We start from the raw sequence: 55153 nt of genomic DNA, 5'->3' as shown, positions 1-55153 counted from the left end.
TCCGGTCGCCCGACGACCTCGAGGTCCTTGCTGCGGTACTCGAGCCCGCTGAGCAGCACGCGCATCGCCTCGAGCCGGGCCCGCTTCTTGTCGTTGCTCTTGACGACGGTCCACGGGGCGTCACCGGTGTCGGTGTAGAAGAACATCGCCTCCTTGGCCTCGGTGTAGGCGTCCCACTTGTCGAGGCTCGCGAGGTCGGTGGGCGACAGCTTCCACTGGCGCACCGGGTCGTTCTGGCGCGACGCGAACCGGGCGGCCTGCTCCTCCCGGCTCACCGAGAACCACAGCTTGACGAGGTGGATGCCGGAGTTGACGAGCATCCGCTCGAGCTCGGGGCACTCGCGCATGAACTCGAGGTACTGCGTCGGGGTGCAGTAGCCCATGACCCGCTCGACCCCGGCGCGGTTGTACCAGGAGCGGTCCATGAAGACGATCTCGCCGCCGCTCGGCAGGTGCTCGACGTACCGCTGGAAGTACCACTGGGTGCGCTCGACCTCGGTCGGCTTCTCGAGGGCGACGACCCGTGCGCCGCGGGGGTTGAGGTGCTCCATGAACCGCTTGATGGCACCACCCTTGCCGGCGGCGTCGCGTCCCTCGCAGATGACGAGGACCTTGGCGCCGGTCTCCTTGACGTGCAGCTGCAGCTTGAGCAGCTCGACCTGGAGCCGGCGCTTGGTCCGCTCGTAGTCCTCCCGGGGGAGCTTCTTCGAGTACGGGTAGCCGTGCTGCCACGCCTTGCCGACCTTGACGTCGACCTCGATGCCCTCGGCCTCCTCGAGGTCGTGCAGCTCCTCGATCTCCTCGGCGTAGTCCTCGGTCACCGACCGACGGGTCTCGTCCACGTCGCGAGCGTACTGCCGTCGCGGGCGACGAGCGCCTGCTCCCGGGGGACCCGAGGCCGCCGCGCGCTCAGGACCCGGACGGAGAGGCGATCTCCTCGACGTCGTCGTGACCGCCGTTCGCCTCGTGCCCCCACTCGCCGGTGACGATCCAGACGACCCGCTCGGCCACCGAGACGGCGTGGTCGGCGAACCGCTCGTAGTAGCGACCGAGGAGCGTGACGTCCACGGCGGTCTCCGTGTCGTGCGGCCAGTCCGCGCCCGTGACGTGCTCGAACAGGGTGCGGTGCAGCCGGTCCATCGCGTCGTCCTCGCGCGCGATCTCGCGGGCGGCATCGACGTCGCGGGCCGCGATGACCGAGCCGGTCTTCTCGACGATGAGCTCGGCGACGGCACCCATCTCGCGGAAGGTCCCGCGCAGCTCGGGCGGCACGGCCGAGGCCGGGTAGCGCAGCCGGGCCACCTTCGCGACGTGCCGGGCGAGGTCCCCCATCCGCTCGATGTCGCTGCTCATCCGCATGCTCGTGACGACGACCCGCAGGTCGGTGGCCACCGGCTGCTGGAGCGCGATGAGGTCGAAGGAGAGCAGGTCGACCTGCTCGCGCATCGCGTCGATCTCGGCGTCGGCGGCGATGACCGAGTCGGCGAGGCTGACGTCCGCGTCGAGGAGGGCGGTCGTCGCGCGGCTCATCGCCGACGCCGCGAGGTGGGTCATCTCGACGAGGCTCTCGGCGATCCGGTCGAGCTCCTCGTGGTAGGCCTTGCGCATCACGGGTGGGTCGTCCTCCGGGTGGGGTGCTGCGGGCGCGCGACGCCGGCCGCCGGCCCGCGTCGTCGCCGGAACCATGGCAGCCGGGAGTGAACCGCAGACGCCGGAGAGGTGAACTTCGGGCGTCCGTGTGCCGGGCGGGGCCCTCGGTGGCACGGAGCGGCGACCGCGCCGCCGTACCCTGACGACTGTGGATGCGACGATCGCCGCGAGCCTCGGCGGGGCCGGTGGCCTCGTCGTCGGGGCCGTCGCCGTGCTCGCCGCGCGGTGGTCCGAGCGTTCCCTCGCCGACGCGCCGCCCCTCGAGGAGCCCCCGCTGGCCCGCGGCGTCGGCGACGTGCTGTCGGTGCTCCGCTCGATCGCCATCGTCGTCGACGGCTCGGACGCCGTCGTCAAGGCGTCGGCGCCGGCCGTCACCTACGGGATGGTCCGGCACGGCGAGCTGGTCCACCACGAGCTGCGCCACCTCGCCCGGCAGGTGCGGCGCGACGGCGTCATCCGCGAGGCCGAGCTCGACCTCGCCCGCGGCCCGAACCCGGACGGCAGCGTCGTGATGCGCGTGCGGGTCGCGCCGCTCGGGGTGCAGCACGTCCTGCTCCTCGCCGAGGACCACACGCACGCCCGGCGCGTCGAGGAGGTCCGGCGCGACTTCGTGGCCAACGTCAGCCACGAGCTGAAGACCCCGGTCGGTGGCATCTCGCTCCTCGCCGAGGCGGTGCTCGACGCCAAGGACGACCCGGAGGCGGTCGCCCGCTTCGCCGAGCGCATCCGGGTCGAGGCGACCCGGCTCTCCCGTCTCGTCCAGGAGATCGTCGACCTCTCCCGCCTCCAGGTCGCCGACACCCTCCACGAGCCGGTGCTCGTCGACATCGGCGCGGTCGTCGTCGAGGCGGTCGACCGGGTGCGGGTGGCCGCCGAGGCCAGGGACATCGAGCTGGGCCTGGCCACCGAGCGCGGGCTGCGGGTCTTCGGCGACCGTGAGCTGCTCGTCACCGCGGTCGCCAACCTGCTGACCAACGCCGTCAACTACAGCGACCCCCGCACCCGGGTCGGCATCGGCGCGCGCCAGGTCGGCGAGACCGTCGAGATCGCGGTCACCGACCAGGGCCAGGGGATCCCGGCCGCCGAGCAGGAGCGCATCTTCGAGCGGTTCTACCGCGTCGACGCCGCCCGCTCGCGGGCCACGGGGGGCACGGGGCTCGGCCTGGCCATCGTCAAGCACGTCTGCGCGAACCACGGCGGCGAGGTCACCGTGTGGAGCCAGGAGGGGCGGGGCTCGACGTTCACCATGAGACTGCCGGTGGCGGCCACCCAGGTCGACGCCGAGGACCCCACGGCCGAGCCACTGCCCGGCGTGGCCGCCGCATCCGGAGGAGAGAGCACCGCATGACGCGCATCCTGATCGTCGAGGACGAGGTCTCGTTCTCGGACCCGCTGTCGTACCTGCTGAGCAAGGAGGGGTACGAGGTGTCGGTGGCCGACAACGGGCACGACGCGCTCGGCGAGTTCGACCAGGCGGGCGCCGACCTCGTCCTCCTCGACCTCATGCTCCCCGGCCTGTCGGGCGTCGACGTGTGCCGCGCTCTGCGCCAGCGCTCGAACGTGCCGGTCATCATGCTCACCGCGAAGGACAGCGAGATCGACAAGGTCGTCGGGCTCGAGCTGGGGGCGGACGACTACGTGACCAAGCCCTACTCCTCGCGTGAGCTGCTGGCGCGGATCAAGGCGGTGCTGCGCCGCGGCGCCGAGCCCGAGGAGCTGCTGCCGACGACCCTCGAGGCCGGGCCGGTGCGGATGGACGTCGAGCGCCACGTCGTCACGGTCCGTGGTGAGCCTCGCTCGTTCCCGCTCAAGGAGTTCGAGCTGCTCGAGATGCTGCTGCGCAACACCGGGCGGGTCCTGACCCGCGGCCAGCTCATCGACCGGGTGTGGGGCAGCGACTACGTCGGCGACACCAAGACCCTCGACGTGCACGTCAAGCGGCTGCGGGCCAAGGTCGAGGCAGACCCGGGCGCACCGCGGCACATCGTCACCGTGCGCGGGCTCGGCTACAAGTTCGAGGCCTGAGGGAGTCGCGGCCCGCGCGGGGGCGGCGGCCGGGTCCGTTCAGCTCGCCGAGGGCGAGGGGGAGGGCGCGAGGCCCTCGTAGTAGCGCTCGGGCGCGAGGACCGGCACGAGGACGACGTTCTGGCCGGCCTGCGGGGTCGAGACGACGAGACGGACCATCGAGCCCGGGGCCACCGGGACGTCCGAGAGCTCGACCTTGGTGCCGGTGGTCAGCGAGCCGCCGGAGAAGGCCGGCACGGACGTCTTCGCGCTGCCCTGCCCGCCCTCGACGCCGAAGGTGACCTCGACGGCGTCGGCGCCGTTGTTCACCGCCTGCCCGATGACCGTCCCCGGGGAGCCCTTGGCGTCGGCGACGATGGCGACGTTGCGCAGGTCGAGCCCGGGGATCGTCAGGTCGACGCCGTCGGCGGGGACGTAGGCGTCCATCGTCTGGACGGGGGAGAACACGGCGCAGCCGGAGGCCAGGAGGGTTGCGGCGGCGAGTCCGGCGAGCCGGAGGGCGGAGGCGGCGCGGGTCGTCACGCGGCAAGGATAGCGGGGTCCCCGTGGGGGCTTCCGGGACCTCCCTCCCGGGCGTCGGGACCGAGGGCGCGCCGGGGGCCGACGGCGGCCGCGGCGACGCCGTTCCGGTCCGCGCCCGCGTCGCGCGCGAAGCACGCCACGGGCGATTCTGTCAAGCCCCGAATTCGGGGTGTGGATGGTGGTCGCAGGCCTCTGACCTGCACAAACGTCGTGCGCTCCCATTGGGTCACATCGGCGTGTCGTGGTACTCTTGTCCTCGCGAAAGGGGACAACAACACATGGTTTTCAAGGTCGGCGAAACGGTCGTGTACCCCCACCACGGGGCCGCGCGCATCGAGGAGATCAACACCCGCACGATCCGCGGAGAGGAGAAGCTCTACCTCAAGCTGAAGGTCGCGCAGGGTGACCTCGTCATCGAGGTTCCTGCCGAGAACTGCGACCTCGTCGGCGTCCGTGACGTCGTCGACAAGGCCGGTCTGGACAAGGTCTTCGAGGTCCTCCGCACCCCGTACGCCGAGGAGCCCACCAACTGGTCCCGCCGCTTCAAGGCCAACCTCGAGAAGCTCGCCTCCGGCGACGTCATCAAGGTGGCCGAGGTCGTCCGCGACCTCTGGCGCCGCGACAAGGACCGCGGCCTCTCCGCGGGGGAGAAGCGGATGCTCGCCAAGGCCCGCCAGATCCTCGTCTCCGAGCTCGCGCTCGCCGAGAAGACCGACGAGGAGAAGGCCGAGACCATCCTCGACGAGGTCCTCGCGTCCTGACCGCCCCGGTCGCCCCGACGGCCGCACCGACGTGACCGACGACGCCCACACCGCAGCACGCGGTGTGGGCGTCGTCGTCGTCGCGGCCGGGTCCGGGTCCCGGCTCGGGGCCGGCCTGCCCAAGGCCTTCGTGCCGCTGGCCGGCCGGCCACTCCTCGGCTGGGCCCTCGACACCGTCGCGCAGCTCCCCGGCCTCGGCTCGGTGGTCGTCGTCGCCCCGGCCTCGCTGGCCGACCCCGCGGCGGCCGCGTGGTCGGGCGTCACGCTGCCACCCGGCACCCGCGTCGTGGCCGGCGGCGCCGAGCGCACCGACTCGGTCGCGGCCGGGCTGGCCGCCCTCGACCCCGGCTGCGACGTCGTCCTCGTCCACGACGCCGCGCGCTGCCTCGCGCCGCTGGCCGTGTTCGAGCGTGTCGTGGCGGCCGTGCGTGCCGGCCACGCGGGGGTGGTGCCGGGGGTGCCGGTCGTCGACACGGTCAAGGGGGTCGACGCCCGGGGCGTCGTCACCGGCACGCCGGCGCGGGACGGGTTGCGGGCCGTGCAGACCCCCCAGGGCTTCCGGCGGGACGTCCTCGCGGCGGCGCACGCGGGCGGGGCGGCGGCCCCCGACGACGCCGCGCTCGTCGAGGCGCTCGGCCACGAGGTGCTCGTCGTCGACGGCGACCTGCGGGCCTTCAAGGTGACGACCGTCGACGACCTCGCCCACGCCGTGCGGTTCGTGGCCGACGGCTGAGCGGGTCGAGCGGCTCGGGCGGGTCGAGCCGGTCGAGCGGCTCGCCGGCCACCGGGCGGCCCCTAGCATCGTCGCCATGAACCCCCTGCCCCGCGTCGGTGTCGGCGTCGACGTGCACGCCCTCGCCCCGGACGGCTCCGACCGCGAGCTCTGGGTCGCGGGGCTGCTCTGGCCGGGGGAGCGCGGCCTGGACGGCCACTCCGACGCCGACGTCGCCGCCCACGCCGCCTGCGACGCCCTCTTCTCGGCGGCGGGGATCGGCGACCTCGGCGCGCACTTCGGCACCGGCCGGCCCGAGCTCGCCGGCGCCTCGGGATCCGCGCTGCTCGCCGAGGCCGCGCGGCTCGTGCGCGAGGCCGGCTTCGAGGTCGGGAACGTCGCGGTCCAGGTCGTCGGCAACCGGCCGAAGATCGGCACCCGTCGCGCCGAGGCCGAGGCGGTGCTCTCGGCGGCGGCCGGGGCGCCGGTCTCGGTGAGCGGGACGACGACCGACGGGCTCGGGCTCACCGGTCGCGGTGAGGGGGTCGCGGCCGTCGCGACCGCCCTCGTCGTCCCCGCCGCCTGACCCCCGACCCCGTCCCGCCCGACTTCTTGCGGATCTCCCACCTCGAAGCCCCCGGAACGGGCCCGATCGGGTGGGTGATCCGCAATGAGTGGGGTCGGTCGGCCCGGCCGGCCCCTGGTCAGCGCGTGCGTAACCCCGTGCGGCGGTCGGCGCCGACGACCCGAGCCATCCGCTGCAGCTCCGCGACGTGCCCGCACAGCGCCTCGCGGCCGGCGGCGGTGAGGACGATGGTCGTCACCTGGCGTCCCTCGCGGGCGCCGCGCTCGAGCCGCGTGTACCCCTTGCTGGTCAGCGCCTTGAGGTGCTTGGAGAGGGCGGAGTCCGACAACCCCATCTCGTCGCGGACCTCCCCGAAGTCGCGTCCCGGCACCGGGACGAGGTAGGCGCAGATCTGCAGGCGGTGCGGCTCGTGGATCACCTCGTCGAACACCGGGTAGGGCATGGCTGCAGGATACGTGTGCTTGCCCGTCGGGAAAGGGGCTTCCGCGGCGGCGGAGGAGGGGCCGAGCATCCGCCCGCCCGGGTGTCCCCTGCCGCCGCCCGCACCACCGGGGCTAGCGTGGCGAGGGCAGCCACGTCGCTTCACCGAGGAGGAACCCGTGCCGCAGACCGTCAAGGGCGTCATCGCCCGCAGCAAGGGCGCGCCCGTCGAGCTCGTCGACGTCGTCGTCCCCGACCCGGGGCCGGGCGAGGCGGTCGTCGCGGTCGAGGCCTGCGGGGTCTGCCACACCGACCTGCATTACCGCGAGGGCGGCATCAACGACGACTTCCCGTTCCTCCTCGGGCACGAGGCGGCCGGGCGGGTCGAGGCGGTCGGCGAGGGCGTCACCGAGGTGGCACCGGGCGACTTCGTCATCCTCAACTGGCGCGCGGTCTGCGGGCAGTGCCGCGCCTGCCTCAAGGGCAAGCCGTGGTACTGCTTCGCCACCCACAACGCCACGCAGCGGATGACGCTCACCGACGGCACCGAGCTGTCGCCGGCCCTCGGGATCGGGGCCTTCGTCGAGAAGACCCTCGTCGCCGCCGGCCAGTGCACCAAGGTCGACGAGGCGGATGCCGCGGCGGTCGGCCTGCTCGGCTGCGGTGTGATGGCCGGCTTCGGCGCGGCCGTCAACACCGGCGGCGTCGGGCGCGGCGACTCCGTCGCGGTCATCGGCTGCGGCGGGGTCGGCAACGCGGCGGTGGCCGGCGCCAAGGTCGCCGGGGCGACGACGATCATCGCCGTCGACGTCGACGCGAAGAAGCTGCAGTGGGCCACCGAGATGGGCGCGACGCACACCGTCGACGCCTCGGTGCAGGACCCGGTGCAGGCCGTCCGCGACCTCACCGGCGGCCACGGCGCGGACGTCGTCGTCGAGGCGGTCGGTCGTCCGGAGACCTACGAGCAGGCCTTCTACGCGCGCGACCTGGCCGGCACGGTCGTCCTCGTCGGCGTCCCGACGCCGGACAAGACGGTCACCCTGCCGATGATCGACGTCTTCGGCCGCGGCGGGGCGCTGAAGTCCAGCTGGTACGGCGACTGCCTCCCCTCGCGCGACTTCCCGATGCTCGTCGAGCTGTTCCGCCAAGGCCGCTTTCCCCTCGACGCGTTCGTCTCCGAGCGCATCGGCATCAACGACGTCGAGGCGGCCTTCGAGAAGATGCACCGCGGCGAGGTGCTGCGCTCGGTCGTCGTCATGGGTGGGTCCGCATGAGCGGCGACGACATCGGGACGGCCGTGCCGACCTCGCCCGCCGGCGTCCGCGTCGAGCGCGTCGTCACCTCCGGCGTGTTCGAGCTCGACGGCGGCTCGTGGGAGGTCGAGAACAACGTCTGGCTGCTCGGTGACGACGACGCCGTGCTCGTCGTCGACGCCGCCCACGACGCGCGCGCGGTCCTCGACGCGATCGGGAGCCGGCACGTCGTCGGCATCGTCTGCACGCACGGTCACAACGACCACGTCAACGCCGTCTCCGACCTCGTCGCCGAGACCGGCGCGACGACCTGGCTGCACCCGGACGACCGCGTGCTGTGGGACATGAGCCAGGACGAGGCGCCGGGCGGCGACCTCGCCGACGGACAGGTGTTCACCGTCGGCGACGTCGAGGCGAGGGTGCTGCACACGCCCGGGCACGCGCCGGGGGCGTGCTGCCTGCACGTGCCGGCACTCGGGGTGCTGTTCAGCGGCGACACCCTGTTCCGGGGTGGGCCGGGCGCGACCGGTCGGTCCCACAGCGACTTCCCGACCATCGTGGCATCCATCCGGGAGCGGCTGCTCACCCTGCCGCCGGAGACGCTCGTCCTCACCGGGCACGGCGACCCCACGACCGTCGGCGACGAGGCCCCGCACCTCCAGGAGTGGCTCGACCGGGGCCACTGACCCGGCGCCGGCCACGTTCGCCGGGGTGAGGGCGCGCGGGAGGGGGCCGCGCGCACCCCGGTAGCCTGTCCCGGGTGACCCTCAGGCTGTTCGACTCCCTCACGCGCGAGCTGCGTGACTTCGTCCCCGTCGTGCCCGGCAAGGCGGGGATCTACATCTGCGGGCTCACCACCCAGGCGCCGCCGCACATCGGCCACGTCCGCTTCGCCGTCGCGTTCGACGTGCTGCGCCGCTGGCTGGAGCGTGGCCACGGCTACGACGTCACCCTCATCCGCAACGTCACCGACATCGACGACAAGATCCTCGCGAGGTCGGCCGAGGGGGGTGAGCCCTGGTACGCCCTCAGCTACCGCAACGAGCGCGAGACGGCCGAGGCGCTCGAGACGCTGGGCGTCCTGCCGCCCACCTACGAACCGCGGGCCACGGGGCACGTCCCGGAGATGGTCGCGCTGATGGAGACCCTCGTCGCCAAGGGCCACGCCTACGCTGCGGCCGACGGCTCGGGGGACGTCTACTTCGACGTCCGCAGCTGGCCGTCCTACGGCGAGCTGACCCACCAGAGCGTCGACGACATGGCGGACGCCGAGGACGCCGACCCGCGCGGCAAGCGCGACCCCCGCGACTTCGCCCTGTGGAAGGGACACAAGCCGGCGGAGCCCGAGACCGCCTCCTGGACGACCCCGTTCGGCGCGGGCCGCCCCGGCTGGCACCTCGAGTGCTCGGCGATGGTCCGCAAGTACCTCGGGGACACCTTCGACATCCACGGTGGTGGGGTCGACCTGCGCTTCCCCCACCACGAGAACGAGATCGCGCAGTCGCGCGCGGCCGGGCTCGGGTTCGCCAACTACTGGCTGCACAACGCGTGGGTGACGATGGGCGGCGAGAAGATGAGCAAGTCACTCGGCAACTCGCTGCGGGTCAGCGCCGTCGTCGAGGAGCACCGCCCGCTCGCGGTCCGCTACTACCTGACGGCGGCTCACTACCGGAGCACCATCGAGTACCACGAGGGCTCGATCGAGGAGGCGGCCACGGCGGTCGAGCGCATCGAGGGCTTCCTCCGGCGTGCCCTGCCCGGCACCGACACCCTCGTGCCCGACGGTTCGGCCGGGTTCCCCGCCGACTTCCGCGAGGCGATGGACGACGACCTCGGGGTCTCGGACGCGCTCGCGGTGATCCACCAGGCCGTCCGGGCCGGCAACACCGCCCTCGACGACGGCGACCACGACGACGCCGCGGCCATCGCCCACCAGGTCGTCGCGATGGCCGACGTCCTCGGCGTCAACCCGCTCGACCCCGCCTGGTCCGCGGGCGGCTCCGAGACCGACGACCTCACGGCGGCCCTCGACGCGCTCGTCGCCGAGCGGGTCGCCGCGCGGGGCCAGGCGCGCTCGGCGCGCGACTACGAGACCGCCGACGCCATCCGTGACGCCCTGACCGCAGCCGGGATCGCGGTCGAGGACACCGCCGCCGGAGCGCGGTGGACCATCGCCCGCAGCAAGGGAGACTGAACCGTGGCCGGCAACTCGCAACGACGCGGCGCGATCCGCAAGGGCGGCAAGAAGGGCCCGACCGTCGGCTCCGGGGGCCAGCGCCGCCGGGGGCTGGAGGGCAAGGGCCCGACGCCGAAGGCTGCGGACCGCCCGAACCACAAGGCGCACAAGATGGCCAAGGCCGCCGACCGGCGCGGCGGTGGCCGCCCGGCCGGGCGCACCGGCGGCCGCAAGCAGCCGGGGTCGAGCGAGATCGTCGCCGGCCGCAACGCCGTCGTCGAGGCGCTGCGCTCGCACGTACCGGTCACGACGATGTACGTCGCGGGCCGGATCGACGCCGACGACCGCGTGCGCGAGGCCATCAAGACCGCCACCGAGCGCGCAATCCCCGTCCTCGAGACCCCCCGCGGCGAGCTCGACCGGCTCACCGACGGCGCGGTGCACCAGGGCCTCGCCCTCCAGGTGCCGCCCTACGAGTACGCGGACCCGCGCGACCTGATCGACCCCGAGCAGCCGGGCATCCCGCTCGTCGTGGCCCTCGACGGCATCACCGACCCGCGCAACCTCGGCGCGATCGTCCGCTCGGTGGCGGCGTTCGGAGGGCACGGGGTCGTCGTGCCGAACCGCCGCTCGGTCGGGATGACGGCCAGCGCGTGGAAGACCTCGGCCGGCGCCGCGGCACGCATCCCGGTGGCCCAGGCGACGAACCTGACCCGGGCGCTCGAGGACTTCCGCAAGGCCGGCTTCTTCGTCATCGGCCTCGACATGGACGGCGACGTCGAGCTCCCCGACCTCGAGCTGGCCTCCGAGCCGCTCGTCGTCGTCGTGGGCTCGGAGGGCAAGGGGCTCTCCCGGCTGGTCCGCGAGACCTGCGACCAGATCGTCTCGGTGCCGATGAGCTCGGCCGTCGAGTCCCTCAACGCGGGCATCGCCACCGGCGTGACCCTCTACGAGGTCGCGCGCCGCCGACGCTGAGGGCCGGCCCCCGACGGCGGTGCCCCGGGCGTGGCGGGGTGTGGCCGCGTCGCCGGCTGTGCCACGATCGAGGGGCCGGGTGACCCGCCGACGGCAGCCGTCCCCACCCGGTGAGGAGGAGGACCGCACGATGTCGGACCAGTACCCACCGCCCCCGGGTGACCCCACCGGGCCCGACCCGATGCCACCGGCTCCGGCCGCTCCCGGCAGTGGCGGCGCGCCCCCTCCTCCGCCTCCGCCCCCGCAGTACGGGTCCGCGCCCCCTCCGCAGAACCCGTACGAGCCGGCCGCCCAGAACCCCTATGGCGCACCGGCACCCGCACCCGCGTACGGAGCACCGCCGCCGGCCGGCCCCGTGACGCGGCCCGAGGTCGATCGACCTCGCGGTCCTCCTGATGCGGGTCGGCGCGGGGCTCTCGGTGCTCTCGCTCGTCTCGGTCTTCTTCCTCGGCGACCAGATGCGCGAACAGGCCCGGAAGAGCCTCGAGGCGTCCGGGCAGGCGGTCGACTCGAACCTCGTCGATGCAGCCGTGGCCATCGGGATCGGGGTCGGCGTCGTCGTCGGCCTGCTCGGGGCCGGCCTCTGGCTCTTCATGGCGTGGGCCAACAGCAAGGGGAAGCCGTGGGCGCGGGTGGTCGCGAGCGTGCTCTTCGGCATCTCCCTGCTCTTCTCGCTCATCAGCCTCGCGCAGCCCTCGGCCGGACTCTCACGGGTGCTCAACCTCGTGTCGTTGGTGCTCGGCGGCTACATCGTGTTCCTCCTCTGGCGCAAGGAGTCCTCCGACTTCTACGCGGCGAGCTCGGCTCCGCGGTACTGACCTGCCGCGCCGGCGCGCGCTGACCACGCCCCGTCGCCCGAGGCCCGGGCGAAGGGTCGCGACTGCGGTGGCGCGCTCCCGATCTCGTGGATTCTGAGGGTTCGCTGTGGGAGGATCGGCGCCGCCGGGACCTCCGGCAGGGGGCACGGCCCCTCCTTGCACATGGAAGAGGACAGCATGTCTGACTACGGTTCGACCCCGCCGCCCCCGCCGCCGCCCGGCGGTGGCGACGGCGGCTACTCCGCGCCCCCGCCCCCGGCGGGTGGGGGTTTCGGTGGGACCCCGCCCGACAACAAGCTCGTGTGGTCCATCCTCGTGACCATCTTCTGCTGCCTCCCGTTCGGCATCGTCGCGATCATCAAGTCGGCCGAGGTCAACAGCAAGTGGGCCGCCGGTGACCACGCCGGAGCGCAGCAGTCGGCCGCGGATGCGGGCAAGTGGATCAAGTGGGCCGTCATTGCCGGTGTCATCGTCATCGTCCTTTACCTGATCTTCGTGGTCGGGCTCGGCTTCCTCAGCGCGAGCACCTCTCCGTGACCGGATGACCCTCGTCGACGTCCTGCGTCCCCGACCCGAGACCTCGGGTCGGGGACGCAGGATGCTCCGGCCTCTCGGCGTGGCGGCCGCCGCCTGCGCCGTGGTGACCACGGTGGGGGTCCTCGACCCCAACCAGCCAGGGCACTACCCGACCTGCCCCTGGCTCTTCCTCACCGGGACCTGGTGTCCCGGTTGCGGAACGCTTCGGGCGCTGCACGACCTCGGGCACGGTGACGTGGTCGGCGCCCTCGACCGGAACCCGCTCACCGTCGTCGCGACGGCCGGTCTCCTCGTCTGGTTCGGCGTCTGGGTCAGGCGGCTGTGGCTCGGCCGGCAGCGAACCTCGATGGCGCCCGCGTGGTTGATCTACTCACTCTTCTGGCTGATCGTGGTGTTCTGGGTCGCCCGGAACGTCCCCGGGTGGACCTGGCTGTCACCGGCGTGACCCGACCGGGGCCAGGCTGACGCCGCGGTCAGGCAGGCGAGAGGAAGTCCCATCCCGGCACGTTGCGGGCGACGCCGAAGACGAGGACCGCCACGCCGACCGCGACCGGAAGCCAGTTCGGGATGACGAGGTGCACCGGCCGGCCCTGCGCACGACGCATCAGCCGATAGCCGAGGTACACCGCGACGACGAGGTACAGCGGGGGCACGAGCGGGTGCCGGGCGAACGCACCGGCGACGTCGCCGTGGAGCAGGTCGTACGTGGCCCGGGTGCCGCCGCAGGCCGGGCAGTACAGGCCCGTGGCCTGCTGGAGGAGGCACCCCGGGTAGTGCCCGGGGACGTTCGGGTCGTGCGTGGCGAGCCATGCGAGGCTCCCGGCAGCCGCGACCACGGCGCCCGCCCACCACGCACGTGGCGAGAGGGCGCCGAGGCCGCGCGGCTGCACGGTCATCTCAGGTGCCGGTGAGGCGGTTGCCGAGGTGGAGCGAGGCGAACGCGATCGGGGCGATGATGCTCAGGACGACGGCGATGGCGCCGGTGATGAGGCCGCCCTGGGCGAGGCCGCCACCGGACTGGCCGGTGCGCCCGATCTCCTGCTTGGCGAGGTATCCGAGGACGGCGCCGCCGATGCCGAGGACGAGACCCACCGGCCAGCAGCAGAACGCGAAGACGAGGCCCGCGATGCCGAGCACGAGGGCGATGACGGCCTTCGTGTTGTTGCCGCCGGCCCCACCGACAGGACCTCCCGGGGGGTACGACCCGGGGGGTGGCGGGGCCGGGTAGTCACCACCGGCCGGGGGAGCGGGCGGTGGGAAGCCGCCGGCCGAGGTGCCGCTCGGCTCCTCGGGCTCCGGCGGGGGCGGGAAGCTGCCACCGGGAGGAGGCGGCGGGGGCGGGGGCGTGCTGTTGCTCATGGATCCTCCGTCGTCTGGTTCGGCGGGTGCCGACGGGCGCCACCCTAGCGGCGGCGTGCGAGCCGCCGAGGTACCCACGGGTCGGCTCGCCGCCCGTCGTGGCCGCACGGCCCGGTCAGCCCTTCGGCACCTTGATGACCGTCGAGTGCACGACCTTGTCGGCGAGGGTCTGCCGGTTGTCGTCCCAGAGCATCCACAGGTACGACAGGTAGATCACGCTGTTGACCAGCCCACTGACGAGCTCACGCAGGAAGCAGTTGCCAGCCCCGATCGGTGCGCCCGTCCTGGCGTCGACGAGGCGCAGCCCCACGACGCTCTTCCCGATGCTCTGACCGCGGCGCCCCATCCGGAACACCCGGTTCCAGAGGTTGAAGGCGAACCCGGCGAGCCAGAAGACGACGAACAGTGCGATCCCGACCGCGATGAGTGCCGTGTTCGCGTCGCCGTACCGGGTCATCCCGTACTCGTCGTAGCCCACGCGGTCCGGGGTGCCGGCGACGATGAACGGGATCCCCACGAGCATCAGGAGGAAGGACAGCAGGCTGAGCCCGGTGTCGACGAGCAGGGCGAGGACGCGGTCACCGAACGTCGCGACCGGACCGAAGTGCGCCTCCACGTAGGGCACGGACCCCGGAACCGCCGGCCCGCCGGCGTAGGCCGGCGCGGTCGTCCAGCCGCCGTAGGGGTTGCCTTGGCCGGGCGGCGGCGGAGCCTGCTGCGGCGAGTACGGCTGGACCGCCGGCGGCTGCGCGTACTGCGGTGGGGGAGAAGGGGGGCCGGGAGCGGTCACTGGCGTCACGGCCGGCGGCTCGGGAGGCCCCGCAGGCGCGCCGGGGTCGTGCGGCGGCTGTGCGGGGGGCTGCTGGTCGCTCATCGGGGTCCCTCCGTCGACATCGGTCCCCCCGATCCTAGGGGCCGCGACCGAGCGCCGTCCTACGCGTCGGCGATGACCGGCATCTCCTCGGTGTCGACCCCGAGCACGGCCCGCTCGTCGGGCTTGCCCGGCAGGACGGTCGCGACGTAGTCGGCGAGGGCCTCGGTGATCGGGATGTCGTGCTGCGCCCGCTCGGCGAGGTACCACCGGTGCTCGAGCACCTCGTGGAACACCTCGGCCGGCTCGAGCTTGGCGACGAGCTCGCGGGGCACGCCCCGGGTCACTGGCTCGTAGACGTTGGCCAGCCACTCGTGCGCGACGATCTCCTCGTCCTCGCCCTGCCGGCCGGTGGCCGCCGAGAACACCTCGAGGTCGTTGAGCAGACGACGGGCCTGGTTCTCGCGGACGTCCAGCCCCGTGAGCCGCAGCAGCCGCCGCGAGTGGTGCCCGGAGTCGACGACCTTGGGCTGCAACCGGATCGAGGTGCCGTCGATGTCCGTCGTGATCTCCAGCTCGTCGACGTCGAAGCCGAGCTTGTTGAGCCGCCGGATGCGGTCGTCGACCCGCCACCGCTCGGTGCCGTCGATCGTCTCGGCGCCGGTCAGCTCGTCCCACAGCTCGCGGTAGCGGGTGACGATGCGCTCGCTCACCTCCACCGGGTCCCGCTCCTCCTGGAGCAGGCCGCCCGCCTCGAGGTCCATCAGCTCACCGGCGATGTTGACCCGGGCCAGCTCCAAGTCGTGCTCGCGCTGGCCGTTGCTCAGCCGCTCGCGCAGCTCGCCGGTCTCGGCGTCCACGAGGTACGCGGCGAACGACCCGGCATCACGGCGGAACAGGGTGTTGGACAACGAGACGTCCCCCCACCAGAACCCGGCGAGGTGCAGCCGGACGAGGAGCACGGCCAGCGCGTCGATGAGCCGGGTCGCCGTGCCCTTGCGCAGCGACTGGCTGTAGAGGGCCCGGTAGGGCAGCGAGAACTGGAGGTGCCGGGTGACGAGGCACGCGTCGAGGGGCTCGCCGTCGCGCGAGACCCGGCCGCTGACGACGGCGAACGGCTCGACCGCCGGGAGGTGCAGCCGGCCGAGGTTGCGCAGCATCTCGTACTCGCGGCGGGCGATGTCGTCCTTGATCTCCTTGATGGCGAGGACCCGTCCGCGCAGCCGCACGAAGCGGACCACGTGCCGGGAAATGCCCCGCGGGAGCGCGGCGAGGATGTCCTCGGGCCATTCCTCGAGCGGGACCTCCCACGGCAGGTCCATGAGCGCCGGCTCGGGGCGCGCCGCGGTGATGGTCTGGGACACGCCGACCATCGTGGCAGACCCGACCCTGGGACGGCCTCCTCGGCCGTGGACGAGCGACGGCGGCACGACCCCGGGGGTCGTGCCGCCGTCGTGCTCGACAGGCGTCGTCGCCGCCGTCAGAGGCGCTGGCCGCTCTCCTTGTTGAAGACGTGCATGTGCTGCGACTTCGGGTAGACGAAGATCTTCGCGCCTTTCTCGGGGACCGTGCGCCCGTCGACCCGTGCGATGAACGGCTTGTCGAGTGAGTCGTCGCCGCCCTCGAGCTTGATGTTCGGGTCGGTCGGGGTGCCGTAGACGTACGCGTCGGCGCCGAGCTCCTCGACGACGTCGACGGTCAGCTCGAGGCCGTCGTTGTTCGTCGTGACCTCGACGTCCTCGGGCCGGACCCCGACGATGACCTCGGAGCCGCCGTCGGCGGAGCCCTCGCGGGGGATGGCGACGTTGTGGTTGCCGAACTTCGCGCCGTCGGCGCCGACCGGCACCGTGACGAGGTTCATCGCCGGCGAGCCGATGAAGCCCGCGACGAAGAGGTTGGCCGGGTTGTCGTACATCTCGCGCGGGGTGGCGCACTGCTGGAGGATGCCGTCCTTGAGGAGGGCGATCCGGTCGCCCATCGTCATGGCCTCGACCTGGTCGTGGGTGACGTAGACGGTCGTGACGCCGAGCCGGCGCTGCAGGCTCGCGATCTGGGTGCGGGTCTGGACCCGGAGCTTGGCGTCGAGGTTCGACAGCGGCTCGTCCATGAGGAAGACCTGCGGGGAGCGGACGATCGCCCGGCCCATCGCGACGCGCTGGCGCTGGCCGCCGGAGAGGGCCTTCGGCTTGCGCTCGAGGTACTGGGTGAGGTCGAGGATCTTCGCGGCCTCCTCGACCCGCTTGCGGATCTCGCTCTTGTCGACGCCGGCGATCTTCAGCGCGAAGCCCATGTTGTCGGCGACCGTCATGTGCGGGTAGAGCGCGTAGTTCTGGAAGACCATCGCGACGTCGCGGTCCTTCGGCGAGAGGTCGGTGACGTCGCGGTCACCGATCCAGATCTTGCCGCCGTTGACCTCCTCGAGGCCGGCGAGCATGCGCAGCGAGGTGGACTTCCCGCAGCCGGAGGGTCCGACGAGGACGAGGAACTCCCCGTCCTGGATGTCGATGTTGAGCTTGTCGACCGAGGGGGTGTCGTTGCCCGGGTAGATGCGGGTGGCCTCGTCGAACTTCACAGTTGCCATGGCGTCGTTGCCTTTCCTTCACCGGCAGGAACGTGCCGGACGATCCGTTGTAAAGGGGTGGAGCTCCCGCTGCGTCGGTGCAAGCGGTTTCGCCAGTATGCCCGAGGGAGCGCCGCCTCCGCGAGGGCCGTCCACGGCCGGCCGGGCCGGTGGGGCGCGGGCGTCCCCGTCCCTCTGGCGCGTCGGGTCGGGAGTCCCTACGGTTGGGTCATGAGGATCGCGGACGTCGTCAAGCGCAAGGGTGATGCGGTCGTCACGGTGCGGCCGGACGCCACGGTCGGCGAGCTGCTCGCCCTCCTGTCGGAGCACCGCATCGGGGCCGTCGTGGTCAGCGGTGACGGGTCGTCGGTCGACGGCATCGTCAGCGAGCGCGACGTCGTGCGCCACCTGCACACCGACGGCGCGGCGCTGCTCGAGTCCCCGGTCGAGCGGATCATGACCGCCGAGGTCCACACCTGCACGCCCGACGACTCGCTCGAGGACCTCGCGGGCCGGATGACCGACCGGCGCATCCGGCACGTCCCGGTCGTCATCGACGGCGGCCTGGTCGCCATCGTCAGCATCGGCGACATCGTCAAGTTCCGCATCGACACCCTCCAGGCCGAGCGCGACCAGCTGCGCGACTACATCCAGCAGTAGCGCTCGCCGCCGGCCCCACACGCTGCCGGCCCTTCCAGCCGCCGCCCAGCCCGAGCGCCTACCGTGGTGGCATGACCGCCGACGCCCCCGTGGACGGCCATCCGCCGCGGGACCACGACGAGCCGGGAGCGCACGCCCGGCTCGGCCCGTACCGGCTGGTCCAGCGGCTCGGCGAGGGCGGGATGGGCGTGGTCCATCTCGGCCTCGACCGGCACGGCCGCGCCGTCGCGGTCAAGGTGCTGCGGGCCCACGTCGCCCACGACCCGGACGCCCGCGCCCGGCTGGCCCGCGAGGTCGACACCCTGAGCCGGATCCGCAGCCCGTACGTCGCGCCGGTCGTCGACGCCGACGTCGACGGCGAGACCCCGTACGTCGTGACGCGGTTCATCGACGGCCCCGCCCTCGACGCGCACGTGGAGCGCCGGGGACCGCTGGCGCCGGACGACCTGCACCGGCTCGCGGCCGGGCTCGCCGAGGCCCTCGACGCCATCCACTCCGCCGACGTCGTCCACCGCGACGTCAAGCCCGGCAACGTCCTCCTCGTCGACGGCGACCCCGTCCTCATCGACTTCGGCATCGCCCACGTCGTCGACGACGTCCGGCTCACCAGCGTCGGCCTCGTCATGGGCACCCCCGGCTACCTCGCGCCCGAGGTGGTCCACGGCGACGACGTCACCCCCGCCACCGACTGGTGGGGATGGGCGGCGACCACGGCCTTCGCCGCGAGCGGCACCCCGCCCTTCGGCGGCGGGGGGATGAACGCGGTCCTGGCCCGCGTCGCCTCCGGGGAGCCCGACCTCGTCGCGGTCGACCCGCGCATCGAGCCGCTGCTCTACGCAGCCCTCTCGCCGTACCCCGATGAGCGACCGCACCAGGGCGAGGTGGTGCGGGCCCTCGAGCAGTACGCGCGCGGCGAGCTCGCGACCTCGGCCATCGAGGTGCGCCGGGTGCGCCCCGACACCCGGGCGATCGCGACCGGGGGCACCTCCGCGCTGCCGAGCGCGCCACCGCCGGTCGCGACGGCCCCGCCGGTCGCGCTGCCGCCGGTCCGGCACGACCCGCCACCACCGACCGGCGCCGGCCGGCCGGGTCCGCCGCCCCTGCCGCCCTCGGGGACCTTCCCCGGCGACCCGGACGACGACGTCGTCCGGGTCCAGGCCGACCCCCGGATCGGGTTGCCGACGCGCTCGGGCACCCTCCTCGCCCTCCTCGCGCTCCTCGCGGGGGTCACGGTCGCCGCCCCGCTGGTCGGGCTCGGTGTCCTCGCGGTGTGGATGCTCCTCGCCCGCACGGCCGACCGGTCGGTGACCTCCCTCGTGATGCGCCGCCACGAGCGCGGCGCCCGGGGCGGCGACGTCGCCCTCGCCGTCGCGAGCAGCCCGTGGCACGCCGTCGTCGGCGGGGTCGGCACGCTCGTGACGCTCGCGGTCCCGCTGCTCGTCGGCGTGTCGGCGATGTTCGCCGGCGCCCTCGTCGTCGGCGGGCTGACCGGTGCCACGACCCGGGCCGACGACGTCGTGCCGCTGGTGGCGGCCGCGGCCTTCACCGCACTCACCGCGTGGTGGGGACCCGGCGGCGCCAGCCTGCGGCGCGGGAGCCGGAGCCTCGTCCGGGGTCTGACCGGCCACGCCACCGTCCGGCAGGCGGTCGCAGTCACCGCCCTCCTCGGTGGTGCCGTCCTCGTCGCGCTCACCGTCAACCGGGGCGGGCCGGCGTGGTGGCCGCTGCTCGACGCCCCGGGCTGGGTCGACCAGGTGGGGCCGCAGCCGTGACCGACCCCCGCGCCCGCCGGGCCCGCCTCCTGCGCGGTGACCTGCCCACCGAGCCGATGCCGATGGCCGACCTGCTGCGCCGGACGCCCTACCGGCACACCCGGATCCCCGACTCGGCCGCGGCCGACCCCACCATCGAGGGCGGCCTCGACCTCGCCCTGCGGGTCGGCGAGCTGATGCTCCGCTGCGGCGCGGGGGCACCCCAGGTCGAGGGGGCCATCGCCGCCACCGCCGCCGCGGCCGGCGTCGACCAGGTCGAGATCGACATCACACTGCAGTCCATCCTCGTCCAGGCCCGCAGCAGCCAGGGGCGCCAGCACACCCTGCTCAAGGTGGTGCGGCACACCCGTTTCGACTACGGACGGCTCGTCGCGGTGCACCGCCTCGTCCAGTCGCTCGTCGCGGGGGAGGTGACCCCGGAGGAGGCGGTCGACCGCCTCCGAAACATCAAGCGCCACCCGCGCAACTTCCCCAAGTGGTCGATCGCGGTCGCCAACGCCGTCCTCGCGTCGGCGGTCGCGGTGGTCATCGGGGCGAGCGCCCTCGCGGCCGTCCTCACCATCGGCGTCGTCCTCGCGGTCGCCGGGATCGCCCGGCTGCACGCGCGGGTCGACCTCCCCGAGTTCTACGGCAACGCGATCAACGCCTTCGCCGCCACCGTCGTCACGGGCGCCCTGTACGCCCTCGGCGCGACGGGGGTGATCCCCTTCGCGGAGAGCGACTTCGCCTTCGTCGTCGCCGGCGGGATCGTCGCGATGCTCCCGGGGCGCACCATGGCCTCGGCGATCGAGGACGTCATCTTCGGCTACCCCCTCACCGGTGCCGGCCGGTTGCTCGCCGTCCTCCTCTCGCTCACCGGCCTCATCATCGGCATCGCATCCGGGCTCGGCGCCCTCCTCACCATCACCGAGGCCGCCGGAGCCAGCTTCGTCTCGCCCGACGTCCTCGACCTGCGCGTCACGCAGGCGCCGATCGTCCCCGCCATCCTCGCCTCGCTCGTCGTGGGCCTCGCGGCTGGCGTCACGGTGCAGAGCCGACGGCGGCTCATCGTGCCGATGGGCCTCCTCACGGTCGTCGGGGTCGGCGTCTCCGCGGTGCTCACGCGGTCGCTGTCGGTCGGCGCGGTGACCGCCACGGGTCTCGCCGCCGTGACCATCGGTGTGCTCGGCCGGCTGCTCGCCCAGCGGATGGACGCCCCCTCGATGGTCCTCGTCGTCCCGGCCAGCTTCGGCCTGCTCCCCGGCCTCACCATCTTCCGCGGCCTCTACGAGCTCGTGGCGCAGGGCGGTGACTCCGGCCTGCTCACCTTCCAGTCGGGGCTGTCGACCCTGCTCTCCGCCGGTGGCGTGCTCCTCGCCATCGCCACCGGCACGGTCCTCGGCGAGTACCTCGCCGCGCCGTGGGACCGGCACGTGCGCGGGTCGCGGCGCCCCCGCACCGACCGGGTCCCGCGCTGAGACACGCCTGAGCCGGTGTTCCCGCCGGGCCGGCTGCGCCCTACCCTCGGGCCATGCGCGTGCGTTCCCTCGCGGTCCTGACCGCCTCGGCCCTCCTGCTCGCCGGCTGCACCGGCAGCCCCGACCCGACCGCGTCCTCGGCCGCCCCGACGTCGAGCTCGCCGACCCCCACGCCGACCCCGACGCCCGTCGTCACCGTCGCGGGCGCGGACGCCGCGCTCACCGCCGCGGTGGCCAAGGTCTACGCCGGGAAGACCGGGGTGCAGGCCCGAGCGACGGTCGGGACGTGGCACAAGGAGAAGGTGGCGGTCGTCACCTCGGGCAACGACGTCACCCTCGCCGTGGGCCCGGCGTGGAAGGTCGTCGGCGGCTGGTGGCCCTCCCTCGGCAAGGCGCCCTCGCTCGGCACGAGCCCGCGCTTCGTCCTCGTCATGGGCTCCGACGCGCGCACCTCGAACCTCAAGGGCAGCCGGGGGGACACCCTCCAGGTCGTCGGCATCGACGGGAAGGGCGGTGCGGGCATCGTCGGCATCCCCCGTGACCTGTACGTCCCGCTCTCGACCGGGGGCACCTCGAAGATCAACGCCGCGTTCGCGTACGGCGGTGGCGCGGCCCAGGTGAAGACGATCGAGAAGCTGAGCGGCCTCCCGATCGAGGGTTACGTGGTCACCGGCTTCGAGGGCTTCGCCTCGATCGTCAACGACTCGGGTGGCCTCCCGATCGACATCGTCTCCGCGTTCACCTTCCTCGGCATGCTCAAGGTCAAGAAGGGTCCGCAGGTCGCCGATGGTGGGACCGCGCTGGCGTACGCCCGTGAACGGCACGCCTTCCCGCGCGGTGACTTCGACCGGTCGGCGCACCAGCAGGAGATCCTGCTCGCGGCATCCGCCAAGGCGAGGACCGAGGGCGTCTCCTCACTCGCCACCGCGATGACCGTCGTCTCGAAGTACTCCCAGACCGACCTCAGTGCGGCCCAGGCCCTCACCTTCCTCGCCCAGATGTATCGCATCGACCCGACGACGATCAAGCACGTCGTCGTCGACGGCGCCATCGGGACCAGCCCGGACGGCCAGTCGATCGTCAAGGTGACCTCGTCGACCCGGGTGCCGTTCCAGCAGCTGGCCGACGGCCGGCTCTGACCCGGCGGGGACGTCAGCCCGAGGGGTCCGTGCCCGGCGCTGCCTCGGGTGGCCGGTCGCCGAGCGCCTTGGCCAGGTCGGCGGCGCCACCCGCGGCGGCGGACGCCTCCTCGTTGGCCTTGCGCACGGCGAGGTAGATCTCCTCGCGGTGGATCTGGACGTTCGCCGGGGCCTCGATGCCCAGCCGCACCTTGTCACCGCTGATCTCGAGCACGGTGACGACGATGTCGTGGCGGATCCGGATGCCCTCGTGGGGGCGTCGGCTCAGCACGAGCACGTGGGCTCCTCCTCGGAGTGGGTGACGGGACGGCGGCCGGGGGTCACGGCGCGGGCACCAGGGGAGCGCGCAGTGGGAAGTCCTGGCCGGTGAGGACGACCTGCTCGGCGTCGGAGGTGCGGGCGTTGACGACGACCGGGGCGAGGAGGTTGGCCGTCGAGCGGGTGATGTCCTCGGCGATGGTGACCACGAGGAGCACGAGGGCGTCCTCGGCGACCTCGATGCCGAGCCGCTCGGCCGTGGCGTCGTCGATCTCCGGGTGGTAGTCCGGGAAGAACGCCTCCGCCGCGGCGGTGACGAACCGCGGGCCGTCGTGGTCGAGGGGGGCGAGGTCGTAGAGGCCGGTGGCGACCGGGCGCACCTCGTACGCGGTGGCCGGGAAGCCGACGAGCCCCTCCGGCACCCGGATCGTGCGGACGTCGCCCTCGGCGTCGTCGGTGTGCTGGGTCATCGGGTCCTCACGTCGTCTCGTCGAAGAGTCGTCCGGCCGTGTCGCGCTCGCGCGACCCGCTCGCGGTGTAGGTGGAGCCCTCGTCGCCGCCGTGGAACCGGGCCAGGGCGTCCTCGATGGCCTGCGCGCTCGAGGCGAGCAGCTCGCGGTTGGCCAGCGCGGCGCGGGTCAGCTGGCCGGTGGCCTCGGCCAGGGCGTGCCGGTGCTCGGCGAGCACCTGGTCCCAGGGGGAGGGCACGGCCTCGGCGATCTCGCGGAGGCTGGCCGTGGCCGGCAGGTCGAGCAGGGTGGTCAGCGGCACGAGGTCGACGGCGCGGGCGAGCTCGGAGGAGCGGATGGTCGCGATGACCTCGTCGACGTCGCGGGTGGAGCGGGCCAGCCAGCTCGAGCGGGCCGTCTCGACGAGCGCCCGCTGCACCTCGATGCGGTACGCGAGGACGTCGAGCAGCTCGCGGGTCCGCCAGAGCGACTCGGACAGGTCCGCGCAGGCTGCGACGATGTCGGGCTGGCCTTCGTGCACGCTGTCCTCATCGGGTCGGGCGGGGCGGACTTGAGCGATGTCGCGGCCAGTCTGCCACGCGGGGCCGCGAGGGGGCACGCGGCGCGGAACCTGGTGCGCACCAGCCGTTCGGACGACCACCGCTGACCGGTCGGCGCGGCGGACGTCCGCCGAAGGTGCCGACATCCGCGCGGGGGGCCTCCCCGGGTGGCGCGGTCCCCGGCGTGGTCCGACGCTGAAGCCATGAACAGCACGGCTCGCACCGCATCCGGGCCCACCCGGGGGGACGTCGAACGACTCTGCCGGGAGCACCTCCCGATCGTGACCTACGAGGTCCGCGCGCTCAGCTCGCGGCTCCCCTCGCACGTGGCGACCGACGACCTCACCTCGGCCGGCCTCTACGCCCTCGCCGCCGCCGCGGAGTCCTTCGACCCCGAGCGCGGGGTGCCCTTCGGGCGCTACGCCGCGACCCGGATCAAGGGCGCGCTGCTGGACGAGCTGCGGTCGATGGACTGGGCGTCGCGCTCGGTGCGCACCCGGGCCCGCGAGCACGACGCCGCCCGCGGCGCGCTGACCACCGAGCTGGGCCGCGAGCCCGGTGAGCGCGAGGTCGCCGAGCGGCTCGGCGTCGGCGTCGAGGCGGTCCGTGAGGTCTCCGAGGCCGTGCACCGCTCGGTCGTCGTCCGGCTGGACTCGCTCGTCGACTCCGGCGTCGCCGACGCCGCCCTGCCCCGCGACGACCGCACGCCCGAGGACGTCGTCGTCGAGCGCGAGCGGGAGAGCTACCTCGTCGCCGCCGTCGCGGCGCTCCCGGAGCGGCTGCGGGCCGTCGTCCAGGCCACCTTCTTCGAGGACCGCCTCCTCAAGGACGTCGCGGAGGAGCTCGGGGTCACCGAGTCGCGGGTCTCGCAGCTGCGGACCGAGGCGCTCGCGATGCTCCGCGACGGGATGCGCGCCGCCCTCGGAGACGAGGCCCCGGCCGCCGCCGCGGCGTCCACCGGCGCCGCGGCCCGCCGGCGCGCCTCCTACTACGCCGACATCGCCAAGCGCGCCTCGCTCGCGCAGCGCGGCAGCCTCGCGCGGGCGGCGGCGGTGCAGCACGCCGTCTGACGCGGCACCCGGGCGCGGCTCGGACCACGGACCTCGAGGGCCCCGGCGGAATTTCTCCGCCGGGGCCCTCAAGTCGTCGCCGGTCCGGCCGATGAGGGGGGTGCCGCCCCGAGTGGGAGCGGCACGGATCGCCACGGACGGCGGTCCGAGACCCCATCCAAGGAGGAATCATCATGGGTCTGCAGATCAACACCAACGTCGCCGCCCTCAACGCGTACCGCAACCTCAGCTCCACCCAGGGCGCGATGAACACCAGCCTCGAGCGCCTGTCCTCGGGTCTGCGCATCAACCGCGCGGCCGACGACGCCGCAGGCCTGGCGATCAGCGAGAAGATGCGTGCCCAGACCAACGGCCTCAACCAGGCGACGTCCAACGCGCAGGACGCGATCTCCCTCGTCCAGACGGCGGAGGGTGCGCTCAACGAGACGCACTCCATCCTCCAGCGCATGCGCCAGCTGGCGGTCCAGGCGGCGAACGACACCAACACCGACAGCGACCGGGCCGCGATCCAGAAGGAGGTCACCGCCCTCAACAGCGAGCTCGACCGCATCGCGGGCAACACCGAGTTCAACGGGCAGAAGCTGCTCGACGGCTCGGGTGGCACCTCCGGCACCTTCACCTTCCAGATCGGTGCCAACTCGGGCCAGACGACGACGCTCGACCTGTCCGCGAAGTACGACTCGACGACCCTGGGTGTCTCGGCGATCGACGTCAGCACCGCCGCCGGTGCCGCGGCCGCGCTCGGCCTCGCCGACACGGCCGTGACGACGGTCTCCACCGCCCGGGCCGGCCTCGGTGCCGTGCAGAACCGCCTGCAGCACACCATCAACAGCCTGAGCGTCGCCGCGGAGAACTCCGCCGCGGCCGAGTCCCGCATCCGCGACACCGACATGGCGAAGGAGATGACGGCGTTCACGCGCAGCCAGATCCTCTCGCAGGCCGGCGTCTCGATGCTCGCCCAGGCCAACAGCGCGCCGCAGTCGGTGCTCAAGCTCCTCGGCTGAGCACTCCTCGTCGCCCGGGTCCGTCTCTCGCACGGACCCGGGCTGACGGGCACCGGTCCCCGACACCGAGGAAGGAGGAAGACCCATGGCGTCCATCGACGGACTGATCTCCGGCCTGAACACCACGTCCATCATCAGCTCGCTCATGACCATCGAGCGGCAGTCCGGCTCGTACCTGACCACCGGCAAGACCGCCAGCCAGACGCTGATCGGCACGCTGCAGTCGCTCAACTCGACGCTGTCGTCGCTGCAGGACGCGGCCAAGGCCTTCCTCACCGACGCGGTGACCAGGACCTCCGCCTGGTCGAGCACCACCTCGACCTCCTCGCAGCCCGGCCTCGCCTCCGTCGTCTCCGACGGCACGGCGCTCCCGGGCTCCACGACGTTCACGGTCACGAGCGTCGCGTCGGCTGGCTCCGCGGTCTCGAGAGGTACCGTCACCTCCCTCTCGACCGCGGTGACCAGCGCGCCCGTCGTCGTCGGCAAGGGGCTCGGCGCGATCGGCGCGTCCGCGCTCCTCTCCGGGACGACCCTGGCCGCCGGCGCCCACACCGTCACCGTGACCCAGGGCTCGACCGGCGCGACCCTCTCCGGCGGCCCCCTCGGCCCGAGCGTCACCATCGACTCCTCGAGCAGCCAGCTCGTCGTCGACCTCGGTGCCGGACCGACGACGATCGACCTCACCGCCGGCACCTACACCCCGGGCCAGCTCGCGGCCGAGGTGACCCGCGCGTCCGGTGGCTCGCTCCGCGCGAGCGTCGGCGACGACGGCTCGCTGCGGCTCGCGACGACGCGGGAGGGCTCGGCCGCCTCGCTGCGACTCGTCTCCGCGAACGCCGCGCTCGGCCTCTCCGACACCGCGACCACCGCGACCGGGACCGACGCCGTCGTCGAGCTCGACGGCGTCGCGACCACCCTGACCGACCTCGCCGCCGGTGGCACGGCGACCCTCGCCGGGTCCGGTACCGACCAGGTGCGCCTCTCCCTCTCCGGCGGCCTGCGGACCGGCACCGCCACCGTCGCCGACCTCGGCCTCGCGTCCGGCTCCACGCTGGGGCAGGTCGCGGGCGCCGTCAGCGGGTCGGCGGTGGGCGTCACCGCCTCGACCGTGCAGGTCGCCGCGAACGCGTACCGCCTCCAGCTCACCTCGTCCTCGACGGGCGCGGGCTCGGACGTCATGGTCTCCACCGGCGCCTTCGGCGCCGGTGGACTCGGGGACGTCGTCGAGCTCCAGGCGCCGACCGACACCGTGCTGCGGGTGGGCACGGGCCCGGGGGCGTACGACGTGCGCTCCGCCACCGCCGACGTCACCGGGCTGATGACCGGGGTCACGATCACCGCGACCAAGGCCGACCCGACGACGCCGGTCACGGTGTCGGTCACCGGCGACAGCGGCGCGGTCGCCGACAAGATGGCGGCCCTCGTCGCGGCCGCCAACCAGACGCTCTCCTTCATCTCAGCGCGCGCGTCGTACGACGCGGACACCAAGACCTCCGGTCCACTGCTCGGCAACTCGATGACCCAGACGATCGCCCGGCGGATCACGGACACCGCCGTCGGCGCCTCGACCTCGTCGCCGTCGGCCGCCGGAATCACCGTCGGCCGCGACGGTCAGCTGGCCTTCGACCGCGCCGCGTTCCTCGCCGCCTACGCGAAGGACCCCGCATCGGTCCGCACGAGCCTGACGGCGATGGCGGGCACCATCGCCGACGTCGCCGGCCAGGCCTCGGACCCGACGAGCGGGTACGTCACCCAGCAGATCGGCACCGAGCAGGGCCGGGTGCGCGACTACACGCAGCAGATCGCCGCGTTCGAGGCGCGGATGACGATGCGCGAGGACACCCTCAAGCGCCAGTACGCGAACCTCGAGACGGTGCTCGGCACCCTCAAGTCGCAGAGCGACTGGCTCGCGTCCCAGCTGAAGACCCTGCCCTCCACCTCGAGCTCGAGCTCGGGCTGACCGAGGAGACGACCGTGACCACCACCGCGACCCTGCGCCGCCTCTACACGAGCGACTCCGTGACGACGGCCTCGCCGGCCCAGCTCGTCGTGCTGCTCTACAACCGGCTCGTCAAGGACCTCAACCTCGCCCTCGTCACCCTCGAGCGGCGCGACGTCGAGGGCTCGCACCGGGCCCTGCGGCACGCGCAGGAGATCGTCGCCGAGCTCTCCTCGAGCCTCGACCTCGAGCTGTGGCCGGAGGGCCGGGGCCTGCTCGCCCTCTACGACTACGTGCAGGACCGGCTCGTCCACGCGAACGTCACGAAGTCGGGCGCGCTGGTCTCGGAGGTCCTCGAGGTGGTCGAGCCCCTGCGCGACGCGTTCACCGAGGCGCACTCCACGGGGGAGGCGTCGTGAGCGCCGCGTCCCTCGGGTGGGACGACGCCCTCGACGCGCTCGAGGCCGACCTCGAGCACGCCGAGCGCCTGGCCCTCTCCGGCGCCGTCGAGGAGCTCGTCGACGTCCTCGGCCGCAGCCCCCGGCCGGCCGGTGCCCTGCCCGCCCGGCTCGGCCCGCGGGTCGCCTCGGCGCTCGCGCGCACCCGCGACCTCGAGGCGACCGTCGCCGCCCGCCTCGGCGCGACGGTCCAGGCCCTCGGTGCCGACCACCGCCGGACCCACCCGTCCGTCACCCCCCGGCAGTCGCCGGCCTACGTCGACGCGAGGGCCTGATGTCCAGCGCCTCCTCCCTCGGGATGGGCCTCGGAGCCCTCCAGGCGGCGCAGCGCGGCCTCGAGCTCGCCGGCCAGAACATCAGCAACGTCAACACGCCGGGCTACACCCGGCAGCGGCTCGACCAGGCCGCCCAGGCGAGCACGGCCGTGCCGTCGATGTTCGGCCGGACCGCTGCGACCGGCGAGGGCGTCACGGTGCTCGGCACGACCCGCATCCAGGACCAGCTCCTCGAGGTGCGGGCCCTGCAGAGCCGCGGCGCGTCGGCGTCGGCGGCCCAGGTCGCGAACGGCTACTCGATGGTGGAGTCCGCGTTCGGCGAGCCCGGGGACACCGGGCTGCAGGCCGGCCTGGCGGAGTTCTGGAGCTCGTGGGGCGACCTCGCGACCGACCCCGGCAGCAGCGCTGCCCGCACGAGCGTCCTCGAGCAGGGCGGCCGGCTCGCGGCCTCCTTCCGCGACCTCGCCGGGCGCCTGTCGACCCAGTGGGGTGGCACCCGCGAGGCCCTCGACGCCTCGGTCGCCGGCGTCAACCGGCTGGCCCAGGACGTCGCCGACCTCAACGACGCCATCCGGGCGGCGAAGGTCGCCGGGGCCGGCACCTCCGAGCTGGAGGACCGGCGCGGGCAGCTCGTCAGCCAGCTCGGCGACGCCATCGGGGTCGTCGCGCAGCCGATGGACGACGGCACCGTCACCCTGTCCGTCGGCGGGTCGGTGCTCGTCGCCGGGTCGCACGTCAGCACGCTCGTGGTCTCCGGCCCGTCGACCGGCCCGGGCACGGGCCCGGTCTCCGTCGTGTGGTCGGGCAGCGGCACGCCGGCCACCGTCTCCGGCGGCGAGGTCGGTGGGATGCTCACCACCCTCGACACCACCATCCCCACGGTGATGAGCCGGCTCGACACCGTCGCCGCGTCCGTCGCGAGCACCGTCAACGCGCAGCAGGCCGCCGGCTACGACGCGACCGGCGCGCCCGGTGGGGCCTTCTTCACCGGCACCAGCGCGGCCTCGCTGCAGCTCGCCGGTCTCAGCGCGTCCGGTGTCGCGGCCTCCTCGGCCCCGCCGCCGGCCGCCGACGGCGGCAACGCCGACACGATGGCCGCCTCCTCCGAGCTCGCCTCGGGCCCGGACGCGACCTACCGCGACCTCGTGGTCTCGCTCGGGGTGCAGGTGCAGGGCGCGACCCGTCGAGCGGACGTGCAGCAGGCCCTCGCCGGGCAGGCCGAGTCGGCCCGCCTCGGGGTCTCGAGCGTCAGCATCGACGAGGAGATGGTCTCGCTCATGGGCTACCAGCACGCCTACGAGGCTGCCGCCCGGTTCATCAGCGTCGTCGACGAGACCCTCAACACGCTCATGGGGATGGCACGATGACCTCGTCAGACGCCTCGCCCGTCCCGGGAGGTCCGTGATGAACCGCGTCACGCCCGCCTCGTCACGCCAGCAGGTGACCGCTGCCCTGCAGGCCAGCCTCGCGCGGCTCCAGGCGACCCAGGACCAGATCAGCTCCGGGCGCCGCCTCGGCAAGCCCTCCGACTCCCCGACCGACACGGCCACCGCGATGTCCCTCCGATCCGAACACCAGCGCTCCGAGCAGCTCGACCGCGCCCTCGACGACGGCACCTCCCGCCTCGCGACGGCCGACCAGGCGCTGTCGCAGACCGACACGCTGCTGCTCCGCGTGCGCCAGCTGCTCGTCGCGGGGTCGAACGACACCAACACCGGTTCCGAGCGCTCGGCCATGGCCGCCGAGGTCGACCAGCTGCGCTCGAGCCTGCTCGACGTCGCGAACACCCGCTACCTCGGCCGTCCGGTCTTCGCCGGCACCCAGGACACCGAGAGCGCGTACGACGCGAGCGGCGCCTACCTCGGCAACACCACCCCGGTCGAGCGGCGCGTGACGACCGGTCCGGACCGGGTCGCGGTGAGCGTCACGGGCCCCGACGCGTTCACGACGCTCTTCGCCGACTCCGCCGACCCGGCCGGCGCCGGGGTGCTCACCCGCATCTCGGACGCCCTGCGCAGCGGTGACAAGGCGGCGCTGGGACAGGCACTGACCGACCTCGACGGCGCGTCCGACGCCCTGCGCACGAGCCAGAGCATCGTCGGGGCCCGCGCCGCGCGGCTCGAGTCGGTGCGCACGGTGAGCCAGGCGGCCCAGACCCGCGCCGAGACCCAGCTCTCGACGGTCGAGGGCATCGACCTCGCGAAGGCACTGACCGACCTCAGCGTCCAGCAGTCCGCCTACCAGGCCGCGCTCCAGACGACGGCCAAGGTCATCCAGCCCTCGATCCTCGACTTCCTGCGCTGACCCCGGGCCGCCGCCACCCGCGTATCGGGTGACCCCCGGCCCGCGCCACTCGCGTATCGGGTGACCCGATAACGGGTCGCTTCACACGAGAACGGAACTCGGGGAAGGCGCGCGCGTATCGGGTCACCCGATACGCGCGCAGGGGGGTGGGGGGCGGGCGCCTCGCGCGGTGGCCGGTCGGAGTTCGGGGTCGTCCGTTCGGCCAGTCCCTCGGGGACGGCTCAAGTCCCGACCCCTCCCCGCCGATGGGGCACTCGGCTATGGATGGCCGTCAGCCGCCAGGGACGCGCGGCGAACTCGTCGCACCGCCCGTGAACCGGTGGTGCGGGACGCCCATCAGGAGAGCCATGATCGACCCCGTCGGCGACAGCACCTTCCGTGCGCTGGGCCGGGCGCTCACCGGCCTGTCGACGCGCCAGCGCGCGATCGCGGACAACGTCGCGAACCTGCAGACCCCCGGATACACGGCCACCCGCGTCGACTTCGAGTCCAGCCTCGCCTCCGCCTGGGCCGACGGCGGCGACGTGTCGTCCTCGCCCATCCGCGCGCTCGCCTCGAGCGACCCGGCCGGCCTCAACGGCAACAACGTCAACCTCGACGAGGAGACGCTCGCCGGCGTCGAGACCGGACTGTCCTACCAGCTCGGCGTGCAGGCGATGACCGACCGGTTCGCCCGCCTGCGCAGCGCGATCGGCGGTGTCTGATGAGCATCTTCGGCGCGATGAACACCGCCGGGAGCGGCCTTCTCCTGCATCGCACCTGGCTCGACGCGATCTCCGACAACATCGCCAACGTCAACACGGCGACGCCGACCAGCGGCTCGGCCTTCCAGGCCCGCTACGTCGTGGCGCAGGCCCGGGGCAACGGCACCGGTGTCGACGTGGCCGGCATCCAGCTGGGCTCCGCGCAGGGCCGCCTCGTGCAGGACCCGAGCAACCCGCTCGCCGACGCGCGCGGCTACGTCCGGATGCCCGACGTCGACCTCGGCGACCAGATGACCCAGCTGATCATGTCCCAGCGCGGCTACCAGGCGAACCTCGCCACCGTCGAGCGCGCGCAGTCCGCGTACCAGCAGGCGATCGGGCTGGGCCACTCGTGAGCATCAACCCCATCTCGTCGCTCGGTGCGCTGCCGCCCGTCGGCCAGACCACCCGCGCCCAGGGCACCCAGGGCACTGGCTTCGGCCAGGCCGTCGCCCAGGGCCTGGACCAGCTCGACCAGCTGCAGAAGGTCAGTGACACCAAGGCCGTCGAGGCCGTGACCGGCCAGCTGAGCGACGTCCACGACTACACGATCGCCGCCAACCAGGCCGCCGTCGCGACGCAGCTGACGGTCGCCGTCCGCAACAAGGCCGTCGAGGCCTTCACCGAGATCATGAGGATGCCCGTATGACCGGCCCGGACCCCAAGGCCCTGCTCGCCCGCGGCGGGCGGGTGGTCTCCGACCTCACCGGTGGCCAGAAGATGGTGGCGCTCGTCGCCGCGCTGGCCGTCGCCGTCGGCGGGTTCTTCTTCGTCCGCTGGGTCTCGACCCCGGCGTACGCGCCGCTCTTCACCGGCCTCAGCGCCGCGGATGCCGGTGCCGTCACCTCCGCGCTCAGCGACGCCGGTGAGCCGTACCAGCTCTCCGACGGCGGGCAGACCGTCCTCGTGCCGCAGGCCGACGTCTACCAGCAGCGGATCGCGCTCGCCGGTCAGGGCCTGCCGGCCGGCGGTGGGGACGGCGAGGCGAGCGGCTACTCGCTCCTGGACAACCAGAGCATGACGAGCAGCGACTTCCAGCAGAAGGTCACCTACCAGCGGGCCCTCGAGGGTGAGCTGGCCAAGACGGTCGGGGCCATCGACGGCGTGCAGTCGGCGGTGGTCCACCTCGCGGTGCCGCAGGAGGACGTCTTCACCTCGGACGCGGCCAAGCCGACGGCGTCCGTCCTCGTCAAGACCGCCCCGGGCAAGACCCTCTCGCAGCAGGCCGTCACCTCGGTGGTCAACCTCGTCTCCGGCTCGGTCCCGAAGCTCGCCGCCGAGGACGTCACCGTCTCCGACGCCAGCGGCCAGGTGCTGAGCGCGCCCGGCGGCACCGCCGGCGCGGCCGGCGCCGACGCCCGCCAGAGCCAGCAGCGCGCCGTCTCCGACGCCACCGCCGCGAAGCTCCAGGCGATGGTCGACAAGCTCGTCGGCCCCGGCAAGGCGGTCGTCACCGTCGACGCGACGCTCAACTTCGACGCGCAGACGACGGACAAGCAGACCTACATCCCGATGACGCCGGCGACGACGACGCAGTCGCAGACCTCGACCGAGACCTACACCGGCACCGGCGGTGGCGCGGGCGGCGTGCTCGGCACGACGACGACCACGACCCCGGGTGGCAACGGCTCGTACTCGAAGACCGAGACCAGCCAGACCAACGCGCTCGGCACCCTCAAGGAGACCGCGACGAGCACCCCCGGCAAGGTCGAGCGGCTGTCGGTGGCGGTCCTCCTCGACTCCGCCGCCGCGGCCTCGATCAACTCGGCCGACGTCTCCCGGCTCGTCACGGCGGCCGCCGGTCTGGACCCGAAGCGCGGCGACGTCGTCGAGGTCACGGCCCTCCCGTTCGACACCTCGGCCGCGACCTCGGCCAAGAAGGAGCTCGACGCAGCCGCGGCGGATGCGAAGCAGCAGAACATGATCGACCTCGCCAAGACCGGCGGCCTCGCCCTCCTCGTCCTCGTGGCCCTCGTCCTCGGGTTCCTCCGTAGCCGTCGCCGCGGTGGGGGCGCGGAGCCGGAGCCGGTCGACTACTACCGGGTGCCGGACGCCCCGGCACCGGCCGACGCCGTGCTCGAGATGTCCGAGGCGCGCGGCCTACCGATGCGCGACCCGGCCGAGACCCAGCTCGTCGGCGCGGGCGTCGGCCCCGGCGCCGTCGAGACGCTGGCCCGGGAGAACCCCGACGACGTGGCCCGCCTGCTCCGCGGGTGGATCTCCGAGGGGGCGCAGTGACGACGACCGCCCACCCGGTGAGCGGGCTGCGCAAGGCCGCGTTGCTCCTCATCCAGCTCGGGCCGGACCAGTCCGCGCCGATCCTGCGCTCCCTGCGCCCGGACGAGATCGAGGCGCTCATGGCCGAGGTCGCGGCGATGGACGTCGCCGACGAGGACCTGCGCGAGTCGGTCATCCACGAGTTCGAGGCCCTCGTGCGGTCCTCGCGCGACCGCACCCGCGGCGGCTTCGACATCGCCGAGGAGATGCTCGTCAAGGCCGAGCACGAGCAGTCCAAGGAGATCCTGGGGCGCCTCTCGACGGCCATCACGCACGCACCGTTCGCCTCCCTGCGCACGACCGACGGTGGGTTGCTGCGGCCCTTCCTCGAGGACGAGCACCCGCAGACCATCGCCCTCGTCCTCGCCCACCTCTCGAGCGAGCAGGCCGCCCTCGTCCTCTCAGGCCTCGGTGACGCCGTCCGCGCCGACGTGGCGCACCGCCTCGCCGTGATGGACCGGACGACCCCCGAGGTGGTCCGCGTCGTCGAGCAGGTGCTCCGCCGCGGCCTGGACAGCCTCGGCGACGCTCGCGACCACGTGAGCGTCGGCGGTCTCGACCCGCTCGTCGGCATCATGAACCGTTCGCAGCGCGAGACCGAGCGGTCGATCCTCCAGGGCATCGAGGAGCGCGACCCCTCGCTCGCCGAGAACCTGCGCTCGAAGATGTTCGCGTTCACCGACATCGTCGACCTCGACGACCGGACGGTCCAGCTCGTCCTGCGCCAGGTCGACGCCAAGGAGCTCGCCCTCGCCCTCAAGGGCGCCACGCCGGCGGTGCGGGACAAGGTGTTCCGCAACATGTCCGAGCGTTCGGCGGCCGCCCTCCAGGAGGAGGTGGAGGTCCTCGGCCCGGTGCGCACGGCGCAGGTCGAGGAGGCCCGCTCCGCCGTGGTCAAGGGCATCCGTGCCCTCGAGGACGCCGGCGAGATCGTCATCTCGCGGGCCGGGGGCGGCGATGACCTCATCCAGTGACCCCGGGCGCGTGACCGTGCTCCTGCGGGGCGCCGACGAGCTGCGCCCGGCCACCTTCGGGCGCCAGCTCGCGCCGGTCGGCGGGCCCGAGGGCGTCGGCATCCCCGCGGAGTGGCTCGAGGGCCGTGACGCCGGGTACGCCGCCGGCCGCCGCGACGCCGCCGCCGAGCAGGCCGCTTGGGTCGAGCGGGCCGAGGCCCGGGCGGCCGCCGAGCGCGACGAGCGGACGCTGCGCACCGCAGCGGCACTCGCCGGCATCGGGCGGGCCGCCGACGCCGCGGCCGCCGGCCTCACCGTTCGTGACGTGCTCGAGACCGCCGCCGGTCTCGCCGTCGAGATCGCCGAGGCACTCGTCGGCCACCACCTGGAAGTCGACGGCTGCGCGGCCCGCGACGCCGTGGTCCGCGCGCTGACCGAGGTGCCCCGTGGCGCCTCCGTCCTCGTCCGGCTCAACCCGGAGGACGTCGACCTGCTCGCCGGCTCGGCCGACGAGCTCGCCTCGCTCGCCCCGACCGCGACCCTCGAGCTCGTCGCCGACCCGAGTGTCGAGCGCGGCGGCTGCCTCGCCGACGTCGGCGACCGCACCGTCGACGCGCAGCTCTCCTCGGCGCTGGCCCGGGTCCGGGAGGTGCTGGGCCGATGAGTACTGCGACCACGCTGCGCGAGGAGCTCGTGCGCGCCGCCCGCCCCCGCGTCACCGGCCGCGTCACCCGCGCCATCGGCGTCGGACTCGAGGTCAGCGGCCTCGACGTGGCGGTCGGCGAGGCCGTCCGGGTCGTCGGCGAGCGCGGCGCGATCATGGCCGAGGTCGTCGCCCTCGACGACGGCACCGCCCGGTGCATGCCGGTCGGCGAGCTGCGCGGCGTGCGCGTCGGCGACCGGGTCGAGGCCACCGGTGACCCGCTGCGGGTGCCGGTCGGCGACGGTCTCGTCGGCCGCGTCGTCGACGCGCTCGGCCGGCCGATCGACGGCGGCCCGCCGCTCACCGGCGTCTCCTGGGTGACGACCGACGGCACCCCGCCGCCGGCGATGAGCCGCGAGCGCATCACGACCCAGCTCGGCCTGGGGATCCGTGCGCTCGACACCCTCGTGCCGTGCGGCCGCGGGCAGCGGATGGGCATCTTCGCCGGGTCGGGCGTCGGCAAGTCGAGCCTGCTGTCGATGGTCGTGCGCGGCACGGACGCCCCGGTCACCGTCCTCGCCCTCGTCGGGGAGCGCGGCCGCGAGGTGCGCGAGTTCGTCGAGCACGACCTCGGGCCGGAGGGCCTGGCCCGCGCGGTCGTCGTCGTCGCGACCTCCGACGAGCCGGCACTGGTCCGCCTGCACGCCGCCTTCACCGCGACCCGGATCGCCGAGTGGTTCCGCGACCAGGGCCGCGACGTGCTCCTCGCGATGGACAGCGTGACCCGGGTCGCGATGGCCCAGCGCGAGGTCGGGCTGGCCGCCGGCGAGCCGCCGACGACCCGCGGCTACCCGCCGTCGGTCTTCGGCCTCCTGCCGCGGCTGCTCGAGCGGGCCGGCACCGCCGAGCGCGGCAGTATCACCGGCCTCTACACCGTCCTCGTCGAGGGCGACGACATGAACGACCCGATCGCCGACGCCGTCCGGTCCATCCTCGACGGGCACGTCGTCCTCGACCGCCGGCTCGCGACCGCCGGGCACTACCCGTGCATCGACGTCCTGGAGTCCGTCTCCCGGGCCAACCGGGCCCTCACCGACCCGCAGCAGCGGGCCGCCGCCGACACCCTGCGCAGCCTCCTCGCCGCCCGCCGCGACGCGAAGGACCTCGTCGAGATCGGCGCCTACGTCGCCGGGACGAACCCGCTCGTCGACCGCGCCCTCGCCCAGAGCGGCGCCATCGACACCTTCCTGCGCCAGGACCTCGACGACGTCGCCGACGCCCGCGACTCCTGGACCGCCCTCGCGATGCTGGCCGGTGCGGTGTGAGCACCCGCACCGACCGGCTCCGCACCGTGCTGCGGGTCCGCACCATCCAGGAGGAGCAGCGCCGCGGCGACCTCGCCCGGGCCGCCGCCGCGCAGGGCCGGGCCGCCGAGGCCGCCGCCGAGGCGGCCGCCCGCTACGGCGAGCGGGACGTCTGCGGGGTCGGCGTGCCGGTCGACGCCGCGACCTTCCTCGCCACCCGGGTGGCCGAGGGCCGCCGGGCCGACGGCGTCGCGCACGCCGTCGTCGAGCACTCGCTCGCCGAGGGCGAGACCGAGCGCTCGCGGGCCCTGCTCACCGAGGCCCGGACCCGCACCTCGGGCCTCGAACGTCTCGTCGAGCGGGCCGCCGAGGAGCAGCGCCTCGAGCTGCTCGCCGCCGACCAGCAGGTCGCCGACGAGTCCGGCCGCGCCCGGAAGGAGGCCCGCCCGTGACCGTCGACACCGCCGGCCCCGGTGCCGCCCTCGCCCGGATGGCCGCCATCCAGACCGTCATCGCGTCCGTCTCCGGGACCGCCGCTCGCGCCACCGGCACGTCGGCGACCACCGGCTCCGCCTTCGACTCCGCGTACGGCGCAGCCCTCCAGGGGACCGGCGACGTGGCCGGTGGCGACCTGTTCGCGGGGAACGCCGGGACCGACGTCGGCTCGCGCGCCGTCACCGCCGCCCGCCGGTACCTCGGGGTGCCCTACGTGTGGGGTGGCACCGACCCGGCGACCGGCCTCGACTGCTCCGGCCTGGTCCAGCGCGCCTACGCGGACGTCGGCGTGCGGCTGCCGCGGGTGGCCGCCGACCAGGCCCGGGCGGGGACCGCCGTGCCCGACCTCGCCCACGCCCGACCGGGGGACCTGCTCGCCTTCAACTCCCCGGTGACCCACATCGCCATCTACGTCGGCGACGGGAAGATGATCGCGGCGCCCAAGCGCGGCGACGTCGTCAAGGTGCAGGACGTCTACACGACGCCCACCGCCATCCGCCGGCTCGGCCCGACGGTCGACACCGGGGCCGCCACGTCCGCTGGCGCCGCGAGCGGTGCGCCGGCGGCGCTGCAGCAGCTGTTCGCGGCGGCGACGTCGCGCTACGACCTGCCGGCGGGCCTGCTCGCCGCGGTGGCGAAGGCCGAGAGCGGCTTCGACACCCGCGCGGTGAGCAGCGCCGGTGCGCAGGGCCTCATGCAGCTGATGCCGGCGACCGCCCGCGGCCTCGGGGTGGACCCGCTCGACCCCGCCCAGGCGGTCGACGGTGCGGCCCGGATGCTCTCGCGCGACCTCGGCCGGTTCGGTTCCCTCGACCTCGCGGTCGCTGCCTACAACGCGGGTGCCGGTGCGGTGCAACGCTACGGCGGCGTTCCGCCGTACGCGGAGACGCAGCAGTACGTGCGCCGCGTCCTCGGCTACCTGGGGGTGAGCTGATGGCCGCCGCCGTCACGCCGGCCCTCCCGCAGGCGGCGGTCCCGGCTCGTCCCGGTCGCGCGCCGGGCGGCGCGGGCCCGTCGGCCGACGGGTTCGCCGCCGCGCTGCGGGCCCGGGCGGGCGAGCGGGAGGCCGGCGCCGCTGCTCCCGGCGAGACCCCGGACGACGACGCCCCGACCGGTGCGGGCGCGACGACCGACTCCCCGGCCGGCGACACCCCGCCGATCGGTGCCGCTGCGGCCGACGGCACGGACCCCGCTGCGGCACAGCCCGTCCCGGTCCCTCCGGTCGCGGCCGAGGCCGGTGCGGCGGCCGTCGCCGTGGCCTCCCTCCCGGCGCCGGTGACCCCGGCGGACGCCGGCGCCCCCTCGACGCCCGGCGTGACCGTGACCGGTGCCCCGACCGGGTCCGGCGCCGCGAGCGCGGCGAGCGCCCCGGCAGCCCCCCCGGCGGCCACGGCCGCAGCCCAGGGGTCCGTGCCGGTTCCTGATCCCACTGCGACAGGGCCGACCGGGACGACCGGGCCGACCGGGCCGGCCGGGACGACCGGGCCGGCCGGGCCGACCGCGGCCGACCGGCTCCCGACCACCGGGGCGACGAGCACCTCGACACCGCCCCGCGCCGCGGTCACCGGGCCCGATGGAGCCATCGCGACCGGTCCCGCGGTGCCGCAGCCACTCCCGGCAGGCGCGGCACCGACGTCCGACGCCGACCCGGGCCTCGTGACGCCGCCGGTCGCGAGCCCCGCCGTCACCCCGACGACCGCCGCCGCGCCCGTGGCCCCGCCCGCGCCCCCGACGGCGCCCGCCGCTCCGGCTCCGCTGCCGCACACCCAGGTGCTCACCGCCGTGACGCCCCTGCTCACCGGCCCGGATGGGACGCACGAGGTGACCATCCGGCTCGACCCGGAGGGCCTCGGCGCGGTCCACGTCCGGCTCTCGGTGAGTGGCGACGAGGTGCGGATGCACCTGACCGCTGCCGAGTCCGCGACCCGGGACGCGCTGCGCGACGGGCTGGCCGAGCTGCGCACCCGCCTCGAGGACTCCGGCCTGCGGGCCACCCGGCTCGACGTGGGCACCGGCGACACGCCGCGGCACCACGGGTCCGGCACCCCCGACCCGCACCGGCCACGTAGCGCGGACCGCCCTGCGGCACACCACGGACCGGCCCCACCGGAACCCACCGCAGCCCCGACACGGGCCCACCGACCCGACACCCGACTCGACCTGAGGATGTGACCCGATGACCACGATCCCCACCGGCGGCCAGCCCATGGGGCAGACCGCCGCGACGGGTACCGCCGCGACCTCGAGTGCCCCGGGAGGGACGCTCGACTCGGACGCCTTCCTCAAGCTCCTCGTCGCCCAGCTGAAGTACCAGGACCCGAGCAAGCCGGTCGACAGCTCGGCCTTCATGGCCCAGACCGCGCAGATGCAGATGGTCGAGACCATGCACCAGCTCGTCGCCCAGAACACGGCCCTCATCAGCGGCCAGAACAGCCTGAGTGCACTGGCGCTCGTCGGCCAGCAGGTCACCTGGACCGCCGACGGCGCGGCGAGGAGCGGGGCGGTCCAGGCCGTGAAGCTCGACGCCAACGGCCCCCTGCTCGTCGTCGGCGACGCCGAGGTCCCCCTCTCCGTCGTCTCCCGCGTCGCCGCACCCGGCACGGCCTGAGCCGCGCCCCCCGAACCCGCACCACCGAACCCGAAGGACCCCCACCATGCTCCGTTCGCTCTTCTCCGCCGTCACCGGCATGCGCAGCCACCAGACCGCCATGGACGTCATCGGCAACAACATCGCCAACGTCAACACCGCGGGCTTCAAGTCGAGCCAGACCCAGTTCCAGGACACCCTGAGCCAGGCCCTGCGAGCCGGCGGCGGCGGGGTCAACCCGTCGCAGGTCGGCCTCGGCGTCCAGGTCGCGGGCATCGCGACGAACTTCAGCCAGGGCAGCGCCCAGACGACCAACCGGCCGAGCGACCTGATGATCTCCGGCGACGGCTTCTTCATCGTCCAGCAGGCGGGCTCGCAGGTGTACACCCGCGCCGGCGCCTTCTCGCTCGACGGCTCGGGCAACCTCACCGCGCCGAACGGCGGTGTCGTGCAGGGCTGGCTGGCCGTCGACGGCCAGATCAACACCGGCACCTCGCTGACCGGCCTCAAGGTGCCGACCGGCCTCATCATGGCGCCGACCCCGACCGGCTCCGTCGACGCCGGCGGCAACCTCTCCGCCGACGCCGCCATCGGCGCGACCGTCGTCAACGGCATCGACGTCTTCGACCAGACCGGCCGGAGCATCCCGGTGACGCTCACCTACACGAAGACCGCGCAGGACACCTGGACCGCGACGGCGACCGTCGCCGCGTCCGGGGGCGCGACGACGACCGTCGGCTCCGCGACGCTCGCGTGGGACTCGACGGCGATGGCCTTCACCCCGGGTGCGGTGACGATGACGAACGCGCAGCTCGCGGCGAGCGGCTTCGTCTTCCCCGGCGACGTCTCCATCGACCTCTCCGGCGACGGCACGCCGCTCACCCAGTACGCGGGGGCGAGCACGGCCACCCTCCGCAGCCAGGACGGCTCCGCCGCGGGCCAGCTGCAGAGCTGGGGGGTCGGCGCCGACGGCGTGATCACCGGCTCGTTCTCCAACGGCCGCACCCAGGCCCTCGGCCAGGTCGCGCTCGCCTTCTTCGGCAACCCGGAGGGCCTCGAGAAGGCCGGCGACTCGTCGTTCCGCGTGTCGGCCGCCTCCGGCCAGCCCGCGATCGGCGTCCCGGGCACCGGCGGCCGCGGCTCGATCGCCGCCGGACGGCTCGAGATGAGCAACGTCGACCTCGCCCAGGAGTTCACGAACCTCGTGATGATCCAGCGCGGCTTCCAGGCCAACTCGCGGGTGGTCAGCGCCTCCGACGAGATCCTCCAGGACCTCGTCAACCTCAAGCGCTGACCCGCCGGACCGGACCCGCCTCGTGACCGACGGACCGCGCACGGACCCGCCCCCCACCGGGGCGGGTCCGTCGTCGCGCGCGCCGTCCGGCGGGGACGGGACGGACCTCGACGCGGACGCCCCCGGCGGCCCCGGACCGCTCAAGTCCGGGACCCGCCTGCCGATGGGAACCCCGACACGTCACGGACGGCGTGTCCAGAACTTCCAGGACGGAACCGACCCCATGATCATCCTCACCCGCCGCAACGGCACGCGCTTCGGGATCAACCCCGACCTCATCGAGCGCGTCGACGAGACCCCCGACACGGTCGTGCTCCTCGTCACGGGGTCGCGCTACGTCGTGCAGGAGACCCTCGACGACGTCGTCCTCATCATGCGCCAGTCCCGGGCCTCGGTCCTCACGGCGGCCGACGAGTCGGGCACCGCCCAGCCGGGCGCCCGCTCGAGCGCCGGCCGGGTCGCCCTGCGCGCCGTCCGGGGCATGGGGGACTGCCCCATGGAGCTCGCGCCCAGCGCCGGGATCATCGCCGTCTTCGGTGCCGTCATCGCCTCCCTCGTCATGGAGGGGGCCTCGCCCACCTCGATCATCCTCATCCCGCCGATCATCCTCGTCTTCGTCGGCAGCATCGGCGCGGCCGTCGCCGGCGGCTTCCTCTCCGACGTCTCGGCCATCCTCAAGCAGACGGTCAAGGCGTTCACGACGGCCCGGCCGAGGAGCGACGAGGCGGTCGCCGAGCTCATCGCGCTCGCCGACATCGCCCGCCGCGAGGGCCTGCTCGCCCTCGAGGAGAAGGCCCGCGGCGCCGAGGACCCGTTCCTCCGCGAAGGCCTGGAGATGACCGTCGACGGCACCGACGCCGACGAGATCTACGACGTCCTCGCCGCCCGGATCAAGACCCGCCGGAAGGCCGACCACCTCGGCATCAAGTTCTTCGCCGACATGGGCGGCTACGCACCGACCATCGGCATCATCGGCACCGTCATCGGCCTCATCCACGTGCTGAGCAACCTCGACTCCCCCGAGGAGCTCGGCCAGCTCATCGCCGGCGCGTTCGTCGCGACCCTCTGGGGCGTCATGAGCGCGAACGTCATGTGGCTGCCGCTGTCGAGCAAGCTCAAGCGGATCAGCGAGGCCGAGGTCGCCCACCTCGAGATGGTCCTCGAGGGCATCATGTCGATCCAGGCGGGCACGAGCCCGCGCGTCGTCGAGAAGCGGCTGCGCGCCGTGATCGCCGGTGACGCCCCGCTCCAGGACGCGGCGTGAGCGGCCCGGGCCCCTCGGGACGTCGGCGCCGGCAGCACGAGGAGGAGGAGGAGAGCGGGCACGAGAACGCCGAGCGCTGGCTGCTCAGCTACGCCGACATGATCACCCTGCTCATGGCCCTGTTCATCGTCCTCTTCGCGATCAGCCAGGTCGACCAGGCGAAGCTGCTCGCGCTGTCCTCGGGCCTCCAGCAGTACTTCGGCGCGCCCGCCGTCACCAACCACACCCAGGGCGTCCTCGACGGCACCTCGACCGACTCGGCCATCCAGGCCATCGCGCCGGTCGCGCCCCAGGTCGTGAGCGACGTCGCGACCTCGCCCACGACGACCACCACGAGCGCCCCCTGCCAGCCCGGCGACGAGAAGACGAAGCAGGCCGCCCGCGACCAGCTGACCGCGGTGCGCGACAGGCTGGTGACGGCGCTGACGGCCAAGGGCCTGCAGCAGGCCGTGCACTTCGAGCTGCGCGACGACGGCCTCGTCGTCGACATCGTCTCGGACCGGGTGCTCTTCGACCCGGGCCAGGCCACGCTCAAGCCGGACGGCCGCAGGGTGCTCGCCGCGATCGCGCCGACGCTGCGCCGGCTGTCGAACACGATGACCGTCGAGGGGCACACCGACGACGTGCCCGTGGTCGGCCTCTACCCCTCGAACTGGGAGCTGTCGACGGCCCGGTCCACCTCGGTCCTGCAGTACCTGCTCGGTCAGGGCGTCGCGGGCCGCCAGCTCGGCGCCGCCGGCTACGCCGACCAGCGCCCGCTGGCCTCCAACGCCACCGAGGCCGGGCGCGCCCGCAACCGCCGGGTCGCCGTCGTCGTCCACGCGGCGGCCACGACCAGCCCCGCCACGACCGCCGGTTCCGCCACCACCGTCAGCACCTCGTCCCCAGGAGGCTCCCGATGAGCACCGCCACCGCCCCCGCGCCCGCCGCCCACGCGGCCGAGCCGGAGAAGAAGAGCAAGAAGATGCTCGTGGTCATCGTGCTCGTCGTCGTCCTCGCCGGAGGTGGCGCCTGGTACTTCCTCAAGGGGAGCTCGTCGGGTTCCGCGTCGGAGCCGACCCCGACCGCAACCAGCGGCCCGGTCGTCGACCTCGACTCGCTGACCCTCAACCTCGCCGACGGTCGTTACCTCAAGCTCGGTCTCTCGCTCGAGGTGACCGAGGAGGCGAAGGCGGCCGCCGGCAAGGACGGCGTCAACGGCGCCAAGGCCCGGGACGCCGCGATCTCCATCCTCGGCCAGCGCACCTACGAGCAGATGCTCACGCCGAAGACCCGCGCCGCCGCGATCGGCTCCGTCGTCAAGGAGATCGAGAAGCGCTACGACGGCGACGTCATCGACGTCTACGTCACGGAGTTCGTCATGCAGTGACCCCGGCCTTCCGGCCGGCCCCGGCAGGGAGCCGGCCGGGAGCCACCCGGCGAGGGGGCGCCGCCGTCGGGCGGACGTCCCCCGCCGGGTCGGCCGAACGGCCGGTTCGCGGGCCGTGGCCGGTGGATGCCTCAAGGCCCTCCCCGGGGTGCCGATGGGCAGGCGTGAGTGTCGAGCCCGCGCCCTACGACTTCCGCAGCCCGGACCGCCTCTCCCGGCAGCGGGAGCAGGCGCTCCAGGTGGTCGTCGAGACCCTCGCCCGGCGCGTGTCGACCGTGCTCTCGAGCAGCCTGCGGACCATCGTGCCCGCCCGCGTGGTCTCCCTCGGCCAGCGCACCTACGGCGAGTACCTCGAGTCGGTGCCGCGCCCGAGCGTGCTCGGGGCCCTGGCCGTCGAGGGGCTGCCCGGCGGCGGCCACCTCCAGCTCGCGCTCGGCGACGTCATGGGCTTCCTCGACCGGATGCTCGGCGGCACCGGGACCGGTGAGCAGCCCGAGCGTCCCCTCACCGAGATCGAGTCCGGCCTCGCCGAGATGCTCCTCGGCCAGATCGTCGGCGAGATCCCCTTCGCGTTCACCGTGATCGGCGACCTGCCGGTCGCGCTCACCGGCCTCGAGTCGACGGTCCGCTTCCACCAGGTGGCTCGCGCCACCGACCCGGTCGTCACGGTCGAGCTCGAGCTCGGCGTCTTCGAGCGGCCGGTGGCGCTCACCGCCTGCCTCACGCTGAGCACGCTGACGCCGCTCCTCACGACCCTCGACAAGATGGCCGACGACGACGGAGCGGGGGAGCGCGCGGCGCAGACCCGCCGAGTCGTCACCGAGCGCCTCGGCCACGTCGAGGTCGACGTCCGGGTCGCCTTCCGTGAGGTGACGCTCACCTCGGCCGAGGTGTTCGCCCTCTCCGTCGGCGACGTCGTCCCGCTGCGCCACCGCACCGAGGAGCCCCTCGTCGTCTCGACCGGCGCGGTCCGCGTCGCCCGCGCCACGCCCGGCAGCCACGGGCGGCGCCTCGCCGTCCAGATCGTCCCCTGACCCCGACCCCACCCGAGGACCCACGATGACCTTCCCCGACACCCCGCAGGACGCGTTCGCCGAGCCGGCGGCCGCCGCCCCGGCCCTGCCGCCGCTCGGTACCCCGGCCGCCGCCCCGACCGCGGCCCCGGCCGCCGCCCCGACCGCGGCCCCGGCCGCCGTCGACCCGCGCCGCCTGCACCTGCTGCGCGAGGTGGAGCTGGGCATCAGCGTCGAGCTCGGCCGCAGCCGGATGACCGTCCGCGAGGTGCTCGGGCTCGCCCCCGGCGCCGTCGTCGAGCTCGACCGCCCGGCCGGCAGCCCCGTCGACGTCCTCGTCAACGGCACGCTCATGGCCCGCGGCGAGGTCGTCGTCGTCGACGACGAGTACGCGGTCCGGGTCACCGAGATCGTCAGCACCGACCCCGCCGTCGGCCTCGGCGCCTGACGGAGGGGACCACACGTGCTCGAGATCCTCCGGCTCCTCGTCTCGCTCGGGGTCGTCCTCACCCTCCTCGTCATGCTCGCCCGCTGGGCGAAGCGACGGGGCATCGGGGGCGTCGCCGCGGCCGGGTCCGGGCACGAGGTCGAGCTGCTGTCGCGCCGGGCGCTGGGTCGCGGCACCGCCGTCCACGTCGTCCGGGTCGGCGAGCAGGTGCTCGTCCTCGGGGTCACCGACCAGCAGGTCTCGCTGCTGCGCGAGCTCGTGCCGGCGGCCGTCCCGGCCGCCGCCACCGACCGCCCGGAGGACCCGGAGCAGCCCGAGGAGCCCCGGGGGCCGCTGACGCCGCCGACCGACTTCGCCGCCGTCCTCGCCGCCCGCTTCGACGACGAGGCCGCGGCCCCGTCGCTCACCCTCGTCCAGCCGGCCACCCGCGCCGAGCGCCGCGCCCTCGAGCGCACCCGCTCGCACCGCGGCCACCACGCCCGCGGCGTGCGCTCCGGCCCGACCGCCGGCCGGCTGCCCCACCCGTCGACCATCCCGCTCGAGCGCCGCGGCGCCGCCCCGGCCGAGGTGCCGGCCGGCTGGCCGTGGAACGCCGCGAGCGTCGTCGTCGGCGCGCTGAAGGGCGGCCGTGCGTAGTCCTTCCGCCCTGCTGCGTCGCCTCCGCCGGCTGGCGCTCACCGTCGCGGTCCTCCTGACGACGTTCGGCGCCACCGCGACCCCGGCGTTCGCCGCGCCGACGCCGACGCCGAGCCCGTCGGGCTCGCCCGGCCCGGTGTCGGTGACCCTCGACGCCGGCGCCACCCAGCCGAGCCAGACGGTGACGATCATCGTGCTGCTCACGGTGCTCTCGCTGGCGCCCGCCCTGCTCATCCTCACGACGGCGTTCACCAAGGTCATCGTCGTGCTGTCGCTGACCCGCAACGCCCTCGGCACCCAGACCATCCCGCCGAACCAGGTGCTCGTCGGGCTCGCCCTCTTCCTCAGCCTCTTCATCATGGCGCCGACCCTGTCCCAGATGAACGACGAGGGCGTCCAGCCCTACCTCAAGGGCGAGATCACCCAGTCGCAGGCCATCGACAAGACGGTGGAACCCCTGCGCGACTTCATGGGCAAGCAGACCCGCCCGGCCGAGCTCGCGACGATGGTCAAGCTGAGCGGTGCCGAGAAGCCCAAGGACATCAACGACGTCCCGCTGACCACCCTCATCCCGGCCTTCGTCCTCTCCGAGCTGAAGTCGGCGTTCATCATCGGCTTCGTCGTCTTCGTGCCGTTCCTCGTCATCGACGTCGTCGTCAGCTCCGTGCTCATGTCGATGGGCATGATGATGCTGCCGCCCGCGCTCATCTCGCTGCCGTTCAAGCTCCTGCTCTTCGTCATGGTCGACGGCTGGGGACTCATCGTCACCGCGCTCGTCCAGAGCTACCGGTAGGGGCGAGGATGACCGACGCCGACATCGTCCACATCGGGGTGCAGGCCATGGTGGTCAGCGCCAAGCTCGCGCTGCCCGTCCTCCTCACCGCCCTCGCCATCGGGTTCGTCATCTCGCTCTTCCAGGCGGTGACCCAGGTGCAGGAGGTGACCCTCAGCTTCGTCCCGAAGCTCATCGGGGTCGCCGTCGTCCTCGTCGTCGCGGGCCACTGGATGCTCCAGGAGGCGGTCGCGTTCACCCGCAGCATGTTCGACCTGCTGCCCCAGCTGCTCGCCTGATGACGATCTCGTTCGCCGCCGACTCGCTCGTCACGATGCTCCTCGCGACGGTGCGGCTCTCGGCGTTCTTCCTCCTCGCCCCGCCGTTCAGCAGCAAGGCGGTGCCGGTGCGGGTCAAGGCCGGCCTCGCCGTGGCGCTGGCGCTCGCGGTGCTCCCCGCGCTGCGCGGGCACGCGACGCCGGCGCTCGAGCTGCTGCCGCTCGCCGGGGCGACGCTCTACCAGGCGGTCGTCGGGGCCGCGATGGGCTTCGTCGTCCTCGCCGCGTTCTCGGTCATCCAGGCCGCGGGCGAGCTGATCGACCTCGCGAGCGGCTTCACCCTCGCGAGCCTCTACGACCCGCTGTCCAACGTCTCGAGCAGCCTCTTCGGTCGCATCCACCAGCTCCTCGCGATCACCCTCCTCTTCGCGCTCGGCGGCCACCTGTTCCTCGTCCGCGGCCTCATCGCGACGTTCACCGTCGTGCCGCTGCACCCGATGTCGCTCGGCGACCTCAGCCGGCTGGTCACCGACCACGTCGGCACCTTCCTCGGCGGCGCCCTCCAGGTGGCCGCGCCGGTGCTCGTCGTGCTGTTCCTCTCCGAGGTCGCGCTCGGCCTCGTCTCGCGCGCGGTGCCGACGCTCAACATCTTCGCGATCAGCTTCCCGGTGAAGATCGTCCTCGCGATCACCTTCGCGGGCGTCGCGTTCGCCCTGCTGCCGGGCGTCGTCAGCACGGTGATGGACCAGGTCGGCCGGGACCTGACGTCGGTGGCCCGGATGCTCGGGACCAGCGGATGAGCGGCGGCGGCGACAAGGCCCAGCGGACCGAGAAGCCGACCCCGCAGCGGCTGAAGAAGGCCCGGCGCGACGGGCAGGTGCCGCGCACCGCCGAGCTCAGCGCGTGGACGGCCGTCCTCCTCGCCTCCATCCTCCTGCCGCACCTCGTCCGGGGCCTCGCGGAGCTGTTCGGCGAGCTGCTCCACGGGCTGCGAGAGGTCATCGCCGACCCGCGTCCGGAGCAGGGGGTGGCCCTCATGGGCCGGGCCACCGTCGACGCGCTGTGGGTCCTCGCACCGTTCCTCGGGGTCATGGTGGCGGCCGCGCTCGTCACCAACGCCGCCCAGGGCGGGCTGCGGGTGTACCCGGGCAAGTTCAAGCCGCGCTTCTCGGTCCTCAACCCGGCCAAGGGCCTCAAGCAGCTGGTCTCGGCCCACGCGGCGTGGAACTTCGTCAAGACGATGCTCAAGTTCGTCGTGTTCGGCTGGATCGGCTACGTCCAGCTGCGCGACGCCGCGACGATGATGACGACCGGCGGCTCGTGGTCGCTCGGTGCGGCCGCGTCTGCCGCGGTCGGCGCCGCCGTGCACGTCCTGCGGGTGGTCGCCGCGGTCGGACTCGTCCTCGCCGCCGCCGACTACGTCGTCGAGCGCCGGCGGATCGGCACCTCCCTCAAGATGACGCCCGACGAGGTCAAGCGCGAGCACAAGCAGTCCGAGGGCGACCCGCTGCTCAAGGGCCTCATCCGCGGCAAGCAGCGTGAGATGAGCCGCAACCGGATGCTCGCCGACCTCTCCTCCGCCGACGTCGTCCTCGTCAACCCGACCCACGTCGCCGTGGCGCTCAAGTACGAGATGGGGCACGGAGCACCGCGGGTCGTGGCCCGGGGAGCCGGGGCGGCGGCGACGAGGATCCGTGAGGAGGCCGCCGAGCTGCGGCTGCCGATGGTCGAGGACATCCCGTTGGCGCGCACCGTCTTCCGGCTCTGCGACATCGGCGAGGAGATCCCGCCGGAGCTGTTCGACGCGGTCGCCGGCGTGTTCGTCTTCGTCGTCGGGCTGCGCAGGCGCGGCGTCGTCGGGGGAGTGCACCGCAACCCCGCCGCCCACCGGGAGCGTGCCGGTGTCGCCGTCTGAGCCCGCGCGCCACAGGTTCCCGCCGGGTGCCGGAGACCCCGAACACCTCAGGTCCGTGACGTCCCTGCCGATGGGGGTTCCGAGATGACTGCCACCCAGCCTCCCCGCCGCCACCGCGAGGTCCGATGAACCCGCGGCTGAGCCAGATCGGCATCCCCGCTGCCGTCGTCGCGGTCGTCGTCATGATGGTCGTGCCGGTGCCGAGCATGGTCCTCGACCTGCTGCTCGCGCTCAACCTCACGCTGTCGGTGCTGGTCCTGCTCGTCGCGCTGCGGGTCACCCGGCCGCTCGACTTCGCCGTCTTCCCCTCGCTGCTGCTCGTCGCGACGCTCTTCCGGCTGGCCCTCAACATCAGCGCCACCCGCCTCGTCCTCGTCGACGGCTTCGCCGGCAAGGTCATCGAGGCCTTCGGTCACTTCGTCGTCGGCAGCTCGATCGTCGTCGGCCTCGTCATCTTCCTCATCCTCGTCGTCATCCAGTTCGTCGTCATCACCAACGGCGCCGGGCGCGTGGCCGAGGTGGCCGCCCGCTTCACCCTCGACGCGATGCCGGGCAAGCAGATGGCCATCGACGCCGACCTCAACTCGGGGCTCATCGACGAGGACCAGGCCCGCAAGCGCCGTGCCGACGTCGCCGCCGAGGCCGACTTCTACGGCGCGATGGACGGTGCCTCGAAGTTCGTCAAGGGCGACGCGATCGCCGCCATCGTCATCACGCTCGTCAACCTCATCGGCGGCCTCGTCATCGGCGTCGTCCAGAACGGGCAGGCGGTCGGGGACGCGATCTCGACCTACAGCCTGCTCTCGGTCGGCGACGGCCTCGTCTCGCAGATCCCCGCCCTGCTGCTGTCGATGTCGACCGGCATCATCGTCACCCGCGCCTCGACCGAGCGCGACATGGGCGGCGACATCCTCCACCAGTTCGGCCAGCAGCGCGGCGCCATCCAGATCGCCGGCGTCGTCATCATGGGCCTCGCGCTCGTGCCCGCGCTGCCGAAGCTGCCCTTCCTCCTCGTCGGTGGCGGTGCCCTCCTGCTCGCCCGTTCCATCCCCAAGCTCGAGGAGCGCGAGGAGGCCCGCCGCATCCAGGAGGCGGCCGACGCGCGGGACGCGGCGCCGTCGCCGGACAGCCCCGAGGTGCTCGCGCACGACATCCGGGTCGAGCCGCTCGAGCTCGAGCTCGCCTTCGACCTCATCAGCCTCGTCGACGCCGACAACGGCGGCGACCTGCTCGGGCGGGTCAAGGCGCTGCGCCGCAAGCTCGCGATGGAGCTCGGCGTCGTCATCCCGCTCGTACGCACCCGCGACAACCTCGACCTGCCGTCGCACACGTATGCCATCCGGGTCCACGGCGTCGAGGTGGCCCGCGGGGAGGCGCCGGCCGGGCACGTCCTCGTCATCGGCGACGCGGTGATGCACCTCGAGGGGATGCCGACGCGGGAGCCCGTGTTCGGGCTCGAGGCGAAGTGGGTCGCCGCGCACCTGCGCGGCCGGGCCGAGGCGCTCGACGGCACCGTCGTCGACCGCTCGTCGGTCATCACCACCCACCTCGCCGAGATGGTCCGCCGGCACGCCGCCGACCTGCTCGGCCGCGAGGACGTCAAGCTGCTCGTCGACGCCGTCCGCTCCACGCACCCTCAGGTCGTCGAGGAGCTGACGCCCAACCCGCTCTCGCTCGGCGAGGTGCAGCGCTGCCTCAAGGGCCTGCTCGTCGAAGGCGTCAACATCCGCGACCTCGTCCGCATCTTCGAGGCGATCTCGTTGCGCGCCAGGGTCTCCACCGACCCCGACGGCCTCGTCGAGGCGGCCCGGCTCGCGCTCGGCCCGGCCATCGCGGCGTCGCACGCGACCGGGGGCGACCTGCACGTGCTCACGTTCGAGCCGCGGCTGGAGCAGCGGCTGCTCGAGTCGCTGCGGACCGGCGAGGGCGGAGCGCAGCTGCTCCTCGACCCGTACTTCGCCGAGCGGATCGCCGTCGAGGCGGCTCGTGTGTCGCGCTCGGTGGAGGAGTCCGGGGTGCAGCCGGTGCTCGTCTGCGCGCAGCCGCTGCGGCGGGCCGTGCGGCGGCTCGTCGAGTCCTCGGCACCGCAGCTGGCGGTGCTCGCGTACCAGGAGCTCGGTGGGCACCTGCGCCTGACGACCGCGGGCGTCGTCGACGTCGCGCCGCAGCTGGAGTCGGCCGAGGCGGCGGTCTGACGTGGCCGGCGGGCGGTTCGGCGTCGGTGCGCTGCTCGGGGTGCTGCTCTTCGTCCCGGCCGGATGGCTCGTCTCGCAGGGCCAGCTGTCCGCCGGCGACGCCGTGGTGCGGTTCGGGCTCGCGTGGGTCGTCGCCGTCGTCGCCGTCGCGGTCCTCGGGTCCGTCCTCGTGCCCTCGCCTCCGGTGCGACCCGTGCCGGTCCCGTCGGCCGGTGCCCCCGTCGAGCCGGCGGCTCCGGAGGACGCCTCGGGCGACGGCGCCTGAACCGCCCTCGGCGGGGCCGCGGCTCCGCGTAGAGTGTGTGGCCGCCGGTCGCTGACCGGCGTGCTGGCGTGGCGCAACTGGCAGCGCACCTGTCTTGTAAACAGGTGGTTAGGGGTTCGAGTCCCCTCGCCAGCTCTCGCTCCTGACCTTGCCGTACAGCCCTCTCACCTGCGATGATGTGCCCTGTCGGCACCTTGGCCGACGTGGACACAGGGGGTCAGGGATGGACAGAATCTGTCGCCCGGATGGCACGCTGGCGGCACGAAATCCGTTGTGCCATCCCGTTCCGTCATGAGCGGGCGAGTCGGACAGCGCGGGTTCGGACGGATCCGGAAGCTGCCCTCGGGGCGCTGGCAGGCGAGCTACATGGCGCCCGACCTCCGCCGGCTCAACGCCCCGGTCACGTTCTTCACGAAGGCGGACGCCGAGGGCTGGCTCGGCCTGGAGCACCGGAAGATCGCGGACGGCGCCTGGGAGCGGCCGAAGCCTCCCGAGCCGCCCGCGCCACCGCCGGTGCTCGAGACCTTCGGCGACTACGCGACGACGTGGGTCGCGACGCGCGACATCAAGCCCAAGACCCGCGAGGGGTACGAGCACATCCTGCGCAGGTACCTCCTGCCCGCCTTCGGCGCTCGGCCACTCGTCGAGATCAAACCGCCCGACGTCCGCGCCTGGTGGTCGTCGATGGATCCTGGCACCCCGACGGTCCGAGCCCGCGCCTACGGCGTGCTCAAGGCCGTGATGAACACGGCTGTCGCTGACGACGTCATCGACGCCAACCCCTGCCGCATCCGTGGCGCCTCGAACGCGCCGCGAGCGAGGGACGTCCGGCCTGCGACTGTCGAGGAGCTGGCGGTCATCGTCGAGGCGATGCCGGACCGATACCGGGCCCTCGTCCTCCTCGGCGCCTGGTGCGCCCTGCGGTCGGGGGAGATGCTCGAGCTTCGCCGTCGGGACATCGACCTCGTCAACGGGACCGTCCGGGTCGAGCGCGCCGTCTCGCAGGTTCATGGGCGCGCCGTCGTCGGTACCCCGAAGTCCGCCGCCGGCATCCGGACGGTGGCGATCCCACCCCACGTCGTGCCGGCGATCGCGCACCACCTCGAGGAGTTCGTCGCACCAGGGCAGGACGCGCTGATGTTCCCCGCGGCCGATGGCGTCTCGAGCCTCCAGCCATCGGGCTTCTACAAGTACTGGAAGGAGGCGCGTGCCGCTGCTGGCCGGCCAGACCTGCGGATCCACGACCTCCGCCACACCGGCGCGACGATGGCGGCGATGGCCGGCGCGACCCTGGCCGAGCTCCAGCAGCGCCTCGGCCACAGCAGCGTCAATGCTGCTCTCCGCTACCAGCACGCCGCGCAGGGCCGGGACCGGCAGATCGCCGAGGCACTCTCCCGGATGTCGAATCTCAAGGCGGAGTAGCGCATCGGTCATCGGCCGTTGGGGAGGCGGACCATCATCCGGTCCACGTCGTCCGGGTCGAGGCGGATGAGCCGTCCGCACCGGTAGGCGGTCAACGCCCCGACAGCGATGTGCCGCCGAAGCGTCTGGTGCTGATCCCCGTGCGCTCAGCAGCCTGCGCGAGGAACTCGTAGGAGCGGCGTGCAGTCGTGGTCATCCTTGGCACCTCCTCCCAGCAAGGCGTTCGGGATTGACGTTCCTGGACCTTTCGAGCGGGACCAATTGCCACCGGAGGCCTCATTCGGCCCGCCGCGGCTCAGACCAGGGCCGATGTAAGAGAGCGCTGCTTAACGCCCACTGAGTCCGCATCCTCTTGGGTGCCTCTGTGTGGTCCCGGCAGTGCGCGTTCCCGAGCGATGCAAGCCACCGCCGATGCGATCCACAACTGCTCCGACTCGGCACTGAACCCGTAGGGTGGGCCTCTGCGACCCATCGCGTCAGAGGGAAAGTATGTTACGGATAGATCAGCGTGTGCTCGATGTCCCCATCGAGCCGAAGGACTTCCGGTGTGTCGTTGAGGCGATGCGAAGCAACGAGTGGGTGCCGGCCATAGCGGGCAGTCGGGAAGCATTTTTCGGGCTCGCTGCGGTGGAGCCTGCGTACGAGCCATTTCGTGATTCGCGCATGACCCCTGGCCAGAGCCCAGAGATAGGGCGCATGAGCGTCGAGGTGCTTTTCTCCTCGACCGCTACTTTTGTGCTCATGTTCGTGATTGAGGACCGCTACTGGACCACACGGGCCGCAGGTGAGCCGCCATGGAAGGGCGTCAATGTCATGCGAGTCGCCCGCGACGGTAACGGCGATCCAAGTAGCGAGTTAGACGACTTCTGCACACTTGTCCGATCGTCAATCTCGGCGGCGCTGGATGGCCGGCGAACAAGGCATTGGCCGACTGAATGGAAGGTTCCTTCAGCGTCCATATCCCGAATTAAGCGACTGAAGAACCAATTTGCTGACGAAGACGTGCCTCTGGTGTTGTCACCAGCGCAATTCGACCCTCCGACGTCGCACGCTGCTGAAGTCTTGGCAGACAGGCGAACGCGTGAACTGCTGATTGAGATCGCCCAAGCAAGGTTCGCACGCGAGACGGATGTGCTCTCGAAGCGTGGGAAGGCTCGCGAGGAGGTCGTAGCGTCCCTAGATGCCATGAAAGATCATGGGCTCATTGTTACTGAGCATATCCTTCAGTGCGAGAAGACCAGTTCTCCCTTGATTCGCCTCAGCGATCCCTCACAGTTGACAACCGAATCAACGGGCGACCTGAAGTGTGCCCATTGTGGGAGAAAATTCTCCGAGGAGTCACTGAGCGAAGGGTACAGCCTTTCGGAGGTCGGAAGGCAGCTTAGTCGCGGAAGCCATTGGATGACGGTTTGGGTGACTGATCGCCTTACGGACTTAGGTGTACCGATTGAGTCGATCGTGTGGAACCTCGAGGAGTCGAGCGAGGAGGTGGATCTACTCTTTGAGCACTTGGGGCGACTTTGGATCGTGGAACTCAAGGATCGGGACTTCGGTGCCGGAGACGCGCACCCATTCAACTATCGAAGAGTTCGCTATTCTGCCAACGAAGCGATCGTCATTTCGGCAGGCAAGATCTCCACAGACGCCAAGAGAGTATTCACCGAGCTAGAGAAAGGGGCCGGGCGGCCTCGGAGGGCACCCACGGCGATGATTCTTATTGAGGGGCTGGATCAGGTTTCGCCAACTCTTGCCGGAGTCTTTGAGCGGGCTGCGCTTGACCGCGTTCAGGCGCGCCTGGGCGGCCCCTCGTCCGTGACTGGCTTTGACCTCGCGCAGGTGGCGGCACAGCGTTCGTAAGGGCAACGCGAGGGCAGATGCCACAACGAAGAAGTCGGCGGTCGCGTCGCGAGAGTTAGCGTTCGCCGCGAGCCGGCAGCCCCATCGGGAACTCGTCGAAGCGACGACAGTTCCGCGGCGCGTGGTGCGGCGCCGCGAGCTGACTCATTCTCTCGCGAAATGACGCTTTGGAGGCGATGTCCTCCCCTAGCGTGCGGTTCCTGCCTCACGCATGGGCAACGCGGTGGCGACGAGCACCGGCTCGGCCACAGCAGCGTCAATGCTGCTCTCCGCTACCAGCACGCGGCGCAGGGGCGGGACCGGCAGATCGCCGAGGCGCTCTCCCGGATGTCGAATCCCAAGGGGGAGTAGCGCATCGGTCATCGCCCGTTGGGGACGCGGACCATCATCCGGTCCACGTCGTCCGGGTCCAGGCGGATGAGCCGTCCGCATCGGTAGGCGGTCAACGCGCCGGCGGCGATGTGCCGTCGAAGCGTCTTGGTGCTGATCCCGGTCCTCTCCGCTGCTTGGGCGAGGGACTCGTAGGAGCGGCGGCCGGCGGTGGTCATGGGCGGGGGATGCCGAGCCAGCGGCGGGTTTCGGCGACGGTGGTGTAGAGGCGGCCGGTGCCGTTGAAGCGGGACCAGCGGGGGCCGACGCCGCGGCGGCGCCAGTCGCGGACGGTGCGTTGGGGGGTGTGGATGAGGGTGCAGAACTGTTCGAAGGTGAGTAGGGCGGTGTCGTCCCAGTGGGTAGGGACCTCGATGGGGTGCATGGGCTGGCTCCTGCCGTCGACGAGTTGGTGCCTCTACTTCCAAAAGCCATTGGAGGGCCCCTACCGGGACATCCGCGGCCGGAGTCGTGACCGGATCGTTACCGTCCGATGCTGCGGGACGGGTCGGGGGACGTCGACGGGTAGGGGCGGTGTTCGGGG

Annotated in this window: 63 protein-coding genes and 1 tRNA gene (1 of these 64 cut by a window edge); 50 read left to right on the top strand and 14 right to left on the bottom strand. The window is 73.2% G+C overall.

The window, feature by feature from the left end:
* A protein-coding gene (ppk2, locus tag PKA89_RS14235; protein ID WP_324420566.1) for a polyphosphate kinase 2 crosses the window boundary here: on the bottom strand, positions 1-842 show its 5' portion. It extends 76 nt beyond the left edge of the window; 842 of the gene's 918 nt are visible here — the first part of the coding sequence; it begins with the start codon at positions 840-842; its stop codon lies beyond the left edge, outside the window.
* A gap of 67 nt (positions 843-909) precedes the next feature.
* Positions 910-1608, bottom strand: coding sequence for a phosphate signaling complex protein PhoU (gene phoU / locus PKA89_RS14230; RefSeq protein WP_324420568.1), 699 nt, complete (start codon positions 1606-1608; stop codon positions 910-912).
* A 190-nt stretch (positions 1609-1798) separates the two neighbouring features.
* On the opposite strand from phoU, the gene PKA89_RS14225 reads away from it, so the two are divergent.
* Both PKA89_RS14225 and PKA89_RS14220 read left to right on the top strand, forming a co-directional pair.
* Entirely contained in the window at positions 1799-2998 is a 1200-nt protein-coding gene (locus PKA89_RS14225) for an ATP-binding protein (protein WP_324420564.1), read from the top strand.
* A complete protein-coding gene (locus PKA89_RS14220) occupies positions 2995-3675 on the top strand; it encodes a response regulator transcription factor (protein ID WP_324420562.1) in 681 nt (226 codons plus the stop codon). The genes PKA89_RS14225 and PKA89_RS14220 overlap by 4 nt, the downstream gene beginning before the upstream one ends.
* A 39-nt stretch (positions 3676-3714) precedes the next feature.
* On the opposite strand, the gene PKA89_RS14215 is transcribed toward PKA89_RS14220, so the two are convergent.
* Positions 3715-4197 (bottom strand): hypothetical protein, encoded by a 483-nt coding sequence (locus PKA89_RS14215; protein ID WP_324420560.1) that lies wholly within the window; start codon positions 4195-4197, stop codon positions 3715-3717.
* A gap of 278 nt (positions 4198-4475) precedes the next feature.
* Here PKA89_RS14215 and PKA89_RS14210 point away from each other — a divergent pair, with 278 nt between their 5' ends.
* The 3 genes from PKA89_RS14210 to ispF all read left to right on the top strand — a co-directional run bounded on the left by PKA89_RS14210 (position 4476) and on the right by ispF (position 6256).
* Positions 4476-4958 carry a CarD family transcriptional regulator gene (locus PKA89_RS14210; protein WP_324420558.1) on the top strand — a complete coding sequence of 161 codons (483 nt, stop codon included), beginning with the start codon at positions 4476-4478 and terminating at the stop codon, positions 4956-4958.
* A 31-nt stretch (positions 4959-4989) separates the two neighbouring features.
* The gene (gene ispD / locus PKA89_RS14205; protein WP_324420556.1) at positions 4990-5691 is read left to right on the top strand and encodes a 2-C-methyl-D-erythritol 4-phosphate cytidylyltransferase; all 702 of its coding nucleotides are present in this window, start codon (positions 4990-4992) and stop codon (positions 5689-5691) included.
* A gap of 76 nt (positions 5692-5767) precedes the next feature.
* On the top strand, positions 5768-6256 hold the full coding sequence (gene ispF, locus PKA89_RS14200; protein WP_324420554.1) for a 2-C-methyl-D-erythritol 2,4-cyclodiphosphate synthase: 489 nt from the start codon (positions 5768-5770) through the stop codon (positions 6254-6256).
* A 118-nt stretch (positions 6257-6374) separates the two neighbouring features.
* On the opposite strand, the gene PKA89_RS14195 is transcribed toward ispF, so the two are convergent.
* Positions 6375-6698 (bottom strand): transcriptional regulator, encoded by a 324-nt coding sequence (locus PKA89_RS14195; protein ID WP_324420552.1) that lies wholly within the window; start codon positions 6696-6698, stop codon positions 6375-6377.
* Between the two features lie 157 nt (positions 6699-6855).
* On the opposite strand from PKA89_RS14195, the gene PKA89_RS14190 reads away from it, so the two are divergent.
* The 7 genes from PKA89_RS14190 (at position 6856) to PKA89_RS14160 (ending at position 12880) form a co-directional block, all read left to right on the top strand.
* Complete coding sequence (locus PKA89_RS14190; protein WP_324420550.1) at positions 6856-7950, top strand: S-(hydroxymethyl)mycothiol dehydrogenase; 1095 nt, start codon at positions 6856-6858, stop codon at positions 7948-7950.
* Positions 7947-8615 (top strand): MBL fold metallo-hydrolase, encoded by a 669-nt coding sequence (locus PKA89_RS14185; RefSeq protein ID WP_324420548.1) that lies wholly within the window; start codon positions 7947-7949, stop codon positions 8613-8615. The genes PKA89_RS14190 and PKA89_RS14185 overlap by 4 nt, the downstream gene beginning before the upstream one ends.
* 74 nt (positions 8616-8689) lie before the next feature.
* A complete protein-coding gene (cysS, locus tag PKA89_RS14180) occupies positions 8690-10123 on the top strand; it encodes a cysteine--tRNA ligase (RefSeq protein ID WP_324420546.1) in 1434 nt (477 codons plus the stop codon).
* Between the two features lie 3 nt (positions 10124-10126).
* Positions 10127-11080 (top strand): 23S rRNA (guanosine(2251)-2'-O)-methyltransferase RlmB, encoded by a 954-nt coding sequence (gene rlmB, locus PKA89_RS14175; protein ID WP_324420544.1) that lies wholly within the window; start codon positions 10127-10129, stop codon positions 11078-11080.
* 395 nt (positions 11081-11475) lie between these two features.
* The gene (locus PKA89_RS14170; protein WP_324420542.1) at positions 11476-11898 is read left to right on the top strand and encodes a hypothetical protein; all 423 of its coding nucleotides are present in this window, start codon (positions 11476-11478) and stop codon (positions 11896-11898) included.
* Positions 11899-12075: 177 nt separating this feature from the next.
* Positions 12076-12435 carry a CD225/dispanin family protein gene (locus PKA89_RS14165; protein ID WP_324420540.1) on the top strand — a complete coding sequence of 120 codons (360 nt, stop codon included), beginning with the start codon at positions 12076-12078 and terminating at the stop codon, positions 12433-12435.
* A gap of 4 nt (positions 12436-12439) precedes the next feature.
* Positions 12440-12880 (top strand): DUF2752 domain-containing protein, encoded by a 441-nt coding sequence (locus PKA89_RS14160; protein ID WP_324420538.1) that lies wholly within the window; start codon positions 12440-12442, stop codon positions 12878-12880.
* 28 nt (positions 12881-12908) lie between these two features.
* Here the strand turns inward: PKA89_RS14160 and PKA89_RS14155 are convergent, their stop codons facing one another.
* From PKA89_RS14155 to ugpC, 5 genes are all read right to left on the bottom strand, one after another.
* Positions 12909-13331, bottom strand: coding sequence for a DUF2752 domain-containing protein (locus PKA89_RS14155; protein ID WP_324420536.1), 423 nt, complete (start codon positions 13329-13331; stop codon positions 12909-12911).
* A 1-nt stretch (position 13332) separates the two neighbouring features.
* Positions 13333-13794: a DUF4190 domain-containing protein gene (locus tag PKA89_RS14150; RefSeq protein WP_324420534.1), complete on the bottom strand. Its 462-nt coding sequence runs from the start codon at positions 13792-13794 to the stop codon at positions 13333-13335.
* A 115-nt stretch (positions 13795-13909) separates the two neighbouring features.
* The gene (locus tag PKA89_RS14145; RefSeq protein ID WP_324420532.1) at positions 13910-14593 is read right to left on the bottom strand and encodes an RDD family protein; all 684 of its coding nucleotides are present in this window, start codon (positions 14591-14593) and stop codon (positions 13910-13912) included.
* Between the two features lie 134 nt (positions 14594-14727).
* Positions 14728-15969: a DUF4032 domain-containing protein gene (locus PKA89_RS14140; protein WP_324420530.1), complete on the bottom strand. Its 1242-nt coding sequence runs from the start codon at positions 15967-15969 to the stop codon at positions 14728-14730.
* Positions 15970-16085: 116 nt separating this feature from the next.
* Positions 16086-17186, bottom strand: coding sequence for a sn-glycerol-3-phosphate ABC transporter ATP-binding protein UgpC (ugpC, locus tag PKA89_RS14135; protein ID WP_324420528.1), 1101 nt, complete (start codon positions 17184-17186; stop codon positions 16086-16088).
* A gap of 210 nt (positions 17187-17396) precedes the next feature.
* On the opposite strand from ugpC, the gene PKA89_RS14130 reads away from it, so the two are divergent.
* The 4 genes from PKA89_RS14130 (at position 17397) to PKA89_RS14115 (ending at position 22193) form a co-directional block, all read left to right on the top strand.
* Positions 17397-17825, top strand: coding sequence for a CBS domain-containing protein (locus tag PKA89_RS14130; protein ID WP_324420526.1), 429 nt, complete (start codon positions 17397-17399; stop codon positions 17823-17825).
* A 71-nt stretch (positions 17826-17896) separates the two neighbouring features.
* The gene (locus PKA89_RS14125; RefSeq protein ID WP_324420524.1) at positions 17897-19597 is read left to right on the top strand and encodes a serine/threonine-protein kinase; all 1701 of its coding nucleotides are present in this window, start codon (positions 17897-17899) and stop codon (positions 19595-19597) included.
* Positions 19594-21054 carry a threonine/serine exporter family protein gene (locus tag PKA89_RS14120; protein ID WP_324420523.1) on the top strand — a complete coding sequence of 487 codons (1461 nt, stop codon included), beginning with the start codon at positions 19594-19596 and terminating at the stop codon, positions 21052-21054. The genes PKA89_RS14125 and PKA89_RS14120 overlap by 4 nt, the downstream gene beginning before the upstream one ends.
* 53 nt (positions 21055-21107) lie before the next feature.
* Positions 21108-22193: an LCP family protein gene (locus PKA89_RS14115; protein ID WP_324420521.1), complete on the top strand. Its 1086-nt coding sequence runs from the start codon at positions 21108-21110 to the stop codon at positions 22191-22193.
* Between the two features lie 13 nt (positions 22194-22206).
* Here PKA89_RS14115 and csrA read toward each other — a convergent pair whose 3' ends face one another.
* From csrA to flgN, 3 genes are read right to left on the bottom strand one after another with little or no spacing between them, the layout of a single operon-like run.
* Entirely contained in the window at positions 22207-22470 is a 264-nt protein-coding gene (csrA, locus tag PKA89_RS14110) for a carbon storage regulator CsrA (RefSeq protein WP_324420519.1), read from the bottom strand.
* Positions 22471-22513: 43 nt separating this feature from the next.
* Positions 22514-22921, bottom strand: coding sequence for a flagellar assembly protein FliW (locus PKA89_RS14105; RefSeq protein WP_324420517.1), 408 nt, complete (start codon positions 22919-22921; stop codon positions 22514-22516).
* Between the two features lie 7 nt (positions 22922-22928).
* Complete coding sequence (gene flgN / locus PKA89_RS14100) at positions 22929-23441, bottom strand: flagellar export chaperone FlgN (protein ID WP_324420515.1); 513 nt, start codon at positions 23439-23441, stop codon at positions 22929-22931.
* A gap of 222 nt (positions 23442-23663) precedes the next feature.
* Between flgN and PKA89_RS14095 the strand changes: the two genes are divergently transcribed.
* The 34 genes from PKA89_RS14095 (at position 23664) to PKA89_RS13930 (ending at position 54240) form a co-directional block, all read left to right on the top strand.
* Entirely contained in the window at positions 23664-24530 is an 867-nt protein-coding gene (locus tag PKA89_RS14095) for a FliA/WhiG family RNA polymerase sigma factor (protein WP_324420513.1), read from the top strand.
* A gap of 173 nt (positions 24531-24703) precedes the next feature.
* The gene (locus tag PKA89_RS14090; protein ID WP_324420511.1) at positions 24704-25534 is read left to right on the top strand and encodes a flagellin; all 831 of its coding nucleotides are present in this window, start codon (positions 24704-24706) and stop codon (positions 25532-25534) included.
* 85 nt (positions 25535-25619) lie between these two features.
* Positions 25620-27494 (top strand): flagellar filament capping protein FliD, encoded by a 1875-nt coding sequence (gene fliD / locus PKA89_RS14085; RefSeq protein ID WP_324420509.1) that lies wholly within the window; start codon positions 25620-25622, stop codon positions 27492-27494.
* Between the two features lie 14 nt (positions 27495-27508).
* Complete coding sequence (gene fliS, locus PKA89_RS14080) at positions 27509-27892, top strand: flagellar export chaperone FliS (RefSeq protein WP_324420508.1); 384 nt, start codon at positions 27509-27511, stop codon at positions 27890-27892.
* Positions 27889-28206: a hypothetical protein gene (locus tag PKA89_RS14075; RefSeq protein ID WP_324420506.1), complete on the top strand. Its 318-nt coding sequence runs from the start codon at positions 27889-27891 to the stop codon at positions 28204-28206. The genes fliS and PKA89_RS14075 overlap by 4 nt, the downstream gene beginning before the upstream one ends.
* Entirely contained in the window at positions 28206-29573 is a 1368-nt protein-coding gene (flgK, locus tag PKA89_RS14070) for a flagellar hook-associated protein FlgK (protein ID WP_324420504.1), read from the top strand. Before PKA89_RS14075 ends, flgK begins: the two co-directional genes overlap by 1 nt.
* Before the next feature lie 37 nt (positions 29574-29610).
* Entirely contained in the window at positions 29611-30510 is a 900-nt protein-coding gene (gene flgL / locus PKA89_RS14065) for a flagellar hook-associated protein FlgL (protein ID WP_324420502.1), read from the top strand.
* A 347-nt stretch (positions 30511-30857) separates the two neighbouring features.
* Positions 30858-31214: a flagellar basal body protein gene (locus PKA89_RS14060; protein ID WP_324420499.1), complete on the top strand. Its 357-nt coding sequence runs from the start codon at positions 30858-30860 to the stop codon at positions 31212-31214.
* Entirely contained in the window at positions 31214-31609 is a 396-nt protein-coding gene (locus PKA89_RS14055) for a flagellar basal body rod C-terminal domain-containing protein (RefSeq protein ID WP_324420497.1), read from the top strand. Before PKA89_RS14060 ends, PKA89_RS14055 begins: the two co-directional genes overlap by 1 nt.
* A complete protein-coding gene (gene fliE / locus PKA89_RS14050) occupies positions 31606-31902 on the top strand; it encodes a flagellar hook-basal body complex protein FliE (RefSeq protein ID WP_324420495.1) in 297 nt (98 codons plus the stop codon). The genes PKA89_RS14055 and fliE overlap by 4 nt, the downstream gene beginning before the upstream one ends.
* Positions 31899-33491 (top strand): flagellar basal-body MS-ring/collar protein FliF, encoded by a 1593-nt coding sequence (gene fliF, locus PKA89_RS14045; RefSeq protein ID WP_324420493.1) that lies wholly within the window; start codon positions 31899-31901, stop codon positions 33489-33491. Before fliE ends, fliF begins: the two co-directional genes overlap by 4 nt.
* Complete coding sequence (gene fliG / locus PKA89_RS14040) at positions 33488-34504, top strand: flagellar motor switch protein FliG (RefSeq protein ID WP_324420491.1); 1017 nt, start codon at positions 33488-33490, stop codon at positions 34502-34504. Before fliF ends, fliG begins: the two co-directional genes overlap by 4 nt.
* A gap of 10 nt (positions 34505-34514) precedes the next feature.
* A complete protein-coding gene (locus tag PKA89_RS14035; protein WP_324420489.1) occupies positions 34515-35147 on the top strand; it encodes a FliH/SctL family protein in 633 nt (210 codons plus the stop codon).
* Positions 35144-36451 (top strand): FliI/YscN family ATPase, encoded by a 1308-nt coding sequence (locus tag PKA89_RS14030; protein ID WP_324420487.1) that lies wholly within the window; start codon positions 35144-35146, stop codon positions 36449-36451. The genes PKA89_RS14035 and PKA89_RS14030 overlap by 4 nt, the downstream gene beginning before the upstream one ends.
* Positions 36448-36882 carry a hypothetical protein gene (locus PKA89_RS14025; protein WP_324420485.1) on the top strand — a complete coding sequence of 145 codons (435 nt, stop codon included), beginning with the start codon at positions 36448-36450 and terminating at the stop codon, positions 36880-36882. Before PKA89_RS14030 ends, PKA89_RS14025 begins: the two co-directional genes overlap by 4 nt.
* Entirely contained in the window at positions 36879-37859 is a 981-nt protein-coding gene (locus PKA89_RS14020; RefSeq protein WP_324420483.1) for a transglycosylase SLT domain-containing protein, read from the top strand. The genes PKA89_RS14025 and PKA89_RS14020 overlap by 4 nt, the downstream gene beginning before the upstream one ends.
* Positions 37859-39097: a flagellar hook-length control protein FliK gene (locus PKA89_RS14015; RefSeq protein ID WP_324420481.1), complete on the top strand. Its 1239-nt coding sequence runs from the start codon at positions 37859-37861 to the stop codon at positions 39095-39097. Before PKA89_RS14020 ends, PKA89_RS14015 begins: the two co-directional genes overlap by 1 nt.
* A gap of 4 nt (positions 39098-39101) precedes the next feature.
* Positions 39102-39533 carry a flagellar hook capping FlgD N-terminal domain-containing protein gene (locus tag PKA89_RS14010; RefSeq protein ID WP_324420479.1) on the top strand — a complete coding sequence of 144 codons (432 nt, stop codon included), beginning with the start codon at positions 39102-39104 and terminating at the stop codon, positions 39531-39533.
* A 46-nt stretch (positions 39534-39579) separates the two neighbouring features.
* Entirely contained in the window at positions 39580-40806 is a 1227-nt protein-coding gene (locus PKA89_RS14005; RefSeq protein WP_324420477.1) for a flagellar hook protein FlgE, read from the top strand.
* A gap of 223 nt (positions 40807-41029) precedes the next feature.
* A complete protein-coding gene (locus PKA89_RS14000; protein ID WP_324420476.1) occupies positions 41030-42070 on the top strand; it encodes a flagellar FlbD family protein in 1041 nt (346 codons plus the stop codon).
* Positions 42067-42972, top strand: a complete 906-nt coding sequence (locus PKA89_RS13995) for a flagellar motor protein MotB (protein WP_324420474.1) — start codon at positions 42067-42069, stop codon at positions 42970-42972. The genes PKA89_RS14000 and PKA89_RS13995 overlap by 4 nt, the downstream gene beginning before the upstream one ends.
* Positions 42969-43439, top strand: a complete 471-nt coding sequence (locus PKA89_RS13990; RefSeq protein ID WP_324420472.1) for a flagellar basal body-associated FliL family protein — start codon at positions 42969-42971, stop codon at positions 43437-43439. The genes PKA89_RS13995 and PKA89_RS13990 overlap by 4 nt, the downstream gene beginning before the upstream one ends.
* A gap of 164 nt (positions 43440-43603) precedes the next feature.
* Entirely contained in the window at positions 43604-44473 is an 870-nt protein-coding gene (locus tag PKA89_RS13985) for a flagellar motor switch protein FliM (RefSeq protein ID WP_324420470.1), read from the top strand.
* A 25-nt stretch (positions 44474-44498) separates the two neighbouring features.
* Positions 44499-44900 (top strand): flagellar motor switch protein FliN, encoded by a 402-nt coding sequence (gene fliN, locus PKA89_RS13980; protein ID WP_324420468.1) that lies wholly within the window; start codon positions 44499-44501, stop codon positions 44898-44900.
* Positions 44901-44915: 15 nt separating this feature from the next.
* On the top strand, positions 44916-45536 hold the full coding sequence (locus PKA89_RS13975; protein WP_324420466.1) for a flagellar biosynthetic protein FliO: 621 nt from the start codon (positions 44916-44918) through the stop codon (positions 45534-45536).
* The gene (fliP, locus tag PKA89_RS13970; protein ID WP_324420464.1) at positions 45529-46329 is read left to right on the top strand and encodes a flagellar type III secretion system pore protein FliP; all 801 of its coding nucleotides are present in this window, start codon (positions 45529-45531) and stop codon (positions 46327-46329) included. Before PKA89_RS13975 ends, fliP begins: the two co-directional genes overlap by 8 nt.
* Positions 46330-46337: 8 nt before the next feature.
* A complete protein-coding gene (gene fliQ, locus PKA89_RS13965) occupies positions 46338-46607 on the top strand; it encodes a flagellar biosynthesis protein FliQ (protein ID WP_324420462.1) in 270 nt (89 codons plus the stop codon).
* The gene (locus PKA89_RS13960; protein WP_324420461.1) at positions 46607-47386 is read left to right on the top strand and encodes a flagellar biosynthetic protein FliR; all 780 of its coding nucleotides are present in this window, start codon (positions 46607-46609) and stop codon (positions 47384-47386) included. Before fliQ ends, PKA89_RS13960 begins: the two co-directional genes overlap by 1 nt.
* On the top strand, positions 47383-48501 hold the full coding sequence (locus PKA89_RS13955) for an EscU/YscU/HrcU family type III secretion system export apparatus switch protein (RefSeq protein WP_324420459.1): 1119 nt from the start codon (positions 47383-47385) through the stop codon (positions 48499-48501). Before PKA89_RS13960 ends, PKA89_RS13955 begins: the two co-directional genes overlap by 4 nt.
* A gap of 125 nt (positions 48502-48626) precedes the next feature.
* Positions 48627-50696, top strand: a complete 2070-nt coding sequence (gene flhA / locus PKA89_RS13950) for a flagellar biosynthesis protein FlhA (RefSeq protein WP_324420457.1) — start codon at positions 48627-48629, stop codon at positions 50694-50696.
* Between the two features lies 1 nt (position 50697).
* Positions 50698-50961 (top strand): hypothetical protein, encoded by a 264-nt coding sequence (locus PKA89_RS13945; protein WP_324420455.1) that lies wholly within the window; start codon positions 50698-50700, stop codon positions 50959-50961.
* Positions 50962-51023: 62 nt separating this feature from the next.
* Positions 51024-51096: transfer RNA gene (locus PKA89_RS13940), tRNA-Thr, on the top strand.
* 156 nt (positions 51097-51252) lie between these two features.
* Positions 51253-52383 (top strand): site-specific integrase, encoded by a 1131-nt coding sequence (locus PKA89_RS13935; RefSeq protein WP_324420453.1) that lies wholly within the window; start codon positions 51253-51255, stop codon positions 52381-52383.
* Between the two features lie 696 nt (positions 52384-53079).
* Positions 53080-54240, top strand: a complete 1161-nt coding sequence (locus PKA89_RS13930; RefSeq protein ID WP_324420451.1) for a hypothetical protein — start codon at positions 53080-53082, stop codon at positions 54238-54240.
* Between the two features lie 359 nt (positions 54241-54599).
* On the opposite strand, the gene PKA89_RS13925 is transcribed toward PKA89_RS13930, so the two are convergent.
* Together PKA89_RS13925 and PKA89_RS13920 are read right to left on the bottom strand one after the other, a co-directional pair.
* Positions 54600-54788: a helix-turn-helix domain-containing protein gene (locus PKA89_RS13925; RefSeq protein WP_324420450.1), complete on the bottom strand. Its 189-nt coding sequence runs from the start codon at positions 54786-54788 to the stop codon at positions 54600-54602.
* Positions 54785-54994 carry a hypothetical protein gene (locus tag PKA89_RS13920; protein ID WP_324420448.1) on the bottom strand — a complete coding sequence of 70 codons (210 nt, stop codon included), beginning with the start codon at positions 54992-54994 and terminating at the stop codon, positions 54785-54787. Before PKA89_RS13920 ends, PKA89_RS13925 begins: the two co-directional genes overlap by 4 nt.
* Positions 54995-55153: the final 159 nt, after the last annotated feature.

Source organism: Phycicoccus sp., from assembly GCF_035325325.1.
Classification (GTDB): domain Bacteria; phylum Actinomycetota; class Actinomycetes; order Actinomycetales; family Dermatophilaceae; genus Phycicoccus.
Note: the sequence above shows the minus strand (reverse complement) of the source record. Positions and strands in the feature narration are given on the sequence as shown.

Excerpts from the sequence above, each read along its gene's own strand:
- phoU (WP_324420568.1), bottom strand. The coding sequence starts at position 1,608 with ATGCGCAAGGCCTACCACGAGGAGCTCGACCGGATCGCCGAGAGCCTC.
- PKA89_RS14220 (WP_324420562.1), top strand. The coding sequence starts at position 2,995 with ATGACGCGCATCCTGATCGTCGAGGACGAGGTCTCGTTCTCGGACCCG.
- PKA89_RS14210 (WP_324420558.1), top strand. The coding sequence starts at position 4,476 with ATGGTTTTCAAGGTCGGCGAAACGGTCGTGTACCCCCACCACGGGGCC.
- ispF (WP_324420554.1), top strand. The coding sequence starts at position 5,768 with ATGAACCCCCTGCCCCGCGTCGGTGTCGGCGTCGACGTGCACGCCCTC.
- PKA89_RS14195 (WP_324420552.1), bottom strand. The coding sequence starts at position 6,698 with ATGCCCTACCCGGTGTTCGACGAGGTGATCCACGAGCCGCACCGCCTG.
- PKA89_RS14185 (WP_324420548.1), top strand. The coding sequence starts at position 7,947 with ATGAGCGGCGACGACATCGGGACGGCCGTGCCGACCTCGCCCGCCGGC.
- PKA89_RS14170 (WP_324420542.1), top strand. The coding sequence starts at position 11,476 with ATGCGGGTCGGCGCGGGGCTCTCGGTGCTCTCGCTCGTCTCGGTCTTC.
- PKA89_RS14165 (WP_324420540.1), top strand. The coding sequence starts at position 12,076 with ATGTCTGACTACGGTTCGACCCCGCCGCCCCCGCCGCCGCCCGGCGGT.
- PKA89_RS14160 (WP_324420538.1), top strand. The coding sequence starts at position 12,440 with ATGACCCTCGTCGACGTCCTGCGTCCCCGACCCGAGACCTCGGGTCGG.
- PKA89_RS14155 (WP_324420536.1), bottom strand. The coding sequence starts at position 13,331 with ATGACCGTGCAGCCGCGCGGCCTCGGCGCCCTCTCGCCACGTGCGTGG.
- PKA89_RS14150 (WP_324420534.1), bottom strand. The coding sequence starts at position 13,794 with ATGAGCAACAGCACGCCCCCGCCCCCGCCGCCTCCTCCCGGTGGCAGC.
- ugpC (WP_324420528.1), bottom strand. The coding sequence starts at position 17,186 with ATGGCAACTGTGAAGTTCGACGAGGCCACCCGCATCTACCCGGGCAAC.
- PKA89_RS14130 (WP_324420526.1), top strand. The coding sequence starts at position 17,397 with ATGAGGATCGCGGACGTCGTCAAGCGCAAGGGTGATGCGGTCGTCACG.
- PKA89_RS14125 (WP_324420524.1), top strand. The coding sequence starts at position 17,897 with ATGACCGCCGACGCCCCCGTGGACGGCCATCCGCCGCGGGACCACGAC.
- PKA89_RS14115 (WP_324420521.1), top strand. The coding sequence starts at position 21,108 with ATGCGCGTGCGTTCCCTCGCGGTCCTGACCGCCTCGGCCCTCCTGCTC.
- PKA89_RS14105 (WP_324420517.1), bottom strand. The coding sequence starts at position 22,921 with ATGACCCAGCACACCGACGACGCCGAGGGCGACGTCCGCACGATCCGG.
- PKA89_RS14095 (WP_324420513.1), top strand. The coding sequence starts at position 23,664 with ATGAACAGCACGGCTCGCACCGCATCCGGGCCCACCCGGGGGGACGTC.
- PKA89_RS14090 (WP_324420511.1), top strand. The coding sequence starts at position 24,704 with ATGGGTCTGCAGATCAACACCAACGTCGCCGCCCTCAACGCGTACCGC.
- fliD (WP_324420509.1), top strand. The coding sequence starts at position 25,620 with ATGGCGTCCATCGACGGACTGATCTCCGGCCTGAACACCACGTCCATC.
- flgK (WP_324420504.1), top strand. The coding sequence starts at position 28,206 with ATGTCCAGCGCCTCCTCCCTCGGGATGGGCCTCGGAGCCCTCCAGGCG.
- flgL (WP_324420502.1), top strand. The coding sequence starts at position 29,611 with ATGAACCGCGTCACGCCCGCCTCGTCACGCCAGCAGGTGACCGCTGCC.
- PKA89_RS14060 (WP_324420499.1), top strand. The coding sequence starts at position 30,858 with ATGATCGACCCCGTCGGCGACAGCACCTTCCGTGCGCTGGGCCGGGCG.
- PKA89_RS14055 (WP_324420497.1), top strand. The coding sequence starts at position 31,214 with ATGAGCATCTTCGGCGCGATGAACACCGCCGGGAGCGGCCTTCTCCTG.
- fliF (WP_324420493.1), top strand. The coding sequence starts at position 31,899 with ATGACCGGCCCGGACCCCAAGGCCCTGCTCGCCCGCGGCGGGCGGGTG.
- PKA89_RS14030 (WP_324420487.1), top strand. The coding sequence starts at position 35,144 with ATGAGTACTGCGACCACGCTGCGCGAGGAGCTCGTGCGCGCCGCCCGC.
- PKA89_RS14015 (WP_324420481.1), top strand. The coding sequence starts at position 37,859 with ATGGCCGCCGCCGTCACGCCGGCCCTCCCGCAGGCGGCGGTCCCGGCT.
- PKA89_RS14010 (WP_324420479.1), top strand. The coding sequence starts at position 39,102 with ATGACCACGATCCCCACCGGCGGCCAGCCCATGGGGCAGACCGCCGCG.
- PKA89_RS14005 (WP_324420477.1), top strand. The coding sequence starts at position 39,580 with ATGCTCCGTTCGCTCTTCTCCGCCGTCACCGGCATGCGCAGCCACCAG.
- PKA89_RS14000 (WP_324420476.1), top strand. The coding sequence starts at position 41,030 with ATGATCATCCTCACCCGCCGCAACGGCACGCGCTTCGGGATCAACCCC.
- PKA89_RS13990 (WP_324420472.1), top strand. The coding sequence starts at position 42,969 with ATGAGCACCGCCACCGCCCCCGCGCCCGCCGCCCACGCGGCCGAGCCG.
- fliN (WP_324420468.1), top strand. The coding sequence starts at position 44,499 with ATGACCTTCCCCGACACCCCGCAGGACGCGTTCGCCGAGCCGGCGGCC.
- fliQ (WP_324420462.1), top strand. The coding sequence starts at position 46,338 with ATGACCGACGCCGACATCGTCCACATCGGGGTGCAGGCCATGGTGGTC.
- PKA89_RS13960 (WP_324420461.1), top strand. The coding sequence starts at position 46,607 with ATGACGATCTCGTTCGCCGCCGACTCGCTCGTCACGATGCTCCTCGCG.
- PKA89_RS13955 (WP_324420459.1), top strand. The coding sequence starts at position 47,383 with ATGAGCGGCGGCGGCGACAAGGCCCAGCGGACCGAGAAGCCGACCCCG.
- flhA (WP_324420457.1), top strand. The coding sequence starts at position 48,627 with ATGAACCCGCGGCTGAGCCAGATCGGCATCCCCGCTGCCGTCGTCGCG.
- PKA89_RS13935 (WP_324420453.1), top strand. The coding sequence starts at position 51,253 with ATGAGCGGGCGAGTCGGACAGCGCGGGTTCGGACGGATCCGGAAGCTG.
- PKA89_RS13930 (WP_324420451.1), top strand. The coding sequence starts at position 53,080 with ATGAGCGTCGAGGTGCTTTTCTCCTCGACCGCTACTTTTGTGCTCATG.
- PKA89_RS13925 (WP_324420450.1), bottom strand. The coding sequence starts at position 54,788 with ATGACCACCGCCGGCCGCCGCTCCTACGAGTCCCTCGCCCAAGCAGCG.
- PKA89_RS13920 (WP_324420448.1), bottom strand. The coding sequence starts at position 54,994 with ATGCACCCCATCGAGGTCCCTACCCACTGGGACGACACCGCCCTACTC.